The following is a 57,671-nucleotide window of genomic DNA, read 5'->3' as shown; positions in this document are numbered from 1 at the left end:
AATCGAGGTTGTATGTCAGAGAACAAACTCTCACGCCGTACTTTTCTGACGGCAGGCTCTGCGCTTGCCGTGCTGCATTTTCCCGTTGTCCGGGCGCTTGAATCACCGGTCAGCGTCAACATTCAGGATTACAACCCAAAGGATTGGGTCGCTTCTTTCCGGCAGGCGTTCAAAGAAGGACAAACTGTAGTCGTGCCAAAAGGACTGGAATGTAAGGATCTTAATACCGCTATCGTTATTCCCCCTGGCAAAACACTATCTGTGCAAGGTCGAATAAGCGGTAATGGCCGTGGCCGCTTTGTTCTGCAGGATGGATGTAAGGTGCTGGGCGAGCAGGGCGGGAATCTGAGGAATGTTACCCTGGATGTACGGGGATCGGACTGCGTGATAAAAGGGATTGCCATGAGTGGTTTCGGCCAGGTGACGCAAATCTATATCGGCGGAAAAACCTCAAGGCTGATGCGCAATCTGACTATCGATGATATTACCGTCACGCGCGCTAACTACGGGATCCTGCGACAGGGTTTTCATAACCGTATGGATGGTGTGAAGATTACCCACTGCCGTTTTAGCGATCTTCAGGGCGATGCCATTGAGTGGAATGTGGCGATTAACGACAGCAACATCCTCATTTCTGACCACGTCATCGAACGTATCAACTGTACCAACGGCAATGTGAACTGGGGCATAGGCATCGGGCTGGCGGGCAGTACCTATGACAATACCTATCCCGATGAGCTGGCGATAAAAAACTTTGTCGTGGCGAACATCACTGGTACCGACTGTCGACAGTTAGTCCATGTGGAGAACGGCAAGCATTTTATCATTCGTAATATTACCGCGCGAAATATCACCCCGAATTACAGTAAGAAAGCGGGCATCGATAATGCGACGGTCGCTATTTATGGATGTGATAATTTCGTCATTGATAATATCAATATGGAAAATAGCGCGGGTATGCTCATTGGTTATGGTGTGATCAAAGGGCGATATTTATCCATTCCACAAAACTTTAAGTTGAATAATATCCATCTCGATAACACCAAACTTGAATACAAATTACGCGGTATTCAGATCTCATCGGGTAATGCAACATCATTCGTGGCCATTACCAACGTGGAGATGAAGCGCGCTACGCTTGAGTTTCACAACCAACCACAGCATCTTTTCCTGCGTAACATCAGGGTGATGCAGCAATCTGTAACAGGGCCCGCGCTTAAGATGCACTTCGATCTCCGTAAGGATGTACGCGGCAAGTTTATGGCTAAACAGGACACATTGCTCTCACTGGCAAATGTCCATGCGGTAAACGAAACGGGACAAAGTTCAGTTGACATTGACCGCATAAACCATCAGGTGGTGAATGTTGAAGCGGTGAATTTTCGACTGCCAGGGAAGGGGGGGTAACTTTGCGACCATTCCTGGCTAAAGTTGCACCTCCCTGGGATTAAGATTACTGCATTCCGCAGTTAAGCGGCGTAACATACGCTGCATCGGAGTAATGTAATTCATACTGGCTAAAACAAGCTAAAAAGCTATAATTCAGCAACAATTGAATAGGTGAATGACTTAATGATTAATTTGAAAGCAGTTATTCCGGTAGCAGGTCTGGGGATGCACATGTTGCCTGCCACGAAGGCAATCCCTAAAGAGATGCTGCCGATCGTAGACAAGCCGATGATTCAATACATTGTCGACGAAATTGTAGCTGCAGGTATCAAAGAAATCGTTCTGGTAACTCATGCGTCTAAGAACGCGGTTGAGAACCACTTCGACACCTCTTACGAACTCGAATCGTTGCTTGAGCAGCGTGTTAAGCGCCAGCTTTTAGCCGAGGTGCAGTCTATTTGTCCCCCTGGCGTGACTATTATGAACGTTCGTCAGGCTCAGTTGCTGGGCTTAGGTCATTCCATTCTTTGCGCTCGCCCAATTGTTGGGGATAACCCGTTTGTCGTCGTATTACCGGACGTCGTTCTGGATACCGCGAGTGCAGATCCTCTGCGCTACAACCTGGCTGCCATGGTTGCTCGTTTTAATGAAACCGGGCGTAGTCAGGTGCTGGCAAAACGTATGGAAGGCGATCTGTCAGAATACTCGGTTATTCAGACCAAAGAGCCTTTGGATAACGAAGGCAAAGTGAGCCGGATCGTTGAATTTATTGAAAAGCCGGATCAACCGCAGACGCTGGATTCCGATCTGATGGCAGTAGGGCGTTATGTGCTGTCTGCTGATATTTGGGCCGAATTAGAGCATACCCAACCTGGCGCATGGGGACGTATTCAACTGACTGATGCCATTGCAGAGCTGGCTAAAAAACAGTCTGTTGATGCCATGCTGATGACAGGCGATAGCTACGACTGCGGTAAAAAAATGGGTTATATGCAGGCATTCGTTAAGTACGGACTGCGTAACCTGAAGGAAGGGCCAAAGTTCCGTAAGAGCATTGAGAAGTTGCTCGGGGAATAATCAAGACAACAGATTATTTATATTGGTAATACTTCATATTAAATGGCAGGGGAAGTCTCTTGATGCTATCGGTAGACAGCATGACTCTACTGCCTTTTTTATGATAAAAATCAAGCAGTAAAAAAATCAATGTTCTACCTTTTCTTGTAGCAAAAATCGATTTTTCCTTGTTTCTTAGTGAGATTAATACGACAATATTTGGAATGTTCTGGGGCTAAATGTGTCAAAATGTAATCGATAATTGACAGGTTGAGCCCCGCAAAAATTGGAGTGTACAGTAGACTGGTAGCTGTTGAGCCAGGGGCGGTAGCGTGTCTGAACAAATTAACATTTCGGTGTTAAAATAAGATAACGTTATGTTAAAGGCTAATTTACAAAATATATAAGATCAAATAATTGAACACGTAATTAGCATAAAAGATTAATACAATTTCGGAGACTTCATGACTATACTTGTGACAGGTGGCGCTGGTTATATTGGTTCACATACCGTTTTACAATTAATTGAGGGCGGGTATGATGTGGTTGTGCTTGATAACCTGAGTAATTCATCCCAAGAGTCACTTCATCGCGTTGGGTCTTTGGTTTCGAAAAATATTCCATTCATTAAAGCTGATATCAACGATAAACAAAAGCTTGAAGAAGTTTTTAAAAACTACGATATTGATGCAGTGATTCATTTTGCAGGATTAAAATCTGTTGGTGAATCAGTAAAGAAACCACTGGAATATTACATTAATAATGTCAGTGGAACCCTCACTCTGCTTGAAGTTATGAAGCAAGCAAATGTTTACAAATTCATTTTTAGTTCGTCTGCGACTGTTTATGGTAATCATTCTCCAGTTCCCAACCTGGAGGAATATCCTATTGGAAATGCTTCATGCCCCTATGGAACTACTAAAGTCATGCTGGAGCAGATTTTATCAGACTATGCGAAATCTGATGATAAATTAAAAATTATTGCTCTGCGTTATTTTAATCCTACAGGTGCACATCCTAGTGGCCTTATTGGGGAAGATCCGAACGGCATTCCAAACAATCTTGTTCCTTATATTTCTCAAGTTGCTATTGGCAAATTGGAAAAACTGTCCGTTTATGGTGGCGATTATGAAACTATTGATGGAACAGGAGTACGCGACTTTATCCATGTAGTAGATCTTGCAGCAGGCCATGTTAGTGCTTTAAGGTATATCGATAAATTGCAAGGATATGACATTTTTAATCTTGGTACCGGCACTGGTGTCTCAGTTTTACAAGTAATTGATGCCTTTGAAAAAGCAAGTAACCAGAAAGTTAATTATGAAATTGTCGCCAGACGTGAGGGCGATATAGGATCTTCTTGGGCTGATGTATCTAAAGCAGAAAGGATTTTAGGCTGGAAATCCAGGTACAATATTGAAGATATGATGGTCCATACCTGGAATTGGCAAAAACAAAACCCTAATGGCTATGGAAGCTAGTACCAATCTATTTAATATTATAATGGCGTATCAATGAATTTATTTTTCATAGTCGATAAGTTGGATTGGGCATTCGGTAGAATAGCCCAAAATATAGCAACAGAATTAAGCGGTTTTAATGTAAAAATAGTTTGCACCGATGATTTTAAAACTGTGGCAGACTTTGTTATATACCTGGATAAAAACGTAAAAGAAAAGAGTATTTTACACTTCTTTTGGCGTGATTATCTCATGGAAGTGATGAACTTCACTCAGCGGAATCCCCAATATAAAGAAATTTTGATCAGCAATATTGTTACAACGCATATTCCTGATCATCTTTTTACTTATGATGATATTGCAAACTATGAGAGAAGAATTCCTCTTATGAATTTTGTGGATGGGTATTTTGTTACATCCGGAAAATTGAAAGAGCTATATTCTGAACTGTCTGATTTTCCGCCTCCTCATAGTGTTATCTATGATAATCCAGAAATTCCAATGAGCGAGGTAAAAAGTTATGATAATCGTGACAGAAAAAAACTCGTATGGATTGGCAATAGTAAATGGGGGGAATACCTCGGTTACCAGGATTATAAAGGCCTGAATACAATAGTATTGCCGGCTCTAGATAAATTAAAAAAATCTGGATATACATTTGATTATATTGAGTTTGACAGTTCTAAGGGTAAGACCGATCGTGAGGTAATTCTTAAAACACTTTCTGATGCAGATATTCTACTGATTAGTTCGGAATGTGAAGGTACACCATTGCCACTTCTTGAAGCAATGGCAAACAGTTGTGCTGTTGTGTCGACAGATGTTGGCATAGCCAATGAAGTATTACCTGAAAAGCAGCTACAGTATATTGTGTCTCGAGATGCAGAGGCATTTTATGATTCATTGAAAGGTCTTCTTGACGATCAACGTGGTCTTGAAGAATTACAAAGAATGAATTATTTAGCATATCGCCAGCAATTTGTAGATGGTGGCCTTATAGCTGACAAATGGGCATTGTTCTTCAAAGATATGTGTTCAAAATCGCAAAATGAATTTAAGAATATATTCCTTCGCGAGCAGAAGGCTCCATCATTTAAAGAACGATTGATATCAAAAGCTATTTATAATCTAAGCAGACTAGCTCTTCGTTTGAATTTGATGAATACGCTAAAACAATACAACCTGCTACGAAAAATATATTATAAGGTTGCAGGAACAACCACAAATCAAGTTGATTATGATTTGTTGGATGAGTTTTATAGTAATGCAATAGCAGATAAAGAAGTATTAGCATTTTACTCTGCATATTGGTCTGGTGTTGCCACATCAACTGCTAGTTTCTTTAAAGATGATAGTATCCAATATCCATATTATTCATATGAGTTCCCACAGGTTTCTACTCATGTCTATCTAAACAGGTTGGCAGAAAAACTTGCTGCATCTAAAACACTAAAAAGTGTGATCATGAGCGGTGGAACACAATTACAAATGGAACTTGCCAAAAAAATTAAGGCATTAAGTCCGAAAATAAAAATATTTTTTGCATGGCATGGTTCACCTGCTCAGTGGGTTGACTCCTCGCAATATTCAACGTTTGATGGATGGTATGAACTTTACCGAGAGCGAATTGTTGATGGGGTCATCTCGTTTAAGCCTGAGCTAGATGAAACACTCAATGCTTACGGTATTCGTGCATTCTCAGTATCGAATTATGTTGTATCAGGCACTTCGTTTTCTAAAAAATTAGCTGCACCTGATTCTGCCAATTTCCGCGTAGGTTTGTTCGCTGCAATGTTCAGTTGGTATAAAAATCCATTTCCTCAGTTACTAGCAATTGGTTCATTAAAAGAATGTGAGCTAGTTACAAACCTGCATCTTGAAAATAATATGAAGTGGGTTACTTCAAATATTAAACTTACGGCCTTATCAGAGAATTTAAATAATAAGCGGTTTATCGAACTGCTATCTCGTTTACATGTTGTGTGCTATGTAACGAATACGGAATGTTCGCCAATGATAGCGTTGGAATCTGCAAGTGTCGGAACGCCATGCGTTGTGGGGCCAGCCGGAAACATATATAAAGGTTTTCCTGAGTTAGAATTGTATTTGGTTGAAAAAGAGGTTGATAATCCAACTGCAATCAGGAATCGGTTACAATTAGTTCGTGATAATTACGGGGAAATTAAAGTTTTGCTTAACGCATTTGTTTTGGAATACAACTCCCGGTTAGAATTAATTAAAGAAAAGATGTATAAAGAGCTGAAGCAATGAAAGAATCACTAACAGATATATATTCGTCAATAAAATCTTGGCATCTTTGGACTACATTAGGTTGGTTGGAATTAAGACAGAGATATAAAAGATCCATTGTTGGACCGTTTTGGATTACATTAAGTATGGCGGTCCTTATTATTGCCTTAGGGGTGATTTATGGAGAGCTTTTTAAACTAGAAGTTAAAGAATATCTCCCGATGCTAGCAGTTGGTTTGGTTTTCTGGAACTTTATTAGCGGCGTTATAAATGAAGGGTGTGTTACTTTCATATCGTCCAGCTCTTTTATAAGTCAATTACCAACTAAGAAATTCATATATATTATGCAAATGTTATGGCGAAATTTTATGATGCTTTGCCATAATATAGTAATAGTGATTGGTGTGTTGATTATATTCAACGTTTTTTCGTTAAGGAATTTTCCTCTTTTTATACTTGGTTTTATGATCGTAGTTGTTAACTTGATCTGGATTGCGACTTTGTTCGCGGTGATTTCTGTACGTTTTAGAGATTTTCCGCAAATGGTTATGAGCTTTATGCAGGTTGTCTTTTACATAACTCCGATATTATTTTCTGGAACAATGCTGGCTAAATATAGCTTACTGCTGAAGTTAAATCCATTTGCTTGGTTTATTGAGATTATTCGTTCGCCTTTAGTGGGCAAAATGCCAGAGCTATACTGCTATTATAATTCCATTATCCTTGCATGCGTAGGAACAGTTATCTCCCTAATTACATTTGCAAAATGTAGAAACCGCATTGCATATTGGGTGTAAATTATTATGTCTCATTTGATTGACTTGAAAGATGTGGGTGTTGAATTTCCCATTTACGACGCTAAAAGTAGATCGTTTAAATCGCAGGTGGCAAATTTAACCCGTGGTGTAATTTCTTCAAAAAAAGAAAGCAGCACAGTTACGGTTAAATCATTGGACGGTTTGACGTTTAGTCTGAAAGAAGGTGATAAACTCGGACTTATTGGAAACAATGGTGCGGGAAAATCTACGCTACTGAAACTCTTGGCTGGTATTTATGAACCAACATCCGGCACAATTAAACGAAAGGGTAAGATAGTTCCTCTGTTGGACATCGCTCTAGGGATGGATGATGATTCCACAGGATACCAAAATATAAAGCTACGTGGTTTATTACTAGGTATGACGAATGCAGAAATCGAATCCAAAATAGAAGAGATCGCTTGTTTCACTGAACTAGGTGATTATCTGAATCTACCAATTCGTGTCTACTCTACCGGCATGCGCGTGAGATTAGCATTTGCAGTATCAACTTCAGTTGATCCAGATGTACTTCTACTCGACGAAATTATTGGTACTGGCGATGCTTCCTTCTTAAATAAAGCAAAGAAAAGATTCGAGGAATTACAGGAGAGGGCAAAGGTAGTTGTGTTGTCTTCGCATGACAATAATGTCATTCTGAAAACTTGTAATAAAGTCCTGTGGCTAGAGGGCGGTAAACCAAAGATGATTGGAGATCCGGAAGAAGTACTAAATAAATATATGGATAGTGTGATTTAAAAAAACAGGTGGTATGAGTGAAAATTGATTATGTCATTACAGGCATGAATGTCGGAGGCGCGGAAATGCAGGTAGTTGAACTGCTTCTCGAGCTTAAAAGGTGTGGGCATTCTGTTCGGTTAATTTCGCTTACACCACCAGTTGATTTGATCGATAGGCTAATTAGAAATAACATCCCAGTTGTTTCATTGGGGATGAAGTCCAAATTAGCTTTACCATTTGCAGCATTTAAATTAGCCAGGTTGATGAGACAGAATTCTCCAGATATTGTGCATTCGCATATGTTTCATGCCAATATCCTGGTACGTCTTGTGAGAGTATTTTTGGCGGATAGTACATCTATTATTTGTACTGCGCACAGCGTTCGTGAAGGTGGCAGTACCAGAGACTGGCTTTATCGTTTAACTAATAAATTCAGTGACTTGAATACAGTCGTAAGCGATGCGGCACGGCAGCGGTTTATTAACGACAAAGTATTTCCATCAGAGAAAACACTTACTGTTTATAATTGTATCAATATTGATCATTTTCGTATCATTGATAGACAGAGCAGGAAACGATTTCGCTGGATAACCGTTGGGCGGCTTGTAAAAGTAAAAAATCAACTGCTGATTTTGCAAGCGATGATGAAGTTGCCACATAGTGAACTCATCATAATTGGAGAAGGCGAGGAACGACTCTCATTACAAACATTTATCGATCACAATTCTCTAAGCGAACGAGTTACTCTCTTGGGGAAAAAAGATAATGTTGTTGATTATTATCATGATTCCGATGCTTTTGTGCTGGCCTCAGACTATGAAGGATTTGCACTCGTCGTTGCCGAATCTATGGCATGCGGATTGCCAGTTGTCGCAACAAACTGTGGTGGGCCGGCAGAAATTATTGGAAATGGACAGGATTTTGGCATAACAATTTCGGTTAATGATGTACATCACTTAACCGCTGCGATGCAACAAATTGAATCATTAGATGTTGAACAGCGTAGAGGAAGTGGCTATCGTGCTCGGGAAAGAGTCATTGAGAAATTTTCTGCTAAAAAAATCGTATCTCAATGGGAAGATATCTACCTGCGCATACAGAAAAACAGAATCTAGAACTCACCTATGAAAATAGCATTAATCGGTACTACAGCAGAAAGTCTAATCCAATTCAGAAAAGAACTGATTAATTTATTACATAAAAATGGCCATGTTGTGTATGCGTTTGCAATTGACTATGATGATGTAACAAAAGAAAAAGTTAAATCATTTGGTGCTATACCAGTACATTACCGTTTCAGTCGAACAGGGCTAAATCCATTTTCTGATATTATCAATACCTATAAATTATATAAGATTCTAAAATCACTTAAGTTGGACCTGGCATTTTCATATTTTTCAAAGCCAGCCATTTTTGGTACTTTAGCAGCAAAATTTGCAAGAATACAAAAGCGTTATGCAATGCTTGAAGGGCTTGGTTTTTTCTTTACCAATTCTGGAGGGCAGGTTTCATTACGGACTAAATTACTGAAAAAAATATTAGTATCACTTTACAAATTAAGCTTCAGACATATTGAAAGTCTCATCTTGCTTAATGCGGATGATAAGCGAGACCTTTTAGTTAATGAAAAAATTCAAGTCAAAAAGGTTCATATATTAGGGGGTATTGGATTAAATATGTCTGATTATCCCTACTGCCCACCGCCTGTTGATCCAGTGTCTTTCATTTTTGTCGCTAGATTTTTACAAGAAAAGGGAGTTTATGAATTTATTGAGGCTGCAAAAGTAGTCAAAAAGAAATTTCCTGAAACTCATTTTTGCATGCTGGGTCATCTGGATCTCCATAATCCGGGGAGCTTAACTATAGAGCGGCTTAATGATTTGAAGTGTAATAACATCATTGAGTTACCTGGCCACGTAGATAACGTGCAGGACTGGCTTGCTAAAGCGAGTGTATTTGTATTGCCTTCCTGGCGTGAAGGGTTTCCGAGGAGTACACAGGAGGCGATGGCAATGGGACGCGCCGTCATAACCAGCGATGTGCCAGGCTGCCGAGATACGGTGGTTGATGGTGTTAATGGGTTTTTGATTAAGCCTAAATCTTCAGAAGAACTCGCCGATAAAATGATTTATTTTTTGAATAATCCTGATGAAATAAAAAAAATGGGTGAAGCAAGTTATAATATTGCAAAAATGAATTTTGACTCATCAATTGTAAATATAAATCTATTATCTATTTTAAACATCCCCATTAACGCTATCACAAAAATCTAAATACATGAAACAACAAGCCTTACAGCAAACTAGACAGGATATTTTATGGAACGCTTAGATCTCGATATGAAGCCTGCGCACCCATTAGAAGAGGCTGCGATTCACCTTGCCAGATATGCAAATATACTTAATCATATTAAAGATAAAACTGTGTTGGATCTCGCATGTGGTGAGGGATATGGTTCCGCACTTCTCATGCAATATGGTGCTAAAAAGGTTGTCGGCGTGGATATTTCTGTCGAGACTATTGAAAAAGCAAAACAATTGTTTGGCTCAACTGGGGCGGAATATATAGCGGGTGATGCGCAAACGGTAGCACAGTTGCTTGGTGAAAGTGTATTTGATGTTGTTGTTTCAATAGAAACAATCGAGCATGTTCAAGACCCTGAAGCTTTATTGAAAACAATGAAAAAAGTAGCTAAAGAAGATGCTATTTTTTACATTACATGTCCTAATGATTATTGGTATTTTCCTACTGAAAATGAGTCGAATCCTTTTCACATTCGTAAATACACGTTTGAAGATTTTTCAAAATTGACTCAATCAGTATTAGGCAATGCTGTTTCTTGGGGGCTTGGGAGTACTGTATGGGGGTTCGGAACAGCCCCATTATATAGTAATGAATACCAGCCGCTTGGGACATCATGGATGAGACAATATCGTTCTGAAGGTGGTTTGATAATTGAGAATGATTCAACCTTACCACTAGATACATCTAACTGTAGCTTTTACTGCGGTATATGGAACGCTTCCAATATTTCATTCTCATCCGGAATATTTCCGTTCGGAATGGATGCTTATAAAAAGATATTTGAGGCTATCGAATATGACATCATATCTCAGCTTAGAGATGATAATGATGCGTTAAGAAATAGAGTACAAGAATTAGAAGTTGAATTCAGAAGAAAAACACTTTTTTTGATGGCTGCTGATTCGGAGAATAAGATCTTAAAAGAGAGTGTTTCAAAACTTGATCTGCAAAAAGATATTTTACAACAACAAATTCATAAGAATGCACGACAGGCAGAAGAAGAAACTTTTAACTTGAATAATCAGATAATTGACTTGAATAAGCAGATAATTGAGTTGAAGAATAAAGTTAATGATTTAAGTTATAATGTTGACGTGATGAAAATTGGTTATTATCGTTATCTGAGAATGTCAAAATATGTTCCAGTATTTGCAAAAAAATTAGTTCTGAAAATGTATCGTAAATTTCATGGATGAATAATAATGACAAGAAATCATATTCCCTCAATTAAATCTGTATTTCTTTATGAAGACGATATTGGTATTTTGACTCAAGAAGAAAAAGCACTAGGGAAGAACTTTAAAAATTTATCTATTATAATTATAACTGAAGAAAATGCTAAGAATGCTGTGGGAGAAATAAAACGCAATGGGTATGTTAGCGAGGATTTTTTAGGGAAAGTATATTTAGCAGTAAAATATAGTAAAAACAATGCCCATGAGATACTGGCTGCACAATCAACTGAAAGCGAAAAAAATATCCATATTCGTTATTTTGAAGACTCGACAACTGATTCAAAAATCAAGAATATTTTACTAAAAGAGATAAATACTCAGTGGGTGTTATTTGTCGCTTTAAATTTCTTATTCTCCAAGGAAGAGTTATTATTAGTTAATGATGATATAAAACATCAACCTTGTGTTAGTTACAATTTTCCTGTTTTGATTAGTAAAGATTCAAACCGAATATCAATGAATGGTAGTTTGACACTGGAATATAGTGACTATCAAATTAGGCTTGATAAAAAGGTAACAGAGATTATCTTTGAAAGTTCAATAGAACAACAATCTTTTTATTTTTCTGGATTTCTTGAGAACAAGGCCCATTTAATTAACCATCTTATTTTTTCAAATATTGGTTATTTCGATGAGAATCTTAGCTTTGGTATTGAACTGATTGATTTTTCGATTAGGTTACGAAATAGTGGGTTGTTCATTGGAAATAGTAAAAACAGTATAATTGAGAAGCATAAGATAGCACAACATGACTTTAAAAAAGCAGAGACGTCCTTTGATACTAAATTGTTAACGCATTCTTTAAACTCTTTTCAAAATAAACATAACGTATTGCTTAGTGATAATATAATTAGTTCGATTTGTGGTAAAAGGAACGAAAAGTTATCAGAATCAGATACAATAATTGAAAAATTAGATTTTCCGATCAAGAAACCTAAAATTGCATTGATCATTGATGCTGAAAACTGGGCTTTTGCGAATATAGCAAATCAACTAAAGAAAAATTTGAGTAGTTATTATGACTTTATGATCATACCTACTCAATTGATTTCAAATTTACATCACGTTTTAATGATGACAAAGGATTGTGATCTTGTTCATTTTTTTTGGCGTGAATTTATTAGAGCGCAGAATAATTCTTATTATACCCTTTACAACAAAGAGATTGGGATTAGTGATATAGAATTTGATGAACGGTTTATTAAAGGACGGAAGTTTACAACAACAATCTATGATCATCTTTTTTTATCACATGATGAAATTCTGGAGAGGCAATCATTCTATAACGAAAAAATAGTTGCTTATAGTGTTTGCTCATCTAAACTTTTTAAGATATATAATGATATATCTTGCTACCCTAGCCCTAAAATAGTTACAGAAGATGGGGTGGATCTTACTTTATTTAAGCCGGTTAATTTAACTCGTTTCAATAATATACAAGATCGCGAACTTGTTGTCGGCTGGGCTGGTAACTCGAAATGGGCTGGTGATATTGAGGATTTTAAAGGTTTTCATTCAATATTAAAGCCAGCGGTTGAGGAACTCCAAATGGAAGGTCTAAGTATCAGACTAGAACTAGCCGATCGGCAGAATGGTTTTATTCCTCATACTGAAATGGTCAATTATTATGCAAAAATTGATCTTTATGTATGCCCTTCAAAAATTGAAGGGACACCTAACCCTGTTCTAGAATCAATGGCGTGCGGGGTACCAGTAATATCTACAGATGTTGGTGTCGTTCGTGATGCTTTTGGCCCCCTTCAAAAGGAATGGCTACTCGCTGAGCGTTCACAGAAAGCATTAAAAGAAAAATTAAGAAAGTTCTATTTTGAAAGAGAGTCATTGATCAGTAACTTGTCAAACGAAAATATTGAGACGATTAAAAAGTGGGACTGGAGTATTAAGTCTCAAAATTTTAAATCTTTTTTTGATTCAGTACTTTAAACCGCCAGTTTTGACACGAATTTTAATATCAAAGTTGGTAACGTGGTAAACTTAAATTGGTGTATTGTGTTGCCACCAGTAAAAGTGCATTACACCTATACACAATAAAAACCTGACAGGAGTATATAATGTCTAAGCAGCAGATCGGCGTCGTCGGTATGGCAGTAATGGGGCGCAACCTGGCGCTCAACATTGAAAGCCGCGGTTATACCGTTTCCGTATTCAACCGCTCCCGTGAAAAGACCGAAGAAGTCATTGCTGAGAATCCGGATAAGAAACTGGTTCCTTACTACACGGTAAAAGAGTTTGTTGAATCACTTGAAACTCCTCGTCGTATCCTGTTAATGGTGAAGGCGGGGGCGGGTACAGATGCTGCCATTGATTCACTTAAGCCGTATCTGGAAAAAGGTGACATCATCATTGATGGCGGTAATACTTTCTTCCAGGATACTATTCGCCGTAACCGGGAACTGTCCGCCGAAGGTTTCAATTTCATCGGCACCGGTGTATCCGGTGGTGAAGAAGGGGCGTTGAAAGGTCCATCTATTATGCCTGGTGGTCAGAAAGAAGCGTACGAGTTAGTTGCTCCAATATTGACTAAAATCGCGGCTGTTGCTGAAGATGGCGAACCGTGTGTAACTTATATCGGCGCTGATGGTGCAGGCCATTACGTGAAAATGGTCCACAATGGTATTGAGTACGGCGATATGCAACTGATTGCTGAAGCCTATTCTTTGCTAAAAGGTGGGCTTAACCTGTCAAACGAAGAGCTGGCAGACACTTTTACCAAGTGGAATGAAGGTGAGCTGAGCAGTTACCTGATCGACATTACCAAAGACATTTTCACCAAAAAAGATGAAGAGGGTAAATTCCTGGTTGATGTGATCCTGGATGAAGCGGCTAACAAAGGCACTGGTAAATGGACCAGTCAGAGTTCTCTGGACTTGGGCGAACCGCTATCTCTAATTACCGAATCTGTATTCGCTCGGTATATCTCCTCCCTGAAAGACCAACGCGTAGCAGCTTCTAAGGTCTTGACCGGACCTAAAGCTCAGCTTGCAGGTGACAAAGTAGAGTTTATTGAGAAAGTTCGTCGTGCATTATATCTGGGGAAAATTGTGTCTTATGCACAAGGATTCTCGCAATTGCGTGCTGCATCTGATGAATATAAGTGGGATCTGCAATACGGTGAGATCGCGAAGATTTTCCGTGCTGGCTGCATCATTCGTGCACAGTTCTTGCAGAAAATCACTGATGCTTATGCTAACAATGATAAAATCGCGAACCTGCTGCTGGATCCCTACTTCAAGAATATTGCTGATGAATACCAGCAAGCTCTGCGTGATGTGGTAGCCTATGCGGTACAAAATGGTATCCCTGCACCAACATTCTCAGCTGCAATCGCGTATTATGATAGCTATAGAGCAGAAGTTCTCCCTGCAAATTTGATCCAGGCACAACGTGATTATTTTGGTGCACATACTTATAAACGTATAGATAAAGATGGTGTATATCATACTGAATGGATTAATTAATCTCTTTTTTTAGAAGTGATAATGTGCATTAAATAAAATGCTTGCTGTCTTTTTGAAGTAAGCATTTATAATAATTTATATATATAAATTTCATCGCTGTTTTATTTAAATATGGTTGAACTAAAACAACTTTATTTAATATTCACATACACTGTTATCTGGTGTATCTTCGGACAAAACTTGAATTATAGTTAACATTACCTATCCTATTGGTTTTGGGTAATAGTTTGTATACTTGTGATAATTATAAATTCTGATATTATTAGGGCAAATCAATGCAAGATAAAATTCTTTTGTTTATTCCTGCTTATAATTGTGAAAAACAAATTCCTCGTGTGCTTAATCAATGCCTAAATATAAATGAAATCATAAATGAAGTTATTGTTGTTGATAACCAAAGCACCGATAATACGTTAATTGCGGCATCTGAAGCAGCGAAAAATATTGAAACGCCAGTGACAATTGTACGTAACAATGATAATTATGGATTAGGTGGTTCTCATAAAGCTGCATTTCAATATGCTCTTGACAATAAGTTTGATTACATTATTGTCTTGCATGGTGATGATCAAGGAACGCTTTCTGATCTTCTACCACTAATTATCGAAGGTAAGCACAGAGACAAAGATTGCCTTCTAGGGGCAAGATTCATGCCGAAATCAAAATTAGAAGGATATTCTTTGTTTCGGACTTTTGGTAATTATGTTTTTAATAATTTATTTTCAATGGCATGTGGGAAAAAGCTATTTGATTTGGGTTCCGGTTTAAACATGTACAGTGTTAAAGCCTTAGCTTCAGTAAATTATCAAGGTTTTGCTAATAATTTGACATTTAATTACTTCATGATTTTAGCAACAGTAAATTGGAAATGGGATATGGAATTCTTTCCCATTACATGGCGTGAAGACGATCAGATATCTAATGTCAAATTATTTAAACAGTCTCGTGAAGTATTGAAAATATTACTCCGATATGTATTTATGCGTAATAAATTCCTGACCAATAATTATTCTGGTCGCGAATTTAATAGTTATAAATTTACAATTATGGAACAGCATCATCGCAGGGATTTTTAAAATGACTTTCTCTCGAAGAACACAATTAAAGCTATGCCCTACAATAGTTGGTAGTTTGGCATTTGTGTATTTTTCAGTCAGCTCTTTAACAAAATATGACTTCAGCAGTTTCGCTACGGCTCTTATTGTACCCACTGTTGCATATATCCTCGCTCATTTTCTCCGTGCAATACGTTTAGGTGTATTATTGAAGGCACAAAAAATACGGAAATTGCTCTCTTTGCATTTCTATACAGCAGCATGTTCGGCTGTAATACCATTCAAACTCGGAGAGTTAATAAGAATAAATGAAGTGTCTCGATGGGAAAACAATTACTGCAAAGGCATTTTAATTGTATGGATTGAAAGAATATTTGATGTTGTTGCTCTAAGTATTTTAGCTCTATTAATCTATCTTTCGGGCGGTGCACAGGTTTTAGCAGGGATGTGGGGATTATTGTGGATAATGCTTGCATTTGTTTTTTTTAGCATTGTTATGTTTTTTGTTCTCCCAGAGCAGTTAAGTGCGTTAAATCTACATGTGATAAGATCTTACAGGGGCCGTAAGGCTATAAAAATACTGCATTTACTAGATATTATCTCCAGTATTTTAGAAAAAGTAAGGCCAATTGTTTCTGAAAAAATTTTGACTCTATCAATATTAACAATTTTTATCTGGATTTTTGAACTAGTATCATTAATGCTTTTCTTAGACCACACACAAATTATCCCAATTGTTAAGGACTTATTAGCTCAATTTTCGTTTGTTCTCACTGACTCCCCAAAATCGTTAGTGCAGCTAATAACTGTTGATGCAGTGAAAAATACTCTATTAATTATTTTTGGTTACGTCTCACTATTTTTCTACATGCAGATGAATTTAAAAAAATAAAAGGAATAAAAATGACGGTTGTAATGGTATATGATAATTCGATACCTGTTCCCCAGGACATATCAAATCTTTTAGGTGTCAGCAAATTTTCTGATATTTATTATCGCAAACGTTCATTGGATAAATGGGTTAGTGATATTTGCGCGGAAGCTAATATCAAGTTTGTGGAAATATCAGGTGATGTTCAAAGCGATGTCGAAAAAATAAGACAACTCGGTTATTTGAATACACAAAATTTAGTTGTTATGTATATGCCATCTTATGTTGCATTTGGATGTGATGAGATAGATGCTTCCCTTTTTCTTAAAAAAATAAGTTATACAAGGTCTTCAGTTGCCATCGTTGGAAATGAAACTTTAACTGGTGTAAAAGATATTTATCTTAGTGCGGTTGTTGGTCAAACAGCACGAGAACTTTTAAATGCTCTTGAACATAACTCTAAACCTAGAGACTTTATATTTAACTTTATCGATAATCTCAAGTTACTAAAAAGTGATGTTGAACTTATCGATATGTGTGATCCCTTGCGATTTACAGATTATCTTACCAGTAATTTCGATGTTCGCTTTTTTAATTCAGTTCAACCAATTGATAATTTCACTTTAATCAAATATTCAACTGATTATAAAAAACTTGAGCGAGAATGTAAGTATTACGATCTGTTACCTCCAGAGTTGAAGATGTTCTTTATACAGACATATGATTTCAGGTTGGAATCAACTGGAGCGAGCTATAAAATGGAACGCCTTTTTGTGCCTGATATGGCACTTCAATGGATCCATGGGTCGATGAATGAACTAAATTTTGAACGTTTTATTGATAAAGTATTCCACTTTATAAAACTTCGGCCAGTGAAAAAGGTAGATAGTGTAACAGCACAAGAAATCCATAATGACGCATTTTTCGGTAAGGTAAAAGAACGTCTTTTACAATTGAAGTCTTTACCTGAATATCCATCGTTGGAGCCTTATATCAATTCTCGCTTTGGTGATATTGACTCACTATTCCAACGCTATTACTCCCTATTTGATAAATATGGTCGTTCGCAATCTTCAAACGAGTTAAGAATCGGTCATGGCGATTTGTGTTTTTCTAACATCTTGTACAGTAAAACAACAGGGTTGATGCGATTCATTGACCCGCGTGGGGCCAATACTGAAGATGAGCTTTATGTCAGCCCTTACTATGATCTTGCTAAACTATCACACTCAGTATGCGGAAATTATGATTTTATAAATTATGGACTCTGCTCGCTAGATCTAGAAAAAAATCTCAGTGTAAGACTTACGTTGGATAATAGTAGTCCATTATGGGCGAAAAATATATTCCAGAACAAATTAAAAGAAATAGGTTATAACCCTGTGCTCATTCGTTTATTTGAGGCTTCACTATTTCTAAGTATGGTGCCTCTGCACATTGATTCACCTAAAAAAGTTATCGCTTTTTTAATTAATGCCGAAATAATCCTGGATGAAATTGAAACACAGCTTTAAGGAATTATAATGATTAATAAAACAAGAAGTATTGTATTTGATGTTGATGGTACATTATGTCCAATTCGCAAGCCCGATGAGGATTATTCAGAGCTTGAACCATTTGAGGATATGATTAGTTTACTTCGCGAGTATAAAGCAAAAGGTTTTTATATCATATTATATTCTGCAAGAAACATGAATACATTCCAGGGAAATATTGGACGTATTGCAGCAGTAACGGGTAAGCAACTTATGGAATGGCTGGAACGCCATAATATTCCATATGATGAAATGCACCTGGGAAAACCCTGGCCCGGTCGTGGTGGATTCTATGTAGATGATAAAAGTATACGCCCTGATGAATTTTTAAAATTATCTTATGAAGAAATTCTGGCATTAATTGGTGATGAGCCAGGAGGTCAATAATATGAATATTGTAATTACAATGGCTGGGTTGGGTAAGCGCTTTAGGGATGCTGGGTATACATGTCCTAAGTATGAGATCGTTGTTCATGGACATACGTTATTTTATTGGTCAATGTCCAGTTTGAAAACGTTTATTGATGCAGGTGCCAATTTTATTTTTGTTGTTAGAAAAGAGGATAACGCAAAGAGCTTTATTGAGGAGCAATCCTGTAAAGCTAATATTAAGTCATGCAAAATACTTGAAATTGATGAACTTACAGATGGGCAAGCCACCTCAGCATTGCTTGGTGGTGATTTGATTACTGAGCCAGAACTTCCTTTTATTGTATACAATATAGATACCTTTGTTCACCCTGACTCGCTACCTGTGAGTGCTGTACAGGGGGATGGCTGGATTCCATGTTTTCCTGGTAAAGGTGAGGGGTGGAGTTTTGCGCAAGTTGATGTTGATAATCGTGTTATCGATTTACGAGAGAAAGTTCGCATTTCTGAACATGCGACTATTGGTCTCTATTGGTTCTCTTCCTTTAATCTTTATCGTGATATTTATTCTGAATACTATAAAGATTCCTCAAATATGGAAAAAGGTGAGAAATATATTGCACCAATGTACCGTGAGATGATTCAAAAAGGTCTTGATGTTTATATTCATCAGGTACCTTTTGATGCCGTTTCTCCGCTTGGAACACCAACAGAAGTCCAATGTTTCATGTCTGCTAAAAAACCTCAGGTTTAACTAACTTAGTGAATTTCTTGCAAATGCGAAATGCTAAAAGCTTATACCCCATATGTTTTTTCCTTGCGTTAATATTGCTGTTTCTAGCCCCTCTATATAGTTCGTTGTCATTGGGTAATGTAATTTACTCTTTGATATTATCTGTTAGTGGTGCTGTTTCTTTCTTTTTTATTACAAAAGACAAAAAAGCAATATCTATATGGGTAATAGCGCCACTAGTGGCTGCTCTCTTTTTCACTTTTTCAGTTCCATTAGTTCAGAATGATTTTCCAGTGGTCAGTATCACTGCTACGGGACAGAAAAATCCTGAGTCGATATCTTCTGAGGTTTTTGTTCAATTCGTTACGAATCCTAAATCACATATTTCTGTTTCATATCCCGGCTGGGAAAAAAGACCCGGAGTATATGTTTCTTATCAGAACCAGCCAAATACAATCACATTTTCTGGCCAATGGAGCAATGACTCGCATCTCAGTTTAACTAGTCATGCATACTCTGGTATTGCTAAATTAAAAATAGGTAATGATGAGCGAGAAATTGATCTCTATTCTTCCAACGCGCATACAATTAACATCCCACTTCCTGATGGCGCTGTTTCTTGGAAGAGTTGGCTGCAGAGGATTTCAATATTTATATCGCTTAGCCTACTTTTTTTTGCCCTTACAACTCCAGGTAGTGGGCGACAATCTGAAATTGCAAAACTATTAGCCCTGTGTTTGGTAGTAACTGGCGCTTCTCTGTGGTACGTCAAGGATATCTCTTATACAGGCGACCTGGAATTAGTAGTCCTTTCCGGGAATGGCTCTCCATCAAAAATGTCATTCGATGCTGGTTATGGCTTTACTAAAGCCTTAACATTTCCTGTGAAAACAGGTTCTGTTCATACCGAAAACTATCCTAACTCAAGCTCATCTGAGTGGCATCTTGAAGTAAGTGACGGTTCATTCTCTCGTGTTCTGCTTGACGGAGAAGCTATTCAAACAGAGCAAGTCTGTGACTTTTCAAAAGAAAGTAAAGGTTGCGTTTATCAAATCTTCGGTGACAACCCTCATATATGGTTAACTGATGGGCATATAAAATATCAATTAGTAAATGTTGAACGAAATAAAAACACGGATAAGTATTTTGTCTATATTTCAAAAAATAAGGATGTACTTACAGTTACTAGTTCGCGTGCAGTAATCTACTCCGCTGCATGGGAAAGGTACTCCCAGTGGGTTAATTCAGTTTCTGTAACTGACAAAAATAACTCAGAGTTCTCAACTCTGATCCGTATCAGTGCTCTTAAACCTGGTGTTTATAAGGCTTTGAGTGTAAATGAGAAAGGTGAGGGTGTAAAATTAACCTCTTTCAACTACCCTGACTTTGGTAGCTTTACAGCTATGAAAGTGGCATTTGTACTCGTTTGTATCAGTTTCGTTCTTTTGACTTATTTTTTATTTGCAATAATGCGTTGCCTGATTAGTTCTGCGATAAATGCCCAATCTAAAAAGATTTGGATAGTGTGCTTTGGCATCTTTGGGTGGTTGCTCATTGCTATGGTGATCGGATGGCCAGCTGTTCTAGGGTGGGATGGCTTTTCTCCTTATATTCAGGCGCAAGGAGGTCAAATTACTCTCTGGTACGGAATTGGTTATCCCCTAATCATAGGTGGATTTTTATTGTCAAATATGCCACAAGTCATCACAGTATGGTCGTTTCTGGCTACCTCTGTTGTTTTGCTTGGTTCATGCTCTTTATTTTTTCGTTATTACCAGGGTAAGTTGGCGTGGTGGGGGGTCATCTGGGCTATTGTTTATATTCCATTGACAGTAATTATGTTGGGGATGCTTACTCATCTCCGTGATGCTTTCAATGGTTTGACTCTTGCTCTATTCATGCTTGGCAGTTTTTGCCTGGCAATATATTGGCGAAAACTTAATTTAAATGCAAAACTATTTTTTACAGTTACACTTTTTGTACTTGGCATTGCATTAGCATTATTACGTATTGATAACGTTCCTTCATTAATTTTTATCGCTATCGGTCTTAGCATATTAACTTTTAAACCGAGTGTTAAATTGTTCTCGGTTTTACTGCTTATAGCAATGAGTTGGGGGGCTATAAATAAGGTCGTAGAACCATTGGTGTATCCAGATCGTCATCGCGCGGAGGAAGAGAAACGTCTTTACGCCTCAACTGCTGTTATGAACCCTCTAACAGGTATGTTGGTCTATGGCAAAGATAAGTTGGATCCTCAATTGTATAAAGATATTTATGTGTCGCTAAATAAAATTATGGATGTTGAGTATGCTTTAAAAAATTGGTCTCCTTATAATGTAGTCTATTGGCATCAGACAGCCTCAGAAAGGCCTCTACCAACATCTGAAGTATCTAAACAACTTACGAAATTGTATTTTATAAGTGCTATAAAGGAGCCTGTACTTTTTCTACACCTCCGGCTTTCATCTTTTACAGCTATACTGGGAAAAGATATTTTTCCTTTGCCTCCTATAGCTTCACCACAGTTTAATATTCTTCCTGGATTATCTGATCATCTATTAAGTACAACTAACCCTTGGAAACAAACAGTCGAACTTATGGGGTTTGGCCCACACCCTCATTTATCTGCTAATTTAATGAAAAGCTTAATGAAATGGTCTGATTACATTTCAAGTAATTATTTGCAAATACTTATGTGCTTTATGGCTATAGTGTTTTTTAAACGAGCGCCGTTTGCAGCTGTTATTGCTTGTGCCGAGCTTATTAGAGCCACTGTTTTCCTTTTCTTTGCTCCTGCATCGGTCTTCCTTTATCTTTACGAATTGCAACTTATAGGTTTCATGTTGCCTATGCTCATATTGATAGAATCCAAGGTGAGGAAATATAAAGGTGTAGGCAATGATTGTTAGATTCGCCGTTGTCTCAGGCCTGGGATGGTTAATTGATTTTTCTATCTTCGCATTATTGAATTTATTAGGACTTCCAATCTGGCTAGCTAATATTGTTGGTGCCACTGCTGCTGTATTGTTTGTTTTCTTTGTTTCAGTCAGGAGAATTTTCCAATATAATGGCCACTATATCATTTGGAAACTTTTTAATTATATAGTTTATCAATTAATTGCTATAGTTTGTGCATCACTACTCATTGACTTCATAGCTTTACAATATGAGATATTGCCTATAGTAGCAAAAATTATAGTTACACCTTTAACCTTCTACGCAAACTTCCAGTTTATGTCTTTTTTGACCACTGGACGATTACGTTTAAAGTAGATGTTAATTTAAATATGTAAATATATCATTCAGCGCTATTGCTGAATGCTTTTTGTTTTTTAAGCCCAGCTCTAATTGTCTGGGCTTTTTTTTGTCTAAATTCTTATTGATTTTTACTTTTTCCTTAATATTAACTTAATAAATGAGATCTATAGTTATGAAGTAAATCTGAATTGTACTGTCTTTCATTGACACTTCATCAACTCAGACGTTACAACTTTTAATACATGTCATGATGATACAAACATGATGAGCAAAAGTTAACCCTGAGATAATTAAATGAAAATCACCATTTCTGGTACCGGATATGTTGGCTTGTCAAATGGTATTCTGATTGCTCAGAGCCACGAAGTGGTGGCACTGGATATCATCCAGACGAAAGTCGAGATGCTGAATCAGAAACAATCGCCGATTGTGGATAAAGATATTGAAGAGTATTTGGCGACCAGGTCACTAAACTTCCGTGCAACGACTGATAAGTATGATGCCTACCGCGATGCGGACTACGTCATTATCGCGACACCCACTGATTATGATCCAAAGACTAATTACTTTAATACCTCAAGTGTCGAATCTGTTATTCGCGACGTGGTTGCAATTAATCCAGATGCAGTAATGGTCATTAAATCTACCATCCCAGTAGGTTTTACTAATTCTATTAAAGAAAAATTGGGCACCGACAATATTTTCTTTTCCCCAGAATTCCTGCGAGAGGGTAAAGCGCTATATGACAATTTGTACCCTTCACGCATTGTCATTGGTGAACGATCTTCTCGCGCAGAAACGTTTGCTGGCCTGTTACAGGAAGGGGCACTGAAGAAAGATATTCCGACCCTATTTACGGACTCAACCGAAGCCGAAGCTATCAAGCTCTTTGCAAATACCTACCTGGCTATGCGCGTAGCCTATTTTAACGAACTTGATAGCTATGCAGAGAGTTTAGGGCTCAATGCGCGACAGATCATAGAAGGGGTCTGTCTGGACCCGCGCATTGGTAACCATTACAACAATCCCTCTTTCGGTTACGGTGGATACTGTCTGCCAAAAGACACGAAGCAACTACTCGCCAACTATCAGTCTGTACCCAATAATATTATTTCAGCAATCGTTGATGCCAACCGGACGCGAAAAGACTTTATTGCTGATGCAATTATTTCACGAAAGCCAAAGGTCGTCGGTATTTATCGACTGATCATGAAAAGTGGCTCAGATAATTTTAGAGCATCGTCTATACAGGGTATTATGAAGCGTATCAAAGCGAAAGGTATCCCTGTCATAATCTATGAACCTGTATTGCCAGAGGATAGTTTTTTTAATTCGCGGGTTGAGCGTGATCTGACTAAATTTAAAAGTGAGTCCGATGTTATCATCTCTAACCGGATGGCCGAAGAACTGCTGGATGTAGCCGATAAAGTTTATACCAGAGATTTATTCGGAAATGATTAAACTATCAATAAAATAAAGATACCGGCATAGTGCCGGTATCTGTCTATTACTGATGTCTTTTGCGTAAATTTTCAATCACCGTCGTCAGGTCGAGGTCCTGATCCTGCAGCAGCACCAGCAGGTGATACATCAGGTCAGAGGCTTCATTCGTTAACTCGAAACGATCGTTCACGGTTGCGGCCAGTGCGGTTTCTACGCCTTCTTCGCCCACTTTCTGGGCAATGCGTTTAGTGCCGCTGGCATACAGCTTCGCGGTGTAGGAACTTGCGGGATCTGCGGTTTTACGTTCGGCAAGCAGTTGCTCGAGTTGATACAGGAACAGCCACTGGTGGCTGGCGTCGCCAAAGCAGCTTGAGGTGCCTTTATGGCAGGTCGGGCCAATCGGATTAACCAGCACCAGCAGGGTGTCGTTGTCGCAGTCAGGTGCAATGCTCACCACATTAAGAAAGTTGCCAGAGGTTTCACCTTTGGTCCACAGGCGTTGCTTGGTCCGCGAGAAAAAGGTCACTTTGCCGCTTTCGAGCGTTGTATCCAGCGCCTCCGGGTTCATATAACCCAGCATCAAGACTTCACCGGAAACCGCATGCTGCACGATGACTGGCATCAGTCCGTCGGTTTTTTCCCAGTCCAGCTCGCGGCATTGTTGTTTCGTTAACATATCCTGATCTCCACGCCCTGTGTTGCCAGGTACGCTTTTAATTCGCCAATATTGATAATTTGCTTGTGAAAGACGGAGGCGGCAAGCGCGCCGTCCACGTCGGCGTCCCGGAAAGCTTCCAGGAAATGTTCCATAGTGCCCGCGCCGCCGGAGGCAATCAGCGGTACATGGCAAACGTCGCGCACTTTTTTCAACTGCTCCAGGTCATAACCGTTACGTACGCCGTCCTGGTTCATCATGTTCAGTACGATTTCGCCTGCGCCGCGTTTTTGGACTTCCTGTACCCAGTCCAGCGTTTCCCACTGCGTGACGCGGGTACGGCTTTCATCCCCGGTATACTGATTCACATGATATTTGCCGGTTTCGGCGTCATACCAGGTATCAATGCCCACCACGATGCACTGCACGCCGAAGCGGTCCGCCAGACGAGTGATAAGCTCCGGTTCGGCCAGCGCCGGGGAGTTGATGGAGATTTTGTCCGCCCCGAAGGAGAGGATACGTGCCGCATCGTCGATGGATTTAATGCCACCGGCAACACAGAACGGGATATCAATCACTTCCGCTACGCGTGATACCCAGCTTTTATCTACTACGCGGCCATCGCTGGACGCGGTGATATCGTAGAACACCAGTTCATCTGCGCCTTCATCGGCATAGCGTTTGGCCAGCGGGACGATGTCGCCAATAATCTCGTGATTGCGGAACTGGACGCCTTTTACCACCTGCCCATCACGGACGTCCAGGCAAGGAATTATGCGTTTTGCCAGCATTGAATGGCCTCCTCAACGGTGAACTTTCCTTCCAGCAGGGCTCGTCCGACAATCACGCCGCGAACTCCGGTCCCGCGCAGGGCTACAACATCCTCAATTCCGCCAATGCCGCCAGATGACTGAAACGCGACCTGTGGGTATTTGGCGCACACTTCTTCATAAAGCGCGACGTTCGAGCCTGCCAGCGTACCATCGCGGGAGATATCGGTGCACAGCACGTGCTTCAGGCCGACGGGTAAATAGGCCTCAACCAGTTCTTCCAGTGAAACCCCGGAATCTTCCTGCCAGCCGCTAACCGCTACCTGTTTATTGCCGCGCTCGTCAATACGAACGTCCAGCGCCAGCACCAGCGCGTCGGCGCCAAAACGGGTAAACCAACTCTTGACTTCCTCGGGGGATTTTACCGCCGTCGAGCCCACCACCACGCGCGCCACGCCTGCGTCAAGAAGCGCCGCAACGTCCGCTTCCGTGCGCACGCCGCCGCCAACCTGAACCGGAACATTGACGCCAGCGACCAGCGTTTTAATCAGCGGGATCTGGCGCTGCGCCGGATCTTTCGCGCCGGTTAAATCTACCAGGTGCAGTACCTCTGCACCCTGGGCTGCATAATCCTGCAAACGGGGAAGAGGATCGTTGCCGTAATCACGTTGCTTAGCGTAATCGCCCTGATGAAGACGCACCACCGTGCCGTCGATTAAATCTAATGCCGGAATAATCATTACATCTCCAGAAAGTTTTTCAGCAACTGCGCCCCAGCCGCGCCCGAACGTTCCGGGTGAAACTGCACGCCAAAGAAATTGTCCTTTTGTACTGCCGCGGTAAACGGTTCGCCGTAATTGCACTGGGCGATGGTCCACGGGTTTACCGGCATAGCGTAGCTGTGTACAAAGTAGAAATACGCGCCATCTTCAATGCCCTGGAACAGACGATTTCCCGCCTGCGGATAGATGCGATTCCAGCCCATATGCGGCAGCGGCAGACCGAAATCGGTCATCTTCGGAACGTCCTGCTCAATAATGCCCAGCAGGGAAACACCGTTACTCTCTTCGCTACGACGGCCAAGCAGTTGCATGCCTAAGCAGATCCCCAGTACCGGTTGCGTACAGGCTTTAATCAGTTCAATCAGATCGCGCTCGTGCAACTGGTCCATAGCCGCCTGGGCGGTACCGACGCCTGGCAGAAACAGTTTATCGGCACGCAGCACTACGTCCGGGTCACGGCTGACAACTGGGTCGTATCCATGGCGTGCGACGGCGGATTTTACCGAGTGCAGGTTGGCGCAACCGGTATCAAGGATCACCACGTTCATTACAGCACTCCTTTTGAGGAGGGCAGCGTGTCGCCTTCTACACGAATCGCCTGACGCAGCGTACGACCAAAGGCTTTAAACAGGCTCTCCACACGGTGGTGGTCATTTTTCCCTTTGGTTTTCAGGTGTAAGGTGACGCCCATGGTATAGGAGAGCGAACGGAAGAAGTGTTCAATCATCTCCGTGCTCAGATCGCCCACGCGCTGGTAGGTAAATTCTGCGCGATATTCCAGGTGCGGACGCCCGGAGATATCCAGCGCGCAACGTGCCAGACACTCGTCCATCGGCAGCACAAAACCAAAACGGTTGATGCCACGTTTATCGCCTAATGCCAGCTTTAAGGCTTCACCCAGCGCCAGACCGGTATCTTCAACGGTGTGGTGATCGTCTATATACAGATCGCCCTTGACGGCAATCTCCATGCGAAAACCGCCGTGGGTGGCGATTTGATCCAGCATGTGGTCAAAGAAGCCAACGCCGGTATTAATTTTGCTACTGCCTTCGCGGTCGAGCCAGACTTTGACGTCAATCTGCGTTTCTTTGGTATTACGTTCAACGTGCGCGTAGCGGTCACGTTTGGTCAGTTGCTCGCCGATCATCGGCCAGTTCAGGGTATCGCGGTGATAGCGTAATCCGCTAATGCCCATATTTTCAGCGAGCTGAATATCGGTCGCCCGGTCGCCAATGACGTAGCTGTTTGCCACATCCATAGCCTGCTCAACCAGATACTGCTCAACCAGCTTCACTTTTGGCTTACGGCAATCGCACTCGTCCGCTGGCAGGTGCGGGCAGATCAGTACCTCATCAAACGCAACGCCCTGAGAGGTGAAGATTTGCATCATCAGGTTATGCGGACCGTCAAAATCAACCTGCGGGAAGCTCTGCGTACCGAGTCCATCCTGGTTAGTAATCATTACCAGCTTAAAGCCCGCCTTTTGCAGTTTCAGCAAAACGGGAACGACTTCCGGCTCGAAGGCGAGTTTGTCAAAGCGATCGACCTGATAGTCACTTGGCGGTTCCGAAATCAGGGTTCCATCACGGTCAATAAAAAGATACTTCTGGCTCATACTTGCTCCGCACGTAAGGCGTCAATGACGCGCTGGCTCTCTTCACGGGTTCCGACAGTAATTCGCAGGCAGCCGCTTAACGAAGGTTGTTTATTCTGATCTCGTAAGATAATGCCCTGATCCCACAAAGATTTAAATACGCTGCTTGATGCGGTGAAGCGCGCCAGAACATAGTTGGTTTCAGAGTTGAAAACCTGTTCTACACAGCGAATTTCTTTTAGGTTCTCCGCCAGATACTGACGCTCTTGCAGGATCTGCTCTACGCGTTGGCGCATGGCGGAAATCCCTTGCGGCGTCAGCGCCTGGGCGGCGATATCCGCCACCGGCGTAGAGAGCGGGTAGGGAGCAATCACCTTTAACAGCAGATTGATAACCTCTTCATTCGCCAGCGTAAAGCCGCAGCGTAAACCGGCGAGAGCAAACGCTTTGGACAGCGTGCGTAATATCGCCAGATGCGGATATTCAGAAAGCCAGCCAGTCAGCGTAGCCTGCGGACAGAACTCAATATAGGCCTCATCAGCGACCACAATGGCTTTACCCTGCGTCATTTCGAGCAGTGCGCGCAGGTCTTGTGGGTTAATCAGCTGGCCGGTTGGGTTGTTGGGGCTGCATACGTAGACTACCTTCACGCCATCAAGCTTGTCCGCGATGCCCTGCAAATCCAGTTGCCAGTTATCAAGTGTCGGGACGGTGCGGCATTCAACGCCAATCGTTTCTGCGCTGACGCTGTACATGCCGTAAGTCGGCGGACAGTACAAAATTGCATCTTTACCGGGTTCACAAAATGCACGCACCAGCAGTTCGATCCCTTCATCTGCGCCGCGGCTGACCAGCACCTGTTCCGGTTTGACGCCAGCATACTGCGCGTAATTCTCAATCACCGCTTTCGGCTGGCACTCCGGGTAGCGGTTCAGCGTCTGCTGGCTTAGCTGAAACTCAACGGCGGTGGGGTACTCATTCGCGTTGAGCCAGACATCGCCGTTGCCGCCAAGGCGACGAGCAGACAGATAGGGCGTTAACTCGCGAACATTCTTACGGGCTAAATCAGTGACGCTGAGAAAGTTGTCAGTGCTCATGCTTGCTCCTTCAGGGCGTTAACGCGCAGGGTGACGGCATTTTTGTGGGCAGTCAGTCGTTCAGCAGCGGCCAGTGTTTCAATGGTTGAGGCCAGGGCAGAGAATCCTTGAGGTGTTAATTCCTGTACGGTCATCCGTTTCTGGAAATCCGCCAGCCCAAGGCTTGAGCAGGTCGCGGTATAGCCGTAGGTTGGAAGAACGTGGTTGGTGCCAGAAGCGTAGTCGCCTGCGGATTCCGGTGACCAGTCGCCGAGGAACACCGAACCGGCGCTGGTGATATCGTCAACCAGCTCTCGCGCGTTACGGGTCTGAATAATCAGGTGTTCCGGGCCGTAGGCGTTAGAAATGTCCACGCACTGCTCAAGATCGTTGGCGACAATCAGTCGGCTGGCACTGAGCGCCTGGCGCGCGGTCTCAGCGCGGGAAAGTTCGGCGAGCTGGCGTTCAACGGCTTTGGCAACGCCCTCTGCCAGCGTAGCGTCTGGCGTCAGGAGGATAACCTGCGAGTCGGGGCCGTGTTCGGCCTGAGAAAGCAGATCGGAAGCGACAAAGTCTGGCGTTGCGCCGCTGTCGGCGATAACCAGCACTTCAGACGGGCCAGCAGGCATGTCGATAGCCGCGCCGTCAAGACGCTGGCTAACCTGGCGTTTGGCTTCGGTCACATACGCATTGCCTGGCCCGAAGATTTTATCGACCTTTGGAATAGATTCAGTCCCCAGCGCCAGCGCGGCAATAGCCTGCGCGCCGCCCACATTAAACACCTCTTTTACGCCACACAGCTGTGCGGCGTAGAGAATTTCATCGGCAATCGGCGGCGGTGAGCAGAGCACCACTTTTTGGCACCCGGCGATGCGCGCCGGGGTCGCCAGCATTAATACGGTAGAGAACAGCGGCGCCGATCCCCCTGGAATATACAGCCCCACGGAAGCGATAGGACGAGTCACCTGCTGGCAACGGACACCCGGCTGAGTTTCGATGTCCACCGGCGGCAGGATTTGCGCGGTGTGGAAAGTAGCAATATTACGCACCGCCGCCTGCATGGCTTGTTTCAGTTCGTCGCTCAGGCGACTGCTGGCCTGCTGAATTTCTTCCTCGGTGACGCGCAGTGCGCCGACCTCGGTTTTATCAAATTTCGCGCTGTATTCACGTAGCGCCCGGTCGCCATTATTTTTGACGTTCTCAAGGATCTCGGCCACCGTGCGGCTGATGCTTTCAGAGGCGGAAATCGCCGGGCGCATCAGCAGTTCGCGCTGCTGCTCAGGGCTACAGCTATTCCAGTCAATCAGGGTATTGAAGCTCATGGTCGTTACTCCATCATCTTCTCAATCGGCAGCACCAGAATTGAGCTGGCACCGAGCGCTTTCAGTTTTTCCATCGTTTCCCAGAACAGGGTTTCGCTGCTGACCATGTGCATGGCAACGCGCTGCTGGTCACCCGCCAGCGGCAGAATAGTCGGGCGCTCAGCGCCAGGCAGCAGAGCGACGACTTCGTCCAGACGCTCGCTCGGCGCGTGCATCATGATGTACTTGGATTCACGGGCCTGAATCACCCCCTGAATACGGGTCAGCAGTTTGTCGATCAGTTGTTGCTTGGCGTCGGCCATTTCGCCGTCGCGCTGAATCAGACAGGCTTTAGAACGGTAAATCACTTCCACTTCACGCAGACCGTTAGCTTCAAGCGTTGCGCCAGTTGAAACCAGATCGCAAATCGCATCAGCCAGACCCGCGCGGGGAGCGACTTCTACAGAGCCGTTTAACAGACAGGATTTAAACGATACCCCTTTTTGATCGAGATAACGTTTGAGCAGGTGCGGGTAAGAAGTCGCGATACGCTTACCGTTCAGTGCTGCCGGGCCATCCCAGGCTTCGTCAACCGGGGTTGCCAGCGAGAGACGGCAGCCGCCGAAGTCCAGGCGGCGCAGGGTAAAATAGCGAGGATCTTCACCCTGTGCCCGGCGGTTGAGCAGTTCCTCTTCGAGAACGTTTTCCCCGATGATGCCGAGATCAACGACGCCATCCATTACCAGACCAGGGATATCGTCATCACGCACGCGCAGGATATCGATTGGCATATTCTCCGCCATCGCAATCAGGCGCTGGGTGTGGAGATTGATTTTAATGCCGCAACGGGCCAGCAATTCGCGTGAATCATCGCTTAAACGGCCTGATTTCTGCATAGCTATGCGTAAACGGGTGTTATCTAACATTCTTTATTCCTCGTTATCCTGTCTGAATCAGTTTGGGTCACGCACAAAAAAAAGCCCCCGGAAGAAATCTTCCGGGGGCTTTCTCATACGCTCATGCACCGCTGGAAGATTTAAATGTCTCCCAGCACACATCGCCTGAAAGACTAGTCAGGATGATGGTGATGATGGTGTTTAAATTGAGCGCGTGTCATAAATTTTCTCGATGAATGTTTATTCATTTGATGTCTTTTAACCTAAACCACTTTAGCTACGGAAAGCAAGGGCTTTTTTTGATCATTAATTCATTTCATATTGATACTATGAATTGTCAGCCACAGTGGGCTAGCGTAGCCTTGCGTTATAGGCCAAAAGTCAGGAGAGAAGGCATGAAAAAGGTCGCAATTGTCGGTTTAGGTTGGTTAGGCATGCCGTTAGCTATGTCGCTGGCGGCGAGAGGCTGGCAGGTTACCGGCAGCAAAACCACATTGGATGGGGTGGAAGCGGCCCGCATGAGTGGTATCGAGAGCTACTCGCTGCGCCTGGAGCCTGAACTGGTCTGTGAGCCAGACGATCTCGACGCACTGATGGACGCCGATGCGTTGGTTATTACGCTACCTGCGCGCCGTAGCGGCCCGGGGGAGGCATTTTACCTGCAAGCTATGCAGGAACTGGTCGACAGTGCGCTGGCGTATCGTATCCCGCGGATTATTTTTACCAGCTCGACGTCGGTTTATGGCGATGCACAAGGCATCGTGAAAGAAGGGACGCCGCGTAACCCGGTTACGGCGAGCGGTCGGGTTCTGAAAGAACTTGAAGACTGGTTGCACAATTTACCAGGCACCTCGGTGGATATTTTGCGCCTGGCCGGGCTTGTGGGGCCGGGCAGACATCCTGGTCGCTTTTTCGCTGGCAAGACGGCGCCAGATGGTCATTATGGCGTCAATCTGGTGCATCTGGATGATGTGGTTTCTGCCATCTCGTTGCTGCTGCAAGCGCCCAAAGGGGGACACATCTATAATATATGTGCGCCTATGCATCCGGCGCGTAATGTGTTCTATCCGCAGATGGCCCGCCAGTTGGGGATGGAGCCGCCAGAATTTCGCGGCGGTGAGGATAACGGTAAAGGTAAAGTCATTGATGGCAACCGTATCTGTAATGAGCTTGGGTTTGAGTACCAGTATCCCGACCCGCTGGTGATGCCGATGGAGTGACAGGCCAGCAGAGTGTCGCTGATACCGCCAGGGGGCGAGTATGAAACCACTGCTGGATGTTCTTATCATTCTCGATGCGTTGGAAAAAGAGGGCAGTTTCGCGGCGGCGTCGGCAAAATTATTTAAGACGCCGTCGGCGCTTAGCTATACCGTCCATAAGTTGGAAAGCGATCTTAATATTCAGCTACTCGATCGCAGCGGACATCGGGCGAAGTTTACCCGCACCGGTCAGATGCTGCTGGAAAAGGGGCGGGAGGTGCTGCACACCGTCCGCGAACTTGAAAAGCAGGCGATTAAACTTCACGAAGGCTGGGAGAATGAACTGGTTATTGGCGTAGATGATACGTTTCCCTTTTCGCTGCTGGCCCCACTCATCGAATCTTTCTATCAACACCACAGTGTGACGCGCCTGAAATTTATCAATGGCGTGCTGGGCGGCTCATGGGATGCCCTCACTCAGGGACGGGCGGATATTATCGTCGGCGCCATGCATGAACCGCCTGCCGCGAGCGAATTTGGCTTTGCGCGGCTGGGGGTTCTGGAACAGGTGTTTGTGGTTGCGCCGCATCACCCGCTGGCACAGGAACAGGAGCCGTTAAGTCGTCGCACCATTCGGCGTTTTCGCGCCATTGTGGTGGGCGACAATGCGCAGCATGCCAGCGCCTCAGGTTCTCAGGTGCTTGACGATCAGGAAGCGATTACCGTTTTTGACTTCAAAACCAAGCTGGAACTGCAAATCAGCGGTCTGGGATGTGGCTATATTCCGCGCTACCTGGCGCAGCGATTTCTGGAGAGCGGCGCGCTGATTGAAAAAAATGTGGTCGCGCAAATTGTCTTTGAACCTGTGTGGATAGGCTGGAATGAACAGACCGCCGGGCTAGCCAGTGCCTGGTGGCGGGATGAGATTTTAGCAAATAGTGCTATTGCGGGGGTGTACGTTAAAACGGCTGCTGATAAATCAATCAGTTAAGAAAAAATATTCTTTTACAGCTGCTTCAATCTCTTGTTATTTCTCTCCAAATTAGTGCAAAATACGCCGCTTGCAAAAAATGACATTAACCGACGTTTTCATACGCGTCGGTTATTTTTTTTTGCATCAAACCAATCATTCATAAAAGAGGCCGGGCTTCGTACCGGATAGATACTTACTTAAAAATCGACAGTTGTTGTCGCTGAGGATTAACAAAAAATGGGGCAATTTTTTGCTTACGCGACGGTTTTCACCGTAATGGGGGATAACCATGTCGCATAACGCTACTCCAAACACCTCTCGCGTGGAATTACGTAAAACGCTTACGCTGGTTCCGGTTGTCATGATGGGCCTTGCCTATATGCAGCCGATGACGCTGTTCGATACATTCGGTATCGTATCAGGAATGACCGATGGTCACGTCCCGACAGCTTACGCCTTTGCACTGATCGCCATCCTCTTTACCGCACTGAGCTACGGTAAACTGGTGCGTCGCTATCCGTCTGCAGGCTCTGCCTACACTTACGCCCAGAAATCCATTAGCCCGACCGTTGGCTTTATGGTGGGTTGGTCATCACTGCTGGACTACCTGTTCGCACCGATGATTAACATTCTGTTGGCGAAAATTTATTTTGAAGCTCTGGTGCCGTCGATACCGTCATGGATATTCGTGGTGGCGCTGGTGGCCTTTATGACCGCCTTTAACCTGCGCAGCCTGAAATCTGTTGCGAATTTCAACACCGTCATCGTGTTGTTGCAGGTGGTACTGATTGCAGTGATCCTCGGCATGGTCGTTTATGGCGTGTTCGAAGGGGAAGGTGCCGGTACGCTGGCGAGTAGCCGTCCGTTCTGGTCTGGTGATGCGCATGTGATCCCGATGATCACGGGGGCCACCATCCTGTGCTTCTCGTTCACCGGTTTTGACGGAATCAGCAACCTGTCAGAAGAAACCAAAGACGCTGAACGCGTGATCCCGCGTGCGATTTTCCTGACCGCGCTGATTGGTGGCCTGATCTTTATCGTCTCCACCTATCTGTTGCAGTTGTACTTCCCGGATATCTCGCGCTTCAAGGATCCAGACGCTTCGCAGCCGGAAATCATGCTGTATGTCGCTGGTAAATTCTTCCAGGTTGGCGCGCTGATTTTCTCTACCATTACCGTACTGGCGTCCGGTATGGCGGCGCATGCAGGCGTAGCGCGTCTGATGTACGTGATGGGCCGTGACGGCGTATTCCCGAAAAGTTTCTTCGGTTACGTACACCCGAAATGGCGTACTCCGTCCATGAACATCATTCTGGTTGGTGCGATTGCTCTGCTGGCAATCAACTTCGACCTGGTGATGGCGACGGCGCTGATTAACTTCGGTGCGCTGGTAGCGTTTACCTTCGTTAACCTGTCGGTAATCTCCCAGTTCTGGATCCGTGAGAAGCGTAACAAAACGCTGAAAGACCACTTCCAGTACCTGTTCCTGCCAATGTGCGGTGCGCTGACCGTTGGCGCGCTGTGGGTGAACCTGGAAGAGAGCTCAATGGTTCTGGGCCTGATCTGGGCTGCTATTGGCCTGATCTACCTGGCTTGCGTGACCAAAAGCTTCCGTAATCCGGTACCGCAGTACGACGAAGATATCGCGTAATAACGGCATTTAGCTGAAAAAAAAACGGAGACATGTTCTCCGTTTTTTTATACGTGGGATTTATACAATCTCTTGCGCATACTGCCAGAGTGATTTCAGCAGCATCAGCTTTTCTTTGTTGTCCGCATATTGCTGACTCAGCATCTGTAATTCATTGGCATAATTTTGCAAAAACTCCGGCGTGAATACCTGACGACGATGGTCCAGCCAGCGTTGTTGTTCGGCTTCATCCAGCGTTCCGGGGAAGTTACGCGCGCGGTAATTAAACAGTAGTTTTTCAATGCGTTTATCAACAAAGGAGATATCCAGCGCCGGTAAATTGCGCGGTTCGGTTTCCAGAACGATTTTCATCGCGGCGCGGTCGGCATCGCTGAAAAAGCCGTTGTACAACTGGGCGTCTACGTTATCAGATGACACAAAGGGTTGTGCATCGGCGAAGATAGCCACGACTTTGTCGCGTACCTGAGGGTTTTCGCGCAGAACCTTGAGATTGTCCAGGCATTGCTGGCGGTTAATGCCAAGACGATCGGCATCTTCCGGGCGCAGAGTGTTCGCTTGTGCCAGGACCGGACATTTGTTGATGTGCACCAGTTTAACCGGTACAGCGGGGTTATCTCCCAGATCTGCCTTAGCGGTGTAGAGCCGCTCACGCAGCGCGTCGCTGTCCAGCTCGAGCAGCGGCGAAATATCACCGGCTAAGTCGACCATAATCACCGCGTTGCGATTCTCCGGGTGCCAGGCCAATGGTGCCACCCAACTGGTGTTACCGCGCCACGCGCCAAACATACCCGAAACATGAACCAACGGCTTCATTTGCGGGACATCAATCAGCGCGGCCAGCTTGTGCTTATTACGATGGCTGTAGAGATAATCAAACAGACGCGGCTGGCGCGACTTCACTAACTGTGCCATCGCGATCGTGGCGTAAACGTCGGCCATCGCATCGTGGGCATTGGCGTGTTCAATACCGTTGGCTTTGGTCAAATGCTCCAGGCGAAAACTGGGTAAGCCGTCGTCGTTTTCCGGCCAGTTAATGCCTTCAGGACGCAGGGCATAGCAGGCGCGCATCACATCCAGTAGATCCCAGCGTGAATTATCGTTCTGCCAGCTCCAGGCATAGGGATCGTAGAAATTGCGATACAGAATGTTGCGCGTCACCTCATCATCGAAGCGCACGTTGTTATAGCCCAGGATACAGGTTTTCGGCACGGTGAACAGGGCGTGGATGCGCGCAGCAAAAGCGGCTTCATTCTCTCCCTTTTCACGTGCTTCCTGCGGGGTGATTCCGGTTATCAGCACCGCCTCAGGCTGCGGCAGATAGTCGTCTGCGGGTTTGCAGTAAAAGACTTCAGGTTCACCGATGATGTTGAAATCGTTATCTGTGCGGATAGCCGCAAATTGCGCGGGCCTGTCCAGCGCCGGATGGGTACCAAAGGTCTCGTAATCGTGGAAGAGAAAACCAGGTTGCTGCTTGCCGTCATTCATTGTTCAGTTATGTCCGGGATCAATTTAGCGCTCGGCCAAGAATACCAAAAAATAGCGAGGTAATCAGCAATGGCATTATCGATGCTGGATGGCGCACGCAATAAAATTGCGATGAATGCGGCTTTAATAGAATTGAATAATAAACTCTGTGCTATTAAAGGAAATTACTCGAATAAATTTTCTGAAATTGACGGGCTGGAAAATAATCTAATTGATAACCATTATTGTTATTTTTTTTCTGTAAGTTTGTTGTTTCTGGAAGTTTTAAAAGTCTTTTATAAACAATAGGTTTTTATAATCTTGAATTGACGACTTCATATTGTAATGAAATGTGAGTGAGGTTAAAAATTAATAATTTAAACGCCATATAATCATTGGATATATCTAATAACAGGGGGTTATATGAGCATTAGTCGGCGTAATTTTTTGCGAGGAGTGGGCATCGGTTGCTCAGCCTGCGCGATAGGGAGTTTCCCGCCAGGCGCACTGGCGCGAAATTCTCCACATAGCATTAAGGGGAAAACATCCCTGACGCCAAGTTTGTGCGAAATGTGTTCTTTTCGCTGCCCAATTCAGGCACAGGTAATTAATAATAAGACGGTTTTTATTCAGGGGAACCCTAATGCGCCTCAGCAGGGGACGCGGATCTGCGCTCGTGGTGGCAGCGGTGTTAGCCTGGTCAACGACCCACATCGTATTGTTAAACCCATGAAGCGCACAGGACCTCGCGGGAGCGGTGAATGGCAGGTCATTAGCTGGCAGCAGGCGTATAAAGAAATTGCTGAAAAAATGACGGCAATAAAGGCGCAGCATGGTCCGCAAGGGGTCGTATTCTCTTCCAAATCCGGTTCGCTTTCTGGTCATTTATTTCATCTGGCAACAGCATTTGGATCGCCAAACACCTTTACTCACGCGTCGACGTGTCCTGCCGGAAAAGCCATTGCCGCGAAAGTGATGATGGGCGGTGACTTAGCCATGGATATCGCCAATACCCGATATATGGTCTCTTTTGGCCATAACCTCTATGAAGGCATTGAAGTTGCCGATACGCATGAGCTAATGACCGCGCAGGAAAAGGGCGCCAAAATGGTCAGTTTCGATCCCCGTCTGTCCGTCTTCTCCAGCAAGGCGGATGAATGGCATGCGCTTAAACCGGGCGGCGACCTGCCGGTGTTAATGGCCATGTGTCACGTCATGATTAATGAAAATCTGTATGACGCAGACTTTGTGGCACGCTACACCACCGGGTTTGACCAACTGGCAGAAGCAGTACAAGAAACCACGCCGGAATGGGCGCAAAAGCAAGCGGATGTGCCTGCTGATGTTATTGTCCGGGTCACCCGCGAAATGGCCGCCTGTGCGCCTCATGCTATCGTCAGCCCAGGCCATCGCGCGACGTTTTCGCAAGAAGAAATTGATATGCGGCGTATGATTTTTACCCTCAATGCGCTGCTGGGTAATATTGAGCGTGAGGGTGGCTTGTACCAGAAAAAAGCCGCGGCAACCTACAACAAGCTGGCCGGAGAGAAGGTTGCTCCTGTGCTGGCAAAACCCGATGTCAAATTACCCAAACCAGCTGCACAGCGCATCGATCTGGTTGCCCCTCAGTTTAAGTACATTGCGGCGGGCGGTGGCGTGGTACAAAGCATTATCGACGCTGTGTTAAATCAGACGCCTTACCCGGTGAAGGGCTGGATTATGTCCCGTCACAATCCCTTCCAGACGGTAACCTGTCGGCCAGATCTGGTTAAAACCGTTGAACAGCTCGATCTGGTGGTCAGTTGCGATGTCTATTTAAGCGAAAGCGCGGCGTATGCCGATTATCTTTTGCCTGAATGTACTTACCTTGAGCGCGATGAAGAAGTCTCTGACATGTCGGGCCTGAATCCGGCCTATGCCCTGCGCCAACAGGTTGTTGAACCTATAGGCGATGCACGTCCGAGCTGGCAAATCTGGAAAGAACTGGCCGTGCAATTAGGTCTTGGGCAATTCTATCCCTGGCAGGATATGCAGACGCGACAACTGTTCCAGCTCAATGGCGATCATGCGCTGTCCGCTGAACTGCGTCAGAAAGGATATCGTGAGTGGGGTGTTCCGCTGCTGCTGCGTGAACCTGAAGCGGTGCGTCAGTTTGTGGCGCGCTATCCGGGCGCTGTGGCGGTTGACGGCGACGGCACCTATGGCGAGCAACTGCGCTTTAAATCCCCGTCGGGAAAAATCGAACTCTACTCTGAGGCGCTGGAAACGCTTCTGCCGGGCTACGGCATTCCGCGCGCCCGCAATTTTGCCCTCAAAAGCGACAATGAACTCTATTTTATTCAGGGAAAGGTGGCGGTTCATACCAATGGCGCGACGCAATATGTGCCGCTGCTCAGTGAGCTGATGTGGGACAACGCGGTGTGGATCCACCCACAAACGGCCCGCGAAAAAGGGATTAAAAACGGCGATGAGATCTGGCTGGAAAATGCGACCGGCAAGGAAAAAGGCAAAGCGCTGGTCACTGCCGGAATTCGACCCGATACGCTGTTTGTTTATATGGGATTTGGCGCCAAGGCGGGAGCCAAAACAGCGGCGACGACGCACGGTATTCACTGCGGTAATTTGCTTCCGCATGTTACCAGTCCGGTTTCCGGTACGGTGGTACATACCGCTGGCGTTACGCTCCGTCGGGCATGAGAAAGGAGAACATCATGAATCAATCAACAAACCCTTATGTCATGCTGCATGACGAGAAACGCTGTATTGGCTGTCAGGCGTGTACAGTTGCCTGCAAGGTACTGAATGACGTGCCGGAAGGATATAGCCGCCTACAGGTGCAGATCCGTTCACCCGAACATGAACCCGAGGTGCTGTCCCACTTCCAGTTTGTTCGCGTTTCCTGTCAGCATTGTGAAGATGCGCCTTGCGTCAGCGTCTGTCCTACCGGCGCTTCATTTCGTGACGAAAATGGCATTGTGCAAGTGGATAAGTCTCGCTGTATTGGTTGCGACTACTGCGTTGCCGCTTGTCCGTTCCACGTACGCTACCTCAACCCGCAAACGGGGATTGCCGACAAATGTAACTTCTGCGCGGATACTCGCCTGGATAGTGGTCAGTCACCTGCCTGCGTTTCCGTTTGCCCGACGGATGCGCTGAAGTTTGGCCGTCGCGACGACCCGGAAATTCAGCATTGGATAAATCAAAAAGAGGTTTATCGCCAGCAGGATACGCGCAGCGGCCCGGTAAGTGTCTATCGGCGTAAAGAGATCCATCAGGAGGGGAACGTATGAATTCTATCTGGGGGGCAGAGCTTAACTATGCGCCAGATTACTGGCCGCTGTGGCTCATTTATGCAGGCGTTGTTGTCGTGCTGATGATTGCGGGTCTGGTCACGCACGCGCTGTTGCGTCGGATGCTGGCGCCCAAAACGACAGCCGGAGAAGAGCATCGGGACTACCTCTATTCGCTGGCGGTCCGCCGCTGGCATTGGGGCAACGCGCTACTCTTTATCCTGCTACTGCTGAGCGGTTTGTTTGGCCACTTCTCAGTCGGACCGGTGGCATTGATGGTGCAAATCCATACCTGGTGCGGTTTTGCATTATTGGCCTTCTGGATTGGCTTTGTGTTAATAAACGCAACCAGCGGCAACGGCTGCCATTATCGCGTGAAGTTGAACGGGTTGATATCACGCTGCCTGCTGCAAACTCGCTTCTATCTGTATGGCATCATGAAAGGCGAACCGCACCCGTTTGCCGCAACGGCAGAGGACAAATTCAATCCGCTGCAACAGCTGGCCTATCTTGCCATCATGTACGCGCTGGTTCCGTCGCTGATCATCACGGGGTTGCTATGTCTTTACCCGCAGGTGATTGGGGCGGGGCCGGTGATGCTGGTGCTGCATATGGCGTTAGCGGTTGTGGGCTTACTGTTTATCTGCGCACATATTTACCTGTGCACGCTGGGCGACACGCCGGGGCAAATTTTCCGCAGTATGATCGATGGCTATCACCGCCATCGCAGCCATCACGCAGAGACTGCGCCGCGTAAAGGGTAGTTCCGGACGAGGCTTGTCTCTGAAAATCTTTCCTGACAGCAAGAAAATGTGCCTTATGTCACATTTTCTTGCAATTTATCCATGTTTGTTCGACAGAACTTCCGTAAAAAGAACGGCTATTTTTCCTTTTTCTGAGGACATGCTGTTGAAACGCCGTTTGTTTATTGCCGCTTCACTATTCACGATGAGTTTTACGTCCGCCTGGGCGAATGATGCCGTAAGCTTCGCCCCACAACCTCCGGCGATCGCTGCCGGGGCGTGGGTATTAATGGATTACACCACGGGCCAAATCCTGACAGCCGGTAATGAACACCAGCAGCGCAATCCCGCCAGCCTGACTAAGCTGATGACCGGTTATGTTGTCGATCGCGCAATCGACAGCAACCGTATTAGTCCGACAGATATTGTCACCGTCGGGCGCGATGCGTGGGCGAAAGATAACCCGGTATTTGTCGGTTCATCCCTGATGTTCCTGAAAGAAGGGGATCGCGTTTCGGTACGCGACCTCAGCCGTGGATTAATCGTTGATTCAGGAAATGACGCTTGTGTGGCGCTGGCGGATTATATCGCCGGGGGACAACCGCAGTTTGTCGCGATGATGAATAACTATGCGCAAAAGCTGAACCTACAGGATACCCATTTTGAAACGGTACATGGCCTGGATGCGCCGGGTCAGCATAGCTCGGCGTACGACCTGGCCGTGCTGTCCCGCGCTATCATCCACGGGGAGCCGGATTTCTACCATATGTACAGTGAGAAAAGCCTGACCTGGAACGGCATCACGCAGCAAAACCGTAACGGCTTGTTATGGGATAAAACCATGAACGTTGATGGCCTGAAGACAGGGCACACGTCCGGCGCCGGGTTTAACCTGATTGCTTCCGCCGTTGACGGGCAGCGCCGCCTGATTGCGGTTGTGATGGGCGCGGAGAGTGCGAAAGGGCGCGAAGACCAGGCACGTAAACTGCTGCAGTGGGGGCAACACAACTTTGATACGGTGCAGGTTTTGCGTAGCGGTAAGCAGGTTGGTACTGAACGGATCTGGTATGGCGATAAAGAAAAAATCAGCCTCGGTACCGAGCAGGATTTCTGGATGGCCCTGCCTAAGGCGGAAGTCCCTAACATCAAAGCAAAATATGTCCTTGATAAGAAAGAACTGGTTGCGCCAATTGCCGCGCATCAACGTGTGGGGGAAATTGAACTCTACGATCGCGATAAGCTGGTGGCGCATTGGCCTCTGGTTACGCTGGAGTCCGTTGGCGAAGGCGGTGTCTTTTCGCGTCTGAGCGATTATTTCCACCACAAAGCGTAGTTTTCCCGATACGCCAGGCTGGCAAGAGTGCGAATCTGCTCACATAATAATCACTGTTTCCTTGTGGCCGACATAGCTAAAAATTACACTGTATATAAATACAGTGTAACATTGGAGGTTGTATGGAGTACGAGATAAAGCAGGTTGATAAACGCATGATTGCCGGTTTCCATATGGTTGGACCATGGGAACAAACGGTTAAACAGGGTTTTGAGCAGTTAATGAAGTGGGTCGACGGTAAACAGGTTGTGCCATTGGAATGGATAGCTGTTTATTACGACAATCCTGACGTGGTTCCAGCAGAAAAACTGCGCTGTGATACCGTGGTTTCTGTGCCTGAAGGTTTTGAAATACCGGAAAACAGCGAAGGGGTGATCCTCACCGAGCTGGCGGGTGGCGACTATGCTGTAGCCGTAGCGCGCGTTGAAAATCATGATTTTGCGACGCCGTGGTATCAGTTTTTTGAGCGCCTGATGCAGGATACGACTTATACGATAGCCGCTAAACCCTGCTTTGAAGTTTATATGAACAATGGCATGGAGGACGGCTACTGGGACATTGAAATGTATGTGCCGGTGCAACCGAAGTAACTGCTTAAGGTGTAAATCAGGATGATGTTTTCACCGTAAAACAGGTACAATTCGCTTCTTTGCTATTCCCTGACGGAGTGCATGAGTGCGTGCAGATAAGTCACTAAGTCCTTTTGAAATTCGTTTGTATCGTCATTATCGTGTGGTGCATGGTATTCGCATTGCGCTGGCGTTTCTTCTTACTTTTCTGTTGGTACGTCTGTTTAACATTCCTGAAGGTACATGGCCTCTGATCACGCTGGTGGTGATTATGGGGCCAATTTCTTTTTGGGGTAACGTTGTTCCCAGAGCGTTTGAGCGTATAGGCGGAACTATCCTGGGCTCGGTGCTTGGATTGATTGCCCTGCGTCTGGAACTCTTTTCGCTTCCGCTAATGCTGATATGGTGCGCGGTGGCGATGTTTCTCTGCGGCTGGCTGGCGTTGGGTAAAAGGCCCTATCAGGCGCTGTTAATTGGCATCACGCTTGCCGTGGTCGTGGGGGCGCCTGCCGGAGATATGAATACCGCGTTATGGCGCGGTGGCGATGTTATTCTGGGGTCGTTACTGGCGATGCTGTTTACCGGCATCTGGCCGCAGCGGGCATTTATACACTGGCGTATCCAACTGGCGCATTGCGTAACGGGGTACAATCGGGTTTATCAGGCCGCGCTATCCCCTAATCTGCTTGAGCAACCGCGGCTGGAGAAGCATTTACAACAACTCTTAAGCGACGTTGTCAAAATGCGTGGGCTCATCGTTCCTGCCAGCAAAGAAACCCACATTCAAAAATCGATCTTTGAAGCTATTCAGACGGTTAATCGCAATCTGGTCTGCATGCTTGAGCTGCAAATCAATGCGCTTTGGGCCAGCCGCACCAGCCACTTTGTCATGCTGAATGCGCAAACTTTGCGTGAAAATCAGCTCATGACGCAGCAGGCGCTACTGACGATAACCCACGCTTTGTACGAAGGGAATCCGCAGCCGGTGCTAGCCAATACGGAAAAGCTCAATGACACCGTGGCGGAACTACGCCAGCTCATTGCTGAACAGAAAGGCGATAATGTCGCTGAAACGCCCATTCACGGCTACGTTTGGTTGAACATGGAAATGGCGCGGCAGTTGGAGTTACTCTCACATTTAATCTGTCGCGCGCTGCGCAAATAAAGAGCAGATGAGGGGATTGATTCTGCTGCTGCTTCGATTCAGCAAAGAATAGAGGTATGATACTGAAAAAGGCTAAAACCATTGGTAACTGCAATGGCTTACCCTCGATAATTCAGGTTTCAACCATGCATTGTCAATGCAGATGCAACTTGAAGTATGGCGGGCATGAAAGTAATGTTGACCCACTTTAGCCGTTGTTTTAACGAATCCGAATCTCACATTATCAGGGGTGTAAAAATGGAAACTACCAAGCCTTCTTTCCAGGACGTGCTGGAATTTGTTCGTCTGTTCCGTCGTAAAAACAAACTGCAACGTGAAATCCAGGACGTTGAGAAAAAGATCCGTGACAACCAGAAACGCGTTCTGCTGTTAGACAACCTGAGCGACTACATCAAGCCTGGAATGAGCGTGGAAGCGATTCAGGGCATTATTGCCAGCATGAAAAGCGATTATGAAGATCGTGTTGATGATTACATCATCAAAAATGCCGAGATCTCTAAAGAACGCCGCGATATCTCTAAGAAGCTGAAAGCGATGGGCGAAGTGAAAAACGCCGAAGCGAAAGCCGAGTAACGATTATATCTTTGTTCGGGTCGCTGCATAGCGGCGACCCTTATTGCAGTTCGACCCCGCCAGTAACCATCCGCAACAAATGCTGTTCCGGCCAGTGAGCCGTTAGTTTTTTCTGCGCCAGCATCCATTTAATGTAATCCACATCATGTCGCTTTCTGTCCAGCATCAGCCCAACTACGCTGCCGCTGTGCGCGACGTTGACGCCGTATAAATCGCATTCTTCTACCAGCGCTAACAGTGAATCAAAATCCGGTTTTGGTAACAGTAACTGGCTGGCGATCGCGCTAAGCGTAGCGGCTTCTCCCAGGCGGTAAGGATTTTGGCTGATACAGGCTTCCTGCACTTTTTCCCATGCCCGTTTTAATGCCGCTGCTCCCGCCTGCAGGCCGGAATGACGCGGAATACGGTGATAATCCGCGGTACGTAATGTTTCCGGACTTTCTAGAACCAGCAGATCGAGTTGAGGCTGAGTTTCACAGGCTATTTGCGTGGAGGCGTTGTTATGATCGAAAAGAGTAAGCTTCCGAAAAACGGTGCTGTCGGTCGGCTCCAGCGAAACACAAAGCTGCGCCAGTGCCGGTTCGTCCAGTTGATGGCCCAGGTAATGCGCCGTGGCGATCGCCGTGGCGGCAATATCCGCAGTGCTGCTGGCCATCCCTTTAGCGACGGGAATGGTTGACTGAACATCAATTCGGATATCCTGACTAAGATGCGCCGGGTACTGCCAGTGCTGTAATAACCTGTCTACCATCGCCCGGGAAAGTGGACGTTCGTCCGTTAGCGGTGAGCCTGAACTGACCTCAACGGTGCTATACCATTCGACCGGGCAGGAGACCAGTTTCTCACTGCCCAGAATCCAGCCCTGGATAAGTTCTCCGCACGATGCGGGACATTGCGCAACAGCCACGTCTTCACCTTTGTGTTCAGCAATCCTCGGCGCATAGTGTCATGGCGATCGCGCTATTACCATGATTTGCCGCAATTTGCGGTGTGGCAATATCAGGCGGGAATGCCCAATGTCACAGTTTCTGATATCGCTAAACGCATAACGTCCTGAGCTATCATTAACTCTTCATTGGTATTAATCACCGCCACTTTGACCACCGCATTTTCCGTCTGAATAAAGGTGGCGTTACGCTGATTTTTTTCTTCATCAACGGCCAGACCTAAGAAATTCAGGTTGTGACAAATTGCGGTGCGGGCCCGTGCTGAGTTCTCGCCAATTCCTCCGGTAAACACCAGCGCATCCAGGCCGCCCATCTGCATAATATAGCTGCCAATAGTGGCGCGAATCCGCTCGGCAAAAAGCGTCAACGCCAGTGCGGCCTGGTGATTGCCCGTATCTGCGGCATGTTCAACATCACGATAGTCGGGTGAAATACCAGAAACGCCGAGCAATCCAGATTCATTGTTGAGCAATTGGTTGAGCTGCTGGGGAGTTTTGCCTTCACGCAGGGCAATCCACGGCAAAATGGATGGATCAATATCGCCACTTCGCGTGCCCATCATTACGCCAGACTGCGGCGTAAAGCCCATTGATGTATTTACCGAATGCCCGCCTTTGATAGCACAGATGCTGCTGCCGTTGCCCAAATGACAACAAACAACGCGCAGGGCGCTGAGCGGCACGCCCAGTTTTTCAGCCAGCTTAGCGCTGACGTACTTGTGGCTGGTGCCATGAAAACCATAGCGACGAATACCCAACTCTGAATAGTAGCGCCAGGGCAGAGGATAGATGAAAGAGGGTTCATCAAGGGTCTGATGAAAAGCCGTGTCAAAAACCGCAACGGCCGGCGTATTTGGCAATAGCTGGCGAAATACCGCAATTCCCAACGCATTTACCGGGTTATGAAGCGGTGCCAGTTCTGCAAGGCGTTCGATTTCCGCCAGCGTTTCATCGGTTACCAGCGCGGAATCTTTAAAGGATTCTCCGCCGTGGGCGACGCGATGGCCAACGCCGTCAATCTCTTCCAGACTGCTGATAATATTGTGACTGAGCAGTTTTTCCAGCAGCAGCGTCACTGCTTCACGGTGATCGGCTACGGGCAAAGTCTCCTGCCATTTCTGCGCTGGTGCTTTTAGGGTGACATGCGCATCAGACATACCGATACGCTCAATCAGTCCCTGGCAAATCATTTCACCCTGTGGCATCGCCAGTAGCTGAAACTTAAGCGAGGAGCTGCCTGCATTAATGGCCATTATTTTGTGAGACATGAAGGTTCCTTTGCATTCAGAAAAGTGAACATCTCATCGACACCGGTATTCTCCAGCGCGCTGGTGACAAATACTTTTTGTGCGCCAGCCTGAACTAACCAACTCTCCACAAGAGAAATACGCTGCGGGTTAGCTAAATCGGCTTTGGTGACGAGACCGATAACGGGACGGTTCATGGGACCTGTAAAACCTGGAGAAAAAGGTGACCATGGCGCGTCAGCATTCAGAACCAGCGCGATAATGTCTGCTTCACAGGCGCTGACCAGCAGCGCGCTGTACAGGCAGCGGTTTTCGAGATATTCGCCCGGTGTGTCTATTGCCGTAGGAGACCAGACTATGGCCTGGGTCTTCTGATAGTGAAGCGCCTCTCCCCGCATGCACTGCGTGATCGACGTTTTACCGCACTGGCTGGGGCCAATTAGCATTATGCGTTTCATGCTTTACGTCCGGGTGATGGGGCAAGCGGTAAAACGCATCATTTCGCCCAGCGTTCGGGTTACCTGTTTCAGCGCGTACTCAACGGCGGAAACATCGCCAGTCAGTACCACCGCGCCGGTAAACCGGTCGAGAAAGCCAATCTCTACCGCCCCGGATTTCGTGGCGATATCACAGGCGATGATTGAGGCTTCGCTAGGGGTAATGGTCAGAATACCGATTGCGGAAACTGAATCTGGTAATCCCAGTTTCTTGAACAAATCTTTACCAGGATTGGCGATAAGATGCGCCAGCGTGACCTGCTTGCCTGGAACATATTCCTGAATCATTCGATCCGTGGTGGGTTGTCTTTCCATTATCCCTCCACCATTTGTCGCCACATGCTTTCATGCGGGCGAGGTATGACCGAGCGGTAAACCAGCAGGCCTTTTTCACCCGCACTTTCACTGGCAACCGTTACCGCGTTATTCACATCCGACACATCGCCGGCAACGACCATGTAGCACTTGCCGCCAATACCAAATGCCATATGGACGCGAACCAGCGTGACGTTAGAGGCTTTAACCGCCCGGTCGGCGGCGCAGATGCAGGCAGCAACGCTCCATGTTTCGACAATGCCAACTGCCTGACGCTTATCCACGCTGTTTAGTCCGCTGATTGCGGGAAGTACGCTGGCATGAATGTTGGGGAGTACCAAACTGTCAACGAGCATATCGCCAGCCAGAGATGTTCCAGTGGCTATCGCCTGTTGTACGGCACCTACGTCACCACCGAGCATGAGCAGAAATTTTCCCGGGCAGATGGTCTTGCTGACCAGTAAATTCACATTCGCGCTTTTTAACATGGCATCGCCAGCTTCCATTCCTTTGGCAATGCTGGTGAGTTCTAAAATCCCTATAGCCTGAGACATTATTAACCTCTAATTACCGTGATGGATTGCTCAGTGATTTCGCTGACAATACCGTCAATACTGGCGTGAACAGGCGCGCCTAATGCACCGGACGGCACATCGGCAACGCATTGACCGCGAACAACGCGTTCACCTTGCTGTACACATGGGGTGGCGCTGGCGCCAATATGCTGGCGTAGCAACAGCGTCGTTTTATCGGTGGAATAATCAGTCTCAGCCAGTGGCGCGTCGTGATACCAGTCGCTAAGACCCAGTTTGGTGATAAGGCGTTTAACCGGGATCAGCCGGTACTTCGCCATTTCATCCTCAGGATTTAGCGGCCCTTCATATCGATGGTTGAGAGCCCGCAGCTCGCGTTTAAGCATGCGGTTGATTCGCATCGGTGATATCCCAACCGGACAGGCTACGCTTTCACACACATTGCATTCTGAACAGGTCAGGGCTGTGAGCAGCAGTTGCGGCGTGGCCGCCTGCTGATAATTCACCGCACGAACCAACAGGTGCGGGGATAATTCATGGCCGATCAAATGCCTTGGGCACAAATCCGTACACAAACGGCACTGCTCGCAAACGGTTTTTGCTACAGAAAGCACAGTGCGTTCATCCTGCATCCGCCGCTGAATCAACGCATGAGACTTAGGCAAAACCAGCAGGCCTCCGGTGGTCTTGCTGACTGGGGTATCCAGTGAAGTAATCAGGCCGCCCATCATCGGACCACCGTTGATAAAGCCGGGATCGTCAACGGTTGCGCCGCCGGCCAACGCCAGAACATCACGTAAAGACATTCCGATAGGGACAGTGAGGGTGATTGGTTTGGCGACTGCGCCGTTAACGGTCAGGGTACGACGCGTAACGGCGTACTGTTGCTCAACTGCTCTCGCGATGTTGAGCACGGTCTGGACGTTATTGACTACTACGCCGACGCTAACAGGCAACGCGGCAGGCGGAACTCTCCGACCTGTTGCCATCCAGATGGTCAGAACCTCATCACCTGCCGGGTAGACATCAGGCAAAATATGTAAGCGGATCCCGGCAGGCAGAAGGGGCGTTAACGCCTTGATCGCTTTGTGGTATTTCTCTTTGAGCGCAATAATTCCGACACTGGCTCCGGTAGCCGTCATGGCATATTGAACGCCGCGGATAAGTCGCTCAGCCTGGACGGCCATTAACTGCTGGTCAACTTTCAGCATTGGCTCACATTCCGCCGCATTGACCAGAAATGTATCGACCTGCGCCTGTAATTTTACGTGAGCAGGAAAGCCCGCGCCTCCTGCCCCGACAACACCCGCTGCGCGAACGCGTTCGCGAATTGTCTGCGCATCATAAAGCGTGGACTCTGCCGTCATGGCTGTCTTCATAATAATTCCTCAAGCAGTTCCTGCATGGCACTGGCGTCGGCAACACGCGGATTGGTTTGCAGGGTGACGTCAGCCAGCGCGGCCTGAACCATCGACGGTATACGTTGTGACCAGGCTTGCTTTCCATCTTTAAGCGCGTCAACAAAAGAAGGTAACGCACACTGTTTTTTGAGTAGCTCGATATGACGAATAAGCGCATTCAATGCCGCTGTATCGTTCGCGTTATCCGGGCATAAGTGACAGGCTTTAGCGAAACGGGCATAGCGCTTAGCAGCCCGCGGATCGCGGGCATTAAAATGAATGACATGGGTCAGCAGCAGCGCATTGGCAAGTCCGTGCGGCAGATGAAACTGACCGCCCAACTGATGGGCAATCGCATGATTGATCCCCAGTCCAGCCTGACTGAATGCCATTCCCGCGAGCGTTGAGGCGTTGTGCATTTTCCCTCTGGTTGCCAGGCATTCGCCTTTACTGACGGCGACAGGCAGGTACTGGAAGACGATTTGTGCCGCTTTTTCAGCCAGCGCGTCAGTGAAGTCGCTGGCTTTTGTGGACACGTAAGCCTCCAGCGCATGCGTTAACACGTCCATGCCGGTATTTGCGGTTATGGCTGGCGGAACGCTGACGACCAGCGTCGGATCAAGGATGGCCATGTCCGGATAAAGCGCATTATTGAATAATGGATATTTAATGCCTTTATCCGGATCGCTAATCACGCAGGCGCTGGTGACTTCCGAGCCTGTGCCGCTGGTGGTAGGGATAGCGACACAGGTTTCAATTTCAATACCGAACTGTCGGCTGAACCAGACGATGGCTTTTGCAGCGTCCAGAGCTGAGCCGCCACCAAAACCAATGACGACATCTGGTCGCAGGGACTGCATTTGCGCAATCCCATGTACTACCGTGTTAATGGTAGGATCGGGAGTGATGTCGCTGAAAATGCTGATGCGGTTATCCGCTGGCAGAGCGTCGCGCAGCTTTTCAATCAGGGGGGAGCGCGCGAGAAAACCATCGCAGATAATCCAGATATGCTTATTCGTGAAGCGCTTGAGCACATCCAGACTTCCCTGGCCGCTGTACAATCGAGTTTGCAGTGAAAAGCTTTTCATAACGGCCCCATTAGCGAATAGAAAAACCGTTTGTCAGCACGCAACGACGAGAGCGTGCGAAAGTGCGCGCAGATGTTGTTCCCTCGCCAGTTGGCGTCGCAATGGTGAAAGTAGTAAAGCCTTCACCACCCACGCCAATCCCGGCGTAAGAGGGGCCATTTTTCACAAAGATGGAGGTCTGAAGCGTGCGCGCGGCAAGGTTCAAACGTGACACATTCTGCGAATGCATAATGGCGGTGTGATGCAATCCCTCTTCAACCTTGAGGGCCAACGTTAACGCGCTGTCAAAATCGCTCACCGTGACGACGGGGAGCATTGGCATCAGTTGCTCGCTGGTCACCCACGGGTCGTCAGCCTTGACGATGCCTATCAGTAATCGAGGCGCTTTTGCCGGAACTGGTATTCCTGCTGCTTCCAGTAAGATTGCCGGGCTTTTACCCACCAGTTTTTTATTGGCCACGCCTTCTGGCAGACAGGCTGCGCGCAGTTTGTCTACCTCTTCGTTATTGAGTAGCATCGCGCCAAAAGACTGCATTTGTTGAACCAGTCGTTCAGCAACAGCATCAACAACAATCAGGCTCTTCTCAGCAATGCAGGGGAGGTTGTAATCAAAGGATGCGCCATTGATGATATCTTCCGCCGCCTTAACCAGGTCGGCCGTTTCATCAACAATGCAGGGCGGATTCCCTGCGCCTGCGCCAATGACTTTCTTCCCGCTTTTCATGCCCATAGCAACAATGCCTGGACCACCGGTAATCGCCAGAACTGCGATTTTAGGGTGCGCCATCATCTGCTGGGTAGCCTCAAAAGTGGGTTCTGTGACCGTGACGACAAGATTGCGAATCCCGCAGCAACGGAAAGCAATATCTTCAATCATGGCAATCAGCTTCAGTGAGACTGCTTTAGCACCCGGATGCGGGCTAAAATAAACGCTATTTCCCGCAGCCAGCATACTGATGCTGTTGTTAATAATGGTTTCCGTCGGGTTGGTGCTTGGGGCGACGGAGCCAATTACGCCAAATGGAGAATACTCAAATAACACCATGCCGCCGTCGCCGGTTAGCGCCGTGGTGGTGAGATCTTCGATACCCGGGGTGTTGTCCAGCGCGGCTTTATTTTTAAGGAACTTATCCTCTTTGTTGCCCATTCCTGTTTCGGTAGCGCTCTCAGCGGCCAGTGAAGCAAGATGAGGCGTCAGTTCTTCGCGCAGGGCGTTTATGATGGCGCTGCGGGTTTTCAATGGACATTGCTGGTAACGCAGAAAAGCCTGATGAGCGGCATCGATCGCTTCGCCAACGGACGGAAAAATTCCGTTATTCTTAACGTCTGTTTTTGCCGGGGCGAGTTGTTCACTCAAAATGTTACGAATAAGGGTTTCAAGTTCTGAAGTATTCATTGATGTGTTCTCACGTTAATCGCCGCAATGGCCGTTTCTGCAATGTCCATATCCTGCTCAACGCTTCCCCCGCTGATGCCAAGACCACCAAGGAGTAAACCCTCACGCCATAAAGCGTACCCGCCACCAAAGGTGACGACTTTTCCCTGCATATGGCTTTCCAGACCGTAAAGCGCGGCGCCTGGTTGTACCTCTGATGTCAACTCATGCGTGGCGGTTTTCATCGCCACGGCAGTCCAGGCTTTCTTCGGTGCCAGTTCGCTACTGACGAGTAATGCGTCAGGCATGCGCCAGGCCACCGTTTGGGTCCCGTTCGCATCGACAATGCTGATGACGACCGGAACCTGGAGTTCTTCTGCTCTCGTTACCGCAGCGCAAGTGAGTTGGTGGAGTTCCTGAAAAGACAGAGACATAGCCGGCTCCCTCGTGGCTGAAGTACGGATGGCGGCAAGATAGCGCTCCGCCACCTTCTGAATAATGTCGTTTTGATGGGCGTCATGATCTTCTGCACGTGCAAGCGCATATAAACAGTCGGACAGGCGATTGATATAACGCATTAGCACGTGTCTGACGGCGATCTCGGTGGAGAGCTCGACCAGTCGCCTCTCTGCGCGACGAGCCAGCGTGCGGGCAAAATGCAGACGGCTGGCGGCTTCACTGCGGCCAGGTAAAATAAAGCTGCGCAGGGGAGGTACTCTGCCCATTGCGGTATCGATGGCGGCTTCCAGTGCTGCAATTTCTTCCGAGCTGATATAACGCTGCTCTGGCGTTGGTTCTTCGCTTTCGCTTGCCAGCTCGGCGCTAAACCAAAAAAGCTGCAGTTGAATGTTTTCAAGTAACTGGCGGTGCTGCGGGTTTTTCGCCGCGCAAACGCACAGGCTAAGCGCCGCATTAAGTTCATCCAGCGTACCGTAAGCCTCGACGCGCGGGTGCGTTTTGCTCACGCGTTGCCCGGTAAAAAGGGCCGTTGTGCCAGCATCGCCGGTGCGGGTATAAATCGCCATAGTTCCTCCTAACGAGAAAGCGTGTCGACAATGCCGACGATAGCCAGGTCGATGGCCTCATTAGGGCCAGAAAAAACGTGTCTGGCGCTGGAGCCGCTGCTGAGCAATACCAGTTCGCCGGTACCCGCGCCGACGGAATCAACGGCGACTTCATCTCCGCTTAGCGGGGATGCGGGAAGCTCTCCGTCAGCACTCACCCGACGAACCAGCAGCAGTTTCTTCCCCACCAGCGATGGAGATTTTTGCGTGGAAACCACAACGCCTGTAACCCGTGCCAGATGCATAGTTCACTCCTGCTTAATTAATTGAACATTTCGCGTACTGACCGCTTCCTGAGCCAGGGCCGTCACGACACATCGGCGGCGTAGCACCAGTACGCCACCTTTCAATTGGGCAACGTCGGCATAGCTGAGAAGTTTGTCAGGATGCAAAAAAATGATTCGCCCCAGCTCGTCACTGAACTCCAGCGGCAGACGCGCGAGTTTTTTCACGGGGATCGCGGGTAACAATCGATGATGTAGTGAAATTTTCACGCGGACTCCGCATGCCAGCGCCTCGTGAATGGTTACCACCGGCGCATTGGCTGAGCAATCCTCGGCAATTTGCTGCAACAATGGCAGGTCGACCTGCAGGAGGTGGATCGCCGAGTACTGGCAGCATACTTTCCGTGAATCGAGTTCCCGTAACTGCGCGACGCTAAGAGTGAGCGTGCTTTCCGCGCGTTTTTTTAATCGGGAAACAACCTCCTCGATAATGCGTTGCAGCAGTTCGTTGTTCATCGTGGGCTCACCAGTGTGGCAAATGCCTGCGGATTATCAGCACCTGCAGCATTGGCTTCGTCTGTATCGATATGCATCTCAAGGCGCATATCCGGCGAAACGCGTACGGCGACGTTATCGAAAATCAGTCGACGTTCATCGCCATTAATGGCGACCGAGACTTTATCGCCATGGGATACGCGCAGGATCAGGGCATCGAGAGGCGACATATGGATATGCCGTTGGGCGACAATTACCCCGGATGCTAAGTCCAGCTCAGCAAATGGGCTGACGAGGCGAACGCCAGGCGTGCCCTTGATATTGCCTGACATCCGCAACGGAGCAGCAATTCCCAGCGTGCGGGCGTCGGTACGGGAAATCTCGACCTGACTGGTGCTACGCAGTGGGCCGAGTAAACGCACATTTTTTAACTGGCCTTTTGGCCCCACCAGCGTGACGGTTTGCTCTGCTGCATATTGTCCGGGCTGCAGCAGCTCTTTTTTCTCACTAATAGGGTGATTGGGAAACAAGCGACCGTAATCTTCAGCGCACAGATGAATATGACGATTAGAGATCCCCAGCGGAATCGGGCGCTCGCGCATTTCATCCAGAACTTTAGCGACCGTTGTTTCCAGTTGCTGTTTATCCATTACGCTTCACCTCGTTTGCCAGAGTGCAGACAAAGAGTGCGCGGCTCGCCCTTTTGACGAGGGCAGGCAGGATCAAGACACAGATTGCAGCTAATCAGCTCGGCATCTTGCGGCGCTTCAGGTGCTGCCGGGTCTACAAGCATCTCTTCATGCGCTACGGCTGGAGTGAGTTCGGGTGTAGGTTCAGACTCCTGGGTAACGCTATGTGACAGGATACCGTCCCCTGGTCTGGATATGACTTTGTGGGCCACCAGTCCGTCACGTTGTTCAGCGAAACTGACACCGGTGGAAATGGCCGCCTGAACGGAGGCCACATCCCCGATTATCTTGATCACCGTCCAGCCTGAGCCGTTGGTTTTTTCGAGGCCCACCAGCGTGATGGAGGCGGCTTTCGCCATGACGTCCGCGCAACTGATGGCTAATGCCAGACCACTAACTTCAAGTAATCCCAGTGATTGCTTCACGCTGTGCTCCTTGGTTTTAACGCTTATGCGGATTTAGGTAAAATGGCTTCAACGTCGCTGTGCGGACGCGGGATAACGTGGCAGGATTTCACCTCACCAACGGCGCTTGCCGCTGCGCTTCCGGCATCTACGGCAGCTTTTACCGCGCCGACATCGCCGCGAACCATAACGGTGATCAGGCCTGAGCCGATTTTTTCGTAACCAACCAACTGCACGTTTGCGGATTTCACCATGGCATCAGCGGCTTCAATAGCGCCGACAAGCCCTTTTGTTTCAACCAGTCCCAGTGCGTTATTCATACTGCTTTTCTCCTGTGGGTTATGAGTGGCATTCCCGGAACGGAATGCCTTTAACCAGCCGCGCAGCGTTATTACCAATACTGCGACGAGCGTGGTTATCTTGTTGATACGTCAGCGTAAAAAGTGGCGCTGATGTGGGTAAGTTTTTGTAGTGCACGACCAGTTTTTCGCGACTGCAGCCAATGCCAACCAGCAATGGCGATTGGCAGGCAGCCAGCCATGCGTTGTGGATAACGTCAGTTGATTGGCTCTCCTGGATGACAAAGGGGATCCCTTCTTCTTCAATACCCAGCAGCACGTCACTCCAGACGTCAGCGCAGCCAGCAGTGGTGAAGATCACAATGGCGGGCGTGGTGAGATTACTTTCCATGAGCGAACGCCTTGTACCAGGAGAGAATCAGCCCGGTCGCAACCGCATTGCGTGGACCTTCGGTGCCACGAATGTTGCCGCGCCCGGCAACCAGGCGATAATGTGCCAGCGCATCGGTGACCAGCTGTGGAACTTCGAAGTCCAGCGATGAGCCGCCAACCAGTACCACAAAGGGAATATCCCGAATGTTCCCGGTCGGACTCACCTGACGTAGCGCTCTGAGCGCGTTGGTAACGAAAACGCGTTCTTTCGCACTGCGGCGGATGGCCCGTACTTTCTCCAGCGCCAGTTCGCCTGGCAGTGGCACCAGTTCATCGGGTTTTACTACACACACGCGGGCAAAAACCGTTGGTGGGAGAGGCGTGGGGAAGAACTGGACGCTGCCATCTTCGTGGCGAAGATGGAATAAGCTTTCGACTTTTGCCAGCGGATACTTTTTGATCTCTTCAGCGAGATAACGGTCATCCAGCCCCAGTTCACGGGCAATGATCATCGTGACCATATCGCCCGCGCCCGCCAGGTGTGTGGCAATAATTTCGCCTTTCGGGTTGATGATGGAGGCGTCAGTCGATCCCGCGCCGAGATCCAGAATGGCCAGCGGGCGCGTCGTGCCTGGGGTGGTTAAGGCTCCCAGAATGGCCGCTTCGGCTTCGGCGCCGCCAACCTGGACATCAATGTTGAGCTTTTGCGTGATTTCCTGGGCAATCATCGCCATTTGCAGGCGGTCTGATTTCACCATGGAGGCAATGCCGACGGCCTGTTCAAGGGAGAACTCACCGGCCAGGCCACCTGTCACGCTGACGGGAACCGAGGTATCGACCGCCAGCAGATCCTGAATAAAAATTTCGTGGCTGGGTTTGTTGGTTAATTCAGCCATTGTCTGGCGCACATGCTCCAGCATGCCGCCAATATTGGTGCCAGCCTCTCCGGTGACGTTATCCAGTTTCGGGCATTCACCGACCGCTTTCATAATCGCTTCAGCGCCAGCTGCAACGTCGACACGTACAGTACGACCTTGCGACTGTAGCTCCAGATTTCCGGCGGGAATAGCTCGTGCTTTCACATCGCCTGACGGTGTTTTCACCACCACGGCAGAGCGGTTGCCGATCAGCGCCCGCGCCATCGGGACAATGTTTTTAGTCTCCTCGGCATTGAGGCCAAAGACGGTTGCAATCCCGTAGGGGTTAGAAAGCGTTTCAATAACCTTTCCTGGGACCGCGACCTCAATGGCAGCCAGCATACCCAGAGGGATGCGGTCGATATGAAGGACTTCATCGACGATGGGCAGAGGCTGAGTCAGACGATTACTAACCAGAACGCCATCGTCCTGCTGCAAAATTACGCCAGTCAACTGATATCCGGCACGGACGGAAGCATTAATCATCGTGGCGACATCGGCGAAATCAAATGCCGATGACACCACCAGAATGTAGGGGGTATCCGCCGGGCGACTGAGCAGGTCTTCCGGCGTAATCGTGATGCCTACGCCTAACCCGACGCCGCCCGGCGTTTTGGGGTTATGGCCGATCATGGTGGATTCAGTGATGATGGTTTCGGTTATCGTTTCCATCGCCACGTCGCCAATGACCGGGGTGGCTTCGTTAATACGGATGAGCGAAATATCGCTGACATTGATACCGGCGTTTTTTGCCGCCAGCGTAAGCGCCTCCTGGATGCCAAACACATTACGTAATGTGCCCTTAATCCCGGTGGTTTCTGCCAGGGCGCTGCCGGTGATGCTCAGCGCGCCAGACTCATCCAGGGTTGCCAGAGCGACTTCCGTTGATGAGTTGCCTATGTCAATGCCAGCTATATATCGCATGATCCTGTCCCTGAGTTAGTCGTCGCCTTTGAGTTTTTTACGCTCAACGTACAGCGCTGCCGCTTCACGAACGAAAGCTGCACAGATCTTGGCCTGATAACGATTTTCGAGATCGTCGGCGATGGCCACCAGCTCATCTTTCGTTGAGCGGTACGGGCGCAGCGCATTGTAGATCTCAAGAATGCGATCGTCAGGAACAGCAGTTAGCTCAGCGGCGCGCTCGAAGTTCATCGCCAGCCTGTCACGTCCGGCATCTTTGGCGATTTCTGCCTGCAGGCGCAGCGTTTCAGGGGTGATGCGCATGTCCTGCGCCGTCACCTTGTTGCTCAGAACATTTTCAAGCGTGAAATCATCCAGAGTTTTGTTGGTTGCTGTTTTTACCCACTCAGGATGTTTATTCGCGAGAGGGTAATCCGTGACTTTCGCGGTATGTGTTGATGAGCTCGCCGCAGCAGGCGTTACGGACTCGCCTTGCAGGCTGTTCATCCGGCTCAGCACATCCCGAACCATCGATTCAATTGCATCGGTATTCATGGAGGTATCCTTTATTAAAGCGCCACGCGCAGTTCCTGCGGGTTTTTGCCCGTCACGACGTATTTAGTCTCTTTTATGTGCAGAATGGCCGATTTCGCCTGGTACTTAGGACGAGCCATCTGATCATTCAGAGTAGGGACGGGCTGCGGAGATTCACGCTTGGCATAACGCGCGGCGTTTTTACCGATCTGGCGATAGGTTTCCAGCGTCAGAAGCGGTGCCTGAGGGAACAGCTCCAGGTTTGAAAGCGGCGGTAACCCCTGCTGGTGGATAACCGTGGTGCCTTTTGACTGGATGCCGATAGAGATCCCGGAACCGCTCAGACGGTTACCCTCA

At 46.9% G+C, this 57,671-nt stretch carries 59 protein-coding genes, 1 pseudogene and 1 other annotated feature (2 of these 61 running past the window's edge); of the genes and pseudogenes, 32 read left to right on the top strand and 28 right to left on the bottom strand.

The features are described from left to right. The 20 genes from wcaL to ugd all read left to right on the top strand — a co-directional run. Position 1, top strand: a 1-nt sliver of a protein-coding gene (gene wcaL, locus OGV77_RS20255; protein ID WP_087051353.1) for a colanic acid biosynthesis glycosyltransferase WcaL. Its footprint begins 1,220 nt before the window's first position; just 1 of its 1,221 coding nucleotides falls inside the window; its start codon lies off the left edge, out of view; the stop codon is cut by the window's left edge — 1 of its three bases falls inside, at position 1. Between the two features lie 11 nt (positions 2–12). Then, positions 13–1,407 carry a colanic acid biosynthesis protein WcaM gene (gene wcaM / locus OGV77_RS20250; RefSeq protein ID WP_087051354.1) on the top strand — a complete coding sequence of 465 codons (1,395 nt, stop codon included), beginning with the start codon at positions 13–15 and terminating at the stop codon, positions 1,405–1,407. Positions 1,408–1,572: 165 nt separating this feature from the next. Then, on the top strand, positions 1,573–2,466 hold the full coding sequence (gene galF / locus OGV77_RS20245; protein WP_000609089.1) for a GalU regulator GalF: 894 nt from the start codon (positions 1,573–1,575) through the stop codon (positions 2,464–2,466). Between the two features lie 443 nt (positions 2,467–2,909). Further along, positions 2,910–3,926 (top strand): UDP-glucose 4-epimerase GalE, encoded by a 1,017-nt coding sequence (gene galE, locus OGV77_RS20240; protein ID WP_043016865.1) that lies wholly within the window; start codon positions 2,910–2,912, stop codon positions 3,924–3,926. A gap of 33 nt (positions 3,927–3,959) precedes the next feature. Next, entirely contained in the window at positions 3,960–6,176 is a 2,217-nt protein-coding gene (locus OGV77_RS20235; RefSeq protein WP_087051355.1) for a glycosyltransferase, read from the top strand. Then, on the top strand, positions 6,173–6,952 hold the full coding sequence (gene wzm / locus OGV77_RS20230; RefSeq protein ID WP_043016863.1) for an O89/O101/O162 family O-antigen export ABC transporter permease subunit: 780 nt from the start codon (positions 6,173–6,175) through the stop codon (positions 6,950–6,952). The genes OGV77_RS20235 and wzm overlap by 4 nt, the downstream gene beginning before the upstream one ends. Positions 6,953–6,958: 6 nt before the next feature. After that, positions 6,959–7,711 carry an O89/O101/O162 family O-antigen export ABC transporter ATP-binding subunit gene (gene wzt / locus OGV77_RS20225; protein ID WP_000018741.1) on the top strand — a complete coding sequence of 251 codons (753 nt, stop codon included), beginning with the start codon at positions 6,959–6,961 and terminating at the stop codon, positions 7,709–7,711. 17 nt (positions 7,712–7,728) lie between these two features. Further along, on the top strand, positions 7,729–8,808 hold the full coding sequence (locus OGV77_RS20220; protein ID WP_231130625.1) for a glycosyltransferase: 1,080 nt from the start codon (positions 7,729–7,731) through the stop codon (positions 8,806–8,808). 9 nt (positions 8,809–8,817) lie between these two features. Beyond that, positions 8,818–9,966: a glycosyltransferase family 4 protein gene (locus tag OGV77_RS20215; protein WP_087051356.1), complete on the top strand. Its 1,149-nt coding sequence runs from the start codon at positions 8,818–8,820 to the stop codon at positions 9,964–9,966. A 45-nt stretch (positions 9,967–10,011) separates the two neighbouring features. Beyond that, on the top strand, positions 10,012–11,193 hold the full coding sequence (locus tag OGV77_RS20210; protein WP_087051357.1) for a class I SAM-dependent methyltransferase: 1,182 nt from the start codon (positions 10,012–10,014) through the stop codon (positions 11,191–11,193). Between the two features lie 6 nt (positions 11,194–11,199). Beyond that, the gene (locus OGV77_RS20205; RefSeq protein ID WP_087051358.1) at positions 11,200–13,176 is read left to right on the top strand and encodes a glycosyltransferase; all 1,977 of its coding nucleotides are present in this window, start codon (positions 11,200–11,202) and stop codon (positions 13,174–13,176) included. A gap of 128 nt (positions 13,177–13,304) precedes the next feature. Further along, positions 13,305–14,711 carry an NADP-dependent phosphogluconate dehydrogenase gene (gene gnd, locus OGV77_RS20200; protein WP_087051359.1) on the top strand — a complete coding sequence of 469 codons (1,407 nt, stop codon included), beginning with the start codon at positions 13,305–13,307 and terminating at the stop codon, positions 14,709–14,711. Between the two features lie 275 nt (positions 14,712–14,986). Beyond that, positions 14,987–15,787: a glycosyltransferase family 2 protein gene (locus OGV77_RS20195; RefSeq protein WP_087051360.1), complete on the top strand. Its 801-nt coding sequence runs from the start codon at positions 14,987–14,989 to the stop codon at positions 15,785–15,787. Position 15,788: 1 nt separating this feature from the next. After that, positions 15,789–16,658 carry a lysylphosphatidylglycerol synthase domain-containing protein gene (locus OGV77_RS20190; protein WP_087051361.1) on the top strand — a complete coding sequence of 290 codons (870 nt, stop codon included), beginning with the start codon at positions 15,789–15,791 and terminating at the stop codon, positions 16,656–16,658. A gap of 11 nt (positions 16,659–16,669) precedes the next feature. After that, entirely contained in the window at positions 16,670–18,151 is a 1,482-nt protein-coding gene (locus OGV77_RS20185; RefSeq protein WP_087051362.1) for a capsular biosynthesis protein, read from the top strand. A 9-nt stretch (positions 18,152–18,160) separates the two neighbouring features. After that, a complete protein-coding gene (locus tag OGV77_RS20180) occupies positions 18,161–18,559 on the top strand; it encodes an HAD family hydrolase (protein ID WP_085452483.1) in 399 nt (132 codons plus the stop codon). Between the two features lies 1 nt (position 18,560). Beyond that, positions 18,561–19,295, top strand: coding sequence for a glycosyltransferase family 2 protein (locus OGV77_RS20175; protein ID WP_170928030.1), 735 nt, complete (start codon positions 18,561–18,563; stop codon positions 19,293–19,295). An 8-nt stretch (positions 19,296–19,303) separates the two neighbouring features. Then, positions 19,304–22,186, top strand: a complete 2,883-nt coding sequence (locus tag OGV77_RS20170; protein WP_141110915.1) for an acyltransferase — start codon at positions 19,304–19,306, stop codon at positions 22,184–22,186. Next, positions 22,176–22,550, top strand: coding sequence for a GtrA family protein (locus OGV77_RS20165; RefSeq protein WP_043016855.1), 375 nt, complete (start codon positions 22,176–22,178; stop codon positions 22,548–22,550). The genes OGV77_RS20170 and OGV77_RS20165 overlap by 11 nt, the downstream gene beginning before the upstream one ends. Positions 22,551–22,829: 279 nt before the next feature. After that, positions 22,830–23,996, top strand: a complete 1,167-nt coding sequence (gene ugd, locus OGV77_RS20160) for a UDP-glucose 6-dehydrogenase (protein ID WP_087051365.1) — start codon at positions 22,830–22,832, stop codon at positions 23,994–23,996. 46 nt (positions 23,997–24,042) lie between these two features. On the opposite strand, the gene hisIE is transcribed toward ugd, so the two are convergent. The 9 genes from hisIE to hisL form a co-directional block, all read right to left on the bottom strand. After that, positions 24,043–24,654, bottom strand: a complete 612-nt coding sequence (hisIE, locus tag OGV77_RS20155) for a bifunctional phosphoribosyl-AMP cyclohydrolase/phosphoribosyl-ATP diphosphatase HisIE (protein ID WP_043016853.1) — start codon at positions 24,652–24,654, stop codon at positions 24,043–24,045. Then, positions 24,648–25,424, bottom strand: coding sequence for an imidazole glycerol phosphate synthase subunit HisF (gene hisF, locus OGV77_RS20150; RefSeq protein ID WP_019077116.1), 777 nt, complete (start codon positions 25,422–25,424; stop codon positions 24,648–24,650). Before hisF ends, hisIE begins: the two co-directional genes overlap by 7 nt. Next, positions 25,406–26,143 carry a 1-(5-phosphoribosyl)-5-[(5-phosphoribosylamino)methylideneamino]imidazole-4-carboxamide isomerase gene (hisA, locus tag OGV77_RS20145; RefSeq protein WP_087051366.1) on the bottom strand — a complete coding sequence of 246 codons (738 nt, stop codon included), beginning with the start codon at positions 26,141–26,143 and terminating at the stop codon, positions 25,406–25,408. The genes hisF and hisA overlap by 19 nt, the downstream gene beginning before the upstream one ends. Beyond that, positions 26,143–26,733: an imidazole glycerol phosphate synthase subunit HisH gene (gene hisH, locus OGV77_RS20140; RefSeq protein ID WP_043016851.1), complete on the bottom strand. Its 591-nt coding sequence runs from the start codon at positions 26,731–26,733 to the stop codon at positions 26,143–26,145. The genes hisA and hisH overlap by 1 nt, the downstream gene beginning before the upstream one ends. After that, on the bottom strand, positions 26,733–27,800 hold the full coding sequence (hisB, locus tag OGV77_RS20135) for a bifunctional histidinol-phosphatase/imidazoleglycerol-phosphate dehydratase HisB (protein ID WP_043016850.1): 1,068 nt from the start codon (positions 27,798–27,800) through the stop codon (positions 26,733–26,735). Before hisB ends, hisH begins: the two co-directional genes overlap by 1 nt. Beyond that, the gene (hisC, locus tag OGV77_RS20130) at positions 27,797–28,876 is read right to left on the bottom strand and encodes a histidinol-phosphate transaminase (RefSeq protein WP_087051367.1); all 1,080 of its coding nucleotides are present in this window, start codon (positions 28,874–28,876) and stop codon (positions 27,797–27,799) included. Before hisC ends, hisB begins: the two co-directional genes overlap by 4 nt. Continuing rightward, the gene (gene hisD / locus OGV77_RS20125; RefSeq protein WP_043016848.1) at positions 28,873–30,177 is read right to left on the bottom strand and encodes a histidinol dehydrogenase; all 1,305 of its coding nucleotides are present in this window, start codon (positions 30,175–30,177) and stop codon (positions 28,873–28,875) included. The genes hisC and hisD overlap by 4 nt, the downstream gene beginning before the upstream one ends. Positions 30,178–30,182: 5 nt before the next feature. After that, entirely contained in the window at positions 30,183–31,082 is a 900-nt protein-coding gene (gene hisG, locus OGV77_RS20120) for an ATP phosphoribosyltransferase (protein WP_087051368.1), read from the bottom strand. Between the two features lie 45 nt (positions 31,083–31,127). Next, positions 31,128–31,250, bottom strand: a sequence feature (His leader region). After that, a complete protein-coding gene (gene hisL / locus OGV77_RS20115; protein ID WP_100250077.1) occupies positions 31,226–31,273 on the bottom strand; it encodes a his operon leader peptide in 48 nt (15 codons plus the stop codon). Its footprint overlaps the feature before it by 25 nt. Before the next feature lie 174 nt (positions 31,274–31,447). On the opposite strand from hisL, the gene OGV77_RS20110 reads away from it, so the two are divergent. The 4 genes and pseudogenes from OGV77_RS20110 to plaP all read left to right on the top strand — a co-directional run bounded on the left by OGV77_RS20110 (position 31,448) and on the right by plaP (position 34,875). Next, the gene (locus OGV77_RS20110; RefSeq protein ID WP_080624969.1) at positions 31,448–32,272 is read left to right on the top strand and encodes an SDR family oxidoreductase; all 825 of its coding nucleotides are present in this window, start codon (positions 31,448–31,450) and stop codon (positions 32,270–32,272) included. A 40-nt stretch (positions 32,273–32,312) separates the two neighbouring features. After that, positions 32,313–33,297 (top strand): annotated as a pseudogene (locus OGV77_RS20105) (LysR family transcriptional regulator). Positions 33,298–33,461: 164 nt separating this feature from the next. After that, entirely contained in the window at positions 33,462–33,524 is a 63-nt protein-coding gene (gene yoeI / locus OGV77_RS24765; RefSeq protein ID WP_100194947.1) for a membrane protein YoeI, read from the top strand. Next, the gene (gene plaP, locus OGV77_RS20100) at positions 33,514–34,875 is read left to right on the top strand and encodes a putrescine/proton symporter PlaP (protein ID WP_016153551.1); all 1,362 of its coding nucleotides are present in this window, start codon (positions 33,514–33,516) and stop codon (positions 34,873–34,875) included. Before yoeI ends, plaP begins: the two co-directional genes overlap by 11 nt. Positions 34,876–34,935: 60 nt before the next feature. Here the strand turns inward: plaP and sbcB are convergent, their stop codons facing one another. Beyond that, positions 34,936–36,360, bottom strand: coding sequence for an exodeoxyribonuclease I (gene sbcB, locus OGV77_RS20095; RefSeq protein WP_047410206.1), 1,425 nt, complete (start codon positions 36,358–36,360; stop codon positions 34,936–34,938). Between the two features lie 69 nt (positions 36,361–36,429). On the opposite strand from sbcB, the gene OGV77_RS20090 reads away from it, so the two are divergent. The 8 genes from OGV77_RS20090 to OGV77_RS20055 all read left to right on the top strand — a co-directional run bounded on the left by OGV77_RS20090 (position 36,430) and on the right by OGV77_RS20055 (position 44,012). Beyond that, a complete protein-coding gene (locus OGV77_RS20090; RefSeq protein WP_286502966.1) occupies positions 36,430–36,648 on the top strand; it encodes a hypothetical protein in 219 nt (72 codons plus the stop codon). A 114-nt stretch (positions 36,649–36,762) separates the two neighbouring features. Continuing rightward, complete coding sequence (gene phsA, locus OGV77_RS20085; RefSeq protein ID WP_080624973.1) at positions 36,763–39,036, top strand: thiosulfate reductase PhsA; 2,274 nt, start codon at positions 36,763–36,765, stop codon at positions 39,034–39,036. Between the two features lie 14 nt (positions 39,037–39,050). Continuing rightward, positions 39,051–39,629 (top strand): thiosulfate reductase electron transport protein PhsB, encoded by a 579-nt coding sequence (gene phsB, locus OGV77_RS20080; RefSeq protein ID WP_075145980.1) that lies wholly within the window; start codon positions 39,051–39,053, stop codon positions 39,627–39,629. Beyond that, positions 39,626–40,393, top strand: coding sequence for a thiosulfate reductase cytochrome B subunit (phsC, locus tag OGV77_RS20075; RefSeq protein ID WP_075145981.1), 768 nt, complete (start codon positions 39,626–39,628; stop codon positions 40,391–40,393). Before phsB ends, phsC begins: the two co-directional genes overlap by 4 nt. A 139-nt stretch (positions 40,394–40,532) precedes the next feature. After that, positions 40,533–41,705, top strand: coding sequence for a serine-type D-Ala-D-Ala carboxypeptidase DacD (gene dacD / locus OGV77_RS20070; protein ID WP_043016841.1), 1,173 nt, complete (start codon positions 40,533–40,535; stop codon positions 41,703–41,705). 122 nt (positions 41,706–41,827) lie between these two features. Continuing rightward, positions 41,828–42,295: a DNA gyrase inhibitor SbmC gene (sbmC, locus tag OGV77_RS20065; protein WP_043016840.1), complete on the top strand. Its 468-nt coding sequence runs from the start codon at positions 41,828–41,830 to the stop codon at positions 42,293–42,295. Positions 42,296–42,380: 85 nt separating this feature from the next. Next, on the top strand, positions 42,381–43,439 hold the full coding sequence (locus OGV77_RS20060) for an FUSC family protein (protein ID WP_043016839.1): 1,059 nt from the start codon (positions 42,381–42,383) through the stop codon (positions 43,437–43,439). Positions 43,440–43,676: 237 nt separating this feature from the next. Beyond that, complete coding sequence (locus OGV77_RS20055; protein WP_043016838.1) at positions 43,677–44,012, top strand: DUF496 family protein; 336 nt, start codon at positions 43,677–43,679, stop codon at positions 44,010–44,012. A gap of 40 nt (positions 44,013–44,052) precedes the next feature. On the opposite strand, the gene OGV77_RS20050 is transcribed toward OGV77_RS20055, so the two are convergent. The 18 genes from OGV77_RS20050 to pduD all read right to left on the bottom strand — a co-directional run. Next, positions 44,053–44,919, bottom strand: a complete 867-nt coding sequence (locus tag OGV77_RS20050; RefSeq protein ID WP_075145982.1) for a GHMP family kinase ATP-binding protein — start codon at positions 44,917–44,919, stop codon at positions 44,053–44,055. Between the two features lie 92 nt (positions 44,920–45,011). Then, positions 45,012–46,226: an acetate/propionate family kinase gene (locus OGV77_RS20045; protein ID WP_043016836.1), complete on the bottom strand. Its 1,215-nt coding sequence runs from the start codon at positions 46,224–46,226 to the stop codon at positions 45,012–45,014. Beyond that, a complete protein-coding gene (pduV, locus tag OGV77_RS20040) occupies positions 46,211–46,663 on the bottom strand; it encodes a propanediol utilization protein PduV (protein ID WP_043016835.1) in 453 nt (150 codons plus the stop codon). The genes OGV77_RS20045 and pduV overlap by 16 nt, the downstream gene beginning before the upstream one ends. A gap of 3 nt (positions 46,664–46,666) precedes the next feature. Next, positions 46,667–47,017 (bottom strand): propanediol utilization microcompartment protein PduU, encoded by a 351-nt coding sequence (gene pduU / locus OGV77_RS20035; RefSeq protein ID WP_003030198.1) that lies wholly within the window; start codon positions 47,015–47,017, stop codon positions 46,667–46,669. Then, positions 47,017–47,571 carry a propanediol utilization microcompartment protein PduT gene (gene pduT / locus OGV77_RS20030; protein ID WP_003030201.1) on the bottom strand — a complete coding sequence of 185 codons (555 nt, stop codon included), beginning with the start codon at positions 47,569–47,571 and terminating at the stop codon, positions 47,017–47,019. The genes pduU and pduT overlap by 1 nt, the downstream gene beginning before the upstream one ends. 2 nt (positions 47,572–47,573) lie before the next feature. Beyond that, complete coding sequence (gene pduS, locus OGV77_RS20025; RefSeq protein ID WP_087051370.1) at positions 47,574–48,929, bottom strand: cobalamin reductase PduS; 1,356 nt, start codon at positions 48,927–48,929, stop codon at positions 47,574–47,576. Next, a complete protein-coding gene (locus OGV77_RS20020; protein ID WP_080624978.1) occupies positions 48,926–50,038 on the bottom strand; it encodes a 1-propanol dehydrogenase PduQ in 1,113 nt (370 codons plus the stop codon). Before OGV77_RS20020 ends, pduS begins: the two co-directional genes overlap by 4 nt. Positions 50,039–50,048: 10 nt before the next feature. After that, positions 50,049–51,434, bottom strand: coding sequence for a CoA-acylating propionaldehyde dehydrogenase PduP (gene pduP / locus OGV77_RS20015; RefSeq protein ID WP_087051371.1), 1,386 nt, complete (start codon positions 51,432–51,434; stop codon positions 50,049–50,051). Continuing rightward, the gene (gene pduO, locus OGV77_RS20010) at positions 51,431–52,438 is read right to left on the bottom strand and encodes a two-domain cob(I)yrinic acid a,c-diamide adenosyltransferase PduO (RefSeq protein ID WP_043016831.1); all 1,008 of its coding nucleotides are present in this window, start codon (positions 52,436–52,438) and stop codon (positions 51,431–51,433) included. Before pduO ends, pduP begins: the two co-directional genes overlap by 4 nt. Positions 52,439–52,446: 8 nt before the next feature. Continuing rightward, positions 52,447–52,722 (bottom strand): EutN/CcmL family microcompartment protein, encoded by a 276-nt coding sequence (locus OGV77_RS20005; RefSeq protein WP_043016830.1) that lies wholly within the window; start codon positions 52,720–52,722, stop codon positions 52,447–52,449. A 3-nt stretch (positions 52,723–52,725) separates the two neighbouring features. Continuing rightward, positions 52,726–53,217, bottom strand: a complete 492-nt coding sequence (gene pduM, locus OGV77_RS20000; RefSeq protein ID WP_087051372.1) for a microcompartment protein PduM — start codon at positions 53,215–53,217, stop codon at positions 52,726–52,728. Then, positions 53,214–53,846, bottom strand: a complete 633-nt coding sequence (locus tag OGV77_RS19995) for a phosphate propanoyltransferase (RefSeq protein WP_043016828.1) — start codon at positions 53,844–53,846, stop codon at positions 53,214–53,216. The genes pduM and OGV77_RS19995 overlap by 4 nt, the downstream gene beginning before the upstream one ends. Further along, positions 53,846–54,310 carry a BMC domain-containing protein gene (locus OGV77_RS19990; protein WP_087051373.1) on the bottom strand — a complete coding sequence of 155 codons (465 nt, stop codon included), beginning with the start codon at positions 54,308–54,310 and terminating at the stop codon, positions 53,846–53,848. Before OGV77_RS19990 ends, OGV77_RS19995 begins: the two co-directional genes overlap by 1 nt. A 23-nt stretch (positions 54,311–54,333) precedes the next feature. Beyond that, on the bottom strand, positions 54,334–54,609 hold the full coding sequence (gene pduJ, locus OGV77_RS19985; protein ID WP_001057752.1) for a propanediol utilization microcompartment protein PduJ: 276 nt from the start codon (positions 54,607–54,609) through the stop codon (positions 54,334–54,336). Positions 54,610–54,628: 19 nt separating this feature from the next. Continuing rightward, a complete protein-coding gene (locus OGV77_RS19980; RefSeq protein WP_043016826.1) occupies positions 54,629–54,979 on the bottom strand; it encodes a glycerol dehydratase reactivase beta/small subunit family protein in 351 nt (116 codons plus the stop codon). Beyond that, on the bottom strand, positions 54,969–56,801 hold the full coding sequence (locus OGV77_RS19975) for a diol dehydratase reactivase subunit alpha (protein ID WP_087051374.1): 1,833 nt from the start codon (positions 56,799–56,801) through the stop codon (positions 54,969–54,971). Before OGV77_RS19975 ends, OGV77_RS19980 begins: the two co-directional genes overlap by 11 nt. Before the next feature lie 15 nt (positions 56,802–56,816). Further along, positions 56,817–57,335, bottom strand: a complete 519-nt coding sequence (gene pduE / locus OGV77_RS19970; RefSeq protein ID WP_087051375.1) for a propanediol dehydratase small subunit PduE — start codon at positions 57,333–57,335, stop codon at positions 56,817–56,819. Between the two features lie 14 nt (positions 57,336–57,349). Further along, positions 57,350–57,671, bottom strand: the 3' end of a protein-coding gene (gene pduD / locus OGV77_RS19965) for a propanediol dehydratase medium subunit PduD (RefSeq protein ID WP_043016823.1). Its footprint extends 353 nt past the window's final position; only the last 322 of its 675 coding nucleotides appear in the window; its start codon lies beyond the right edge, outside the window; it ends in the stop codon at positions 57,350–57,352.

Origin of the sequence: Citrobacter sp. Ce129 (assembly GCF_030334545.1) — a bacterium.
In the GTDB taxonomy this organism is placed as follows: Bacteria; Pseudomonadota; Gammaproteobacteria; order Enterobacterales; family Enterobacteriaceae; genus Citrobacter; species Citrobacter europaeus.
Note: the sequence above shows the minus strand (reverse complement) of the source record. Positions and strands in the feature narration are given on the sequence as shown.

Bases quoted from the DNA above. Each gene is read 5' to 3' on its own strand.
- pduV (WP_043016835.1), bottom strand. From the start codon at position 46,663: ATGAAACGCATAATGCTAATTGGCCCCAGCCAGTGCGGTAAAACGTCG.
- phsC (WP_075145981.1), top strand. From the start codon at position 39,626: ATGAATTCTATCTGGGGGGCAGAGCTTAACTATGCGCCAGATTACTGG.
- plaP (WP_016153551.1), top strand. From the start codon at position 33,514: ATGTCGCATAACGCTACTCCAAACACCTCTCGCGTGGAATTACGTAAA.
- hisC (WP_087051367.1), bottom strand. From the start codon at position 28,876: ATGAGCACTGACAACTTTCTCAGCGTCACTGATTTAGCCCGTAAGAAT.
- galF (WP_000609089.1), top strand. From the start codon at position 1,573: ATGATTAATTTGAAAGCAGTTATTCCGGTAGCAGGTCTGGGGATGCAC.
- OGV77_RS20110 (WP_080624969.1), top strand. From the start codon at position 31,448: ATGAAAAAGGTCGCAATTGTCGGTTTAGGTTGGTTAGGCATGCCGTTA.
- phsA (WP_080624973.1), top strand. From the start codon at position 36,763: ATGAGCATTAGTCGGCGTAATTTTTTGCGAGGAGTGGGCATCGGTTGC.
- OGV77_RS20210 (WP_087051357.1), top strand. From the start codon at position 10,012: ATGGAACGCTTAGATCTCGATATGAAGCCTGCGCACCCATTAGAAGAG.
- phsB (WP_075145980.1), top strand. From the start codon at position 39,051: ATGAATCAATCAACAAACCCTTATGTCATGCTGCATGACGAGAAACGC.
- pduS (WP_087051370.1), bottom strand. From the start codon at position 48,929: ATGAAGACAGCCATGACGGCAGAGTCCACGCTTTATGATGCGCAGACA.
- hisD (WP_043016848.1), bottom strand. From the start codon at position 30,177: ATGAGCTTCAATACCCTGATTGACTGGAATAGCTGTAGCCCTGAGCAG.
- OGV77_RS20215 (WP_087051356.1), top strand. From the start codon at position 8,818: ATGAAAATAGCATTAATCGGTACTACAGCAGAAAGTCTAATCCAATTC.
- sbcB (WP_047410206.1), bottom strand. From the start codon at position 36,360: ATGAATGACGGCAAGCAGCAACCTGGTTTTCTCTTCCACGATTACGAG.
- OGV77_RS20180 (WP_085452483.1), top strand. From the start codon at position 18,161: ATGATTAATAAAACAAGAAGTATTGTATTTGATGTTGATGGTACATTA.
- OGV77_RS20165 (WP_043016855.1), top strand. From the start codon at position 22,176: ATGATTGTTAGATTCGCCGTTGTCTCAGGCCTGGGATGGTTAATTGAT.
- ugd (WP_087051365.1), top strand. From the start codon at position 22,830: ATGAAAATCACCATTTCTGGTACCGGATATGTTGGCTTGTCAAATGGT.
- wzt (WP_000018741.1), top strand. From the start codon at position 6,959: ATGTCTCATTTGATTGACTTGAAAGATGTGGGTGTTGAATTTCCCATT.
- OGV77_RS20045 (WP_043016836.1), bottom strand. From the start codon at position 46,226: ATGTCTCACAAAATAATGGCCATTAATGCAGGCAGCTCCTCGCTTAAG.
- OGV77_RS20195 (WP_087051360.1), top strand. From the start codon at position 14,987: ATGCAAGATAAAATTCTTTTGTTTATTCCTGCTTATAATTGTGAAAAA.
- OGV77_RS20055 (WP_043016838.1), top strand. From the start codon at position 43,677: ATGGAAACTACCAAGCCTTCTTTCCAGGACGTGCTGGAATTTGTTCGT.
- OGV77_RS19995 (WP_043016828.1), bottom strand. From the start codon at position 53,846: ATGGATAAACAGCAACTGGAAACAACGGTCGCTAAAGTTCTGGATGAA.
- pduO (WP_043016831.1), bottom strand. From the start codon at position 52,438: ATGGCGATTTATACCCGCACCGGCGATGCTGGCACAACGGCCCTTTTT.
- OGV77_RS20005 (WP_043016830.1), bottom strand. From the start codon at position 52,722: ATGCATCTGGCACGGGTTACAGGCGTTGTGGTTTCCACGCAAAAATCT.
- OGV77_RS20190 (WP_087051361.1), top strand. From the start codon at position 15,789: ATGACTTTCTCTCGAAGAACACAATTAAAGCTATGCCCTACAATAGTT.
- gnd (WP_087051359.1), top strand. From the start codon at position 13,305: ATGTCTAAGCAGCAGATCGGCGTCGTCGGTATGGCAGTAATGGGGCGC.
- galE (WP_043016865.1), top strand. From the start codon at position 2,910: ATGACTATACTTGTGACAGGTGGCGCTGGTTATATTGGTTCACATACC.
- dacD (WP_043016841.1), top strand. From the start codon at position 40,533: ATGCTGTTGAAACGCCGTTTGTTTATTGCCGCTTCACTATTCACGATG.
- sbmC (WP_043016840.1), top strand. From the start codon at position 41,828: ATGGAGTACGAGATAAAGCAGGTTGATAAACGCATGATTGCCGGTTTC.
- hisG (WP_087051368.1), bottom strand. From the start codon at position 31,082: ATGTTAGATAACACCCGTTTACGCATAGCTATGCAGAAATCAGGCCGT.
- OGV77_RS20205 (WP_087051358.1), top strand. From the start codon at position 11,200: ATGACAAGAAATCATATTCCCTCAATTAAATCTGTATTTCTTTATGAA.
- OGV77_RS20185 (WP_087051362.1), top strand. From the start codon at position 16,670: ATGACGGTTGTAATGGTATATGATAATTCGATACCTGTTCCCCAGGAC.
- pduE (WP_087051375.1), bottom strand. From the start codon at position 57,335: ATGAATACCGATGCAATTGAATCGATGGTTCGGGATGTGCTGAGCCGG.
- hisB (WP_043016850.1), bottom strand. From the start codon at position 27,800: ATGAGCCAGAAGTATCTTTTTATTGACCGTGATGGAACCCTGATTTCG.
- hisIE (WP_043016853.1), bottom strand. From the start codon at position 24,654: ATGTTAACGAAACAACAATGCCGCGAGCTGGACTGGGAAAAAACCGAC.
- OGV77_RS19975 (WP_087051374.1), bottom strand. From the start codon at position 56,801: ATGCGATATATAGCTGGCATTGACATAGGCAACTCATCAACGGAAGTC.
- hisA (WP_087051366.1), bottom strand. From the start codon at position 26,143: ATGATTATTCCGGCATTAGATTTAATCGACGGCACGGTGGTGCGTCTT.
- wcaM (WP_087051354.1), top strand. From the start codon at position 13: ATGTCAGAGAACAAACTCTCACGCCGTACTTTTCTGACGGCAGGCTCT.
- OGV77_RS20090 (WP_286502966.1), top strand. From the start codon at position 36,430: ATGGCATTATCGATGCTGGATGGCGCACGCAATAAAATTGCGATGAAT.
- OGV77_RS20175 (WP_170928030.1), top strand. From the start codon at position 18,561: ATGAATATTGTAATTACAATGGCTGGGTTGGGTAAGCGCTTTAGGGAT.
- pduM (WP_087051372.1), bottom strand. From the start codon at position 53,217: ATGAACAACGAACTGCTGCAACGCATTATCGAGGAGGTTGTTTCCCGA.
- hisH (WP_043016851.1), bottom strand. From the start codon at position 26,733: ATGAACGTGGTGATCCTTGATACCGGTTGCGCCAACCTGCACTCGGTA.
- pduP (WP_087051371.1), bottom strand. From the start codon at position 51,434: ATGAATACTTCAGAACTTGAAACCCTTATTCGTAACATTTTGAGTGAA.
- pduT (WP_003030201.1), bottom strand. From the start codon at position 47,571: ATGTCTCAGGCTATAGGGATTTTAGAACTCACCAGCATTGCCAAAGGA.
- pduJ (WP_001057752.1), bottom strand. From the start codon at position 54,609: ATGAATAACGCACTGGGACTGGTTGAAACAAAAGGGCTTGTCGGCGCT.
- hisF (WP_019077116.1), bottom strand. From the start codon at position 25,424: ATGCTGGCAAAACGCATAATTCCTTGCCTGGACGTCCGTGATGGGCAG.
- wzm (WP_043016863.1), top strand. From the start codon at position 6,173: ATGAAAGAATCACTAACAGATATATATTCGTCAATAAAATCTTGGCAT.
- OGV77_RS19980 (WP_043016826.1), bottom strand. From the start codon at position 54,979: ATGGAAAGTAATCTCACCACGCCCGCCATTGTGATCTTCACCACTGCT.
- pduU (WP_003030198.1), bottom strand. From the start codon at position 47,017: ATGGAAAGACAACCCACCACGGATCGAATGATTCAGGAATATGTTCCA.
- OGV77_RS20235 (WP_087051355.1), top strand. From the start codon at position 3,960: ATGAATTTATTTTTCATAGTCGATAAGTTGGATTGGGCATTCGGTAGA.
- OGV77_RS20020 (WP_080624978.1), bottom strand. From the start codon at position 50,038: ATGAAAAGCTTTTCACTGCAAACTCGATTGTACAGCGGCCAGGGAAGT.